The sequence below is a fragment of the Streptomyces sp. NPDC017993 genome (assembly GCF_044328065.1).
Lineage (GTDB): Bacteria > Actinomycetota > Actinomycetes > Streptomycetales > Streptomycetaceae > Streptomyces.
Genome location: NZ_JBIRGO010000035.1, coordinates 1 through 46,258 on the forward strand (window position 1 = coordinate 1; position 46,258 = coordinate 46,258).

Consider the following 46,258-nt stretch of genomic DNA (forward strand, 5'->3'; position numbering starts at 1 on the left):
AACTTCACCTGCGCGACGATCTTCACGCAGAGCAACCTAGTAGGAATGGTCTTGGGAGGGAAAGTTGAGGTACCGACAGATCCGCAGAGAACTCCGCCGCTACGCGGCTCGGCACCAAGGACCCTTTCCTCCCAGGGCTAAAGCCCTGGGCTTCCTTGGAGAATCCTGGTGGAGGCTAGTTCGCGCGGCTTGCCGGCTTCACAGCCTCGAAGGTCAAAAACCAGCGGATCTTGGTGCCCGTCCCCTCCGCGAGGTTGTCGCAGGTGGCGTCCCTGGCCCACGGCATCCACTCGGCCGGACCCTTGGCGCCTTCGTGCGACTGGGCCCAGGCTGACAGCGACGCGACCGCGCTCGACGTACGTCATTTTTTGCATAATGCTCGCGACGCTGCGCGCTGCACTGCGAGGCGCCGCATCCGGTGCGCGACTTGGCCACCGCCTTGAGCCGGCCCACCGCATCAGGCGCTCGCGCTGGGCTTGCCCTTTGCGTCGTCAGTCGAGAGGCCAGGCGAGCACGCTGCCACCGCGAACAGCAGAACAGGACCAGCAGGGCGGGCGGCGAGGCAACGCGTTCGATCCGCAGGGATTTCCTGACGCCCTCGGCCATGCGCATGCCCGCGACAGCAGTACGCCGCCTGCGGGTTCCTGGTGATGGCCGACCCCGAGGGCAAGGAGTTCTGTAGCGCCCCTGAAGGCCCGGTCGGGCTCGACGACGAGGGACGGGCGCACTACGTCAGCTGACCGACCTTCCGGAGCGTCATCGACTGCCCCTGCAGCTGGCCTGCCACAGCACCGGGCCTCGGTCCCACAGGTGTCCGTGAGGCGGTCGGGCTGCTGGACGTCCGGCCGCGGTTGCGGATCGGCGAGGAGGACGAGCTGAAGAGCGTCTCGTCCAACGAGCTTGCGATGAATGGTGGTTGGCGTCACGGTGGTGACCGTCCGGCGGCCACACGAGTGGTCGGTGCTGGGTGCCCTCTCGGCCCTGCGTCGCCCTGTCGATGATCCGGTCGGGCTCCACGACGAGCTCCTTGCCACCGCAGAGGGCTCGCCGGCCTTCGGTGAGCTGACGCACGCAATGTGGTTGCCGGTGGTGGCCCGCGCCCACGCCTTGCACTTGATCTGGCTTGGCCGGCTCGCGATCTAGCCGGCCAAGCCGCTGAGCGCTGCGACGCTGATCTGGGCGGGCGCCCGGCGAGCAGCCTGATGCGTGCGGGATGTCGGCCTTGGCGCCGGGAGTCAGGATCCGGCTCAACGGTGTCGAGTGGACGGTTGAGGGCGTCGAGCCGCAGGCTGGCGCGTGATGCGCCGGGATGGTTACCGGGTCGCGCGGGTGGTGCTGGGGGCGCACATGAGGAGACCTTTTTTGCCGTCAGGCAAAGTCGCGGCGCCCAGGGGAGTGAAAGAGCTCGTGGGCGCGGGGAATGTCGATGGGATCGCCGTCGGGCAGCTGGAGGAAGTAATTCACCTGCCACGTCTGCGTGTTGCCGGCTTGGCGGTTGGTGGTGGTGACCCACGGCGGATAAACGCGGAATGCCCGTTTCCCGCCGGACCCGTTCGTTGACACGATGCCCCGGTCACGGAGCACGTCGCGCGGGAACACGAACTGCCCGAATCGTTCGCCCTCGCGGGTACTGATGACGAAGAAATCAACGGGATCTTCAGCGTCGAAAGGCTGGATCGGCCCGTTCTCGGGCCTCTTCCACACCGTGACGAACTGGCCGACCTTCGTCGGGGTCGTTTTGGCCACGCGGAACCTGACCGAGAGGCCGTCCAACGTGAACTCGCATGCTCCGTACTCGGCACTCTCCGCTTCGGGCACCGGCCGTGAGCAGGTGAACCCACTGGGGTCATACGCCAGCGCCTTCGCCCTCAGGAGGTCACCGGGGATCCCCGGCTCGGGTGGCCGAGGATCAGGGGCGCCGAATTCCGAGTTGACTTCACGTGCCATCGCCATTCCCTCATCCTGCCAGATGTCGAACATGCGAACGAATCCAGCTCGCCACGGCGAGCGCTCACCCGGCCGCGCCCACGTCCTTGAATCTGCTGACGGACCCCCGATGCCCCGGTCTGCCGTACGGCGCCCCACCTCCACTCAAGCAGGCGCGGCGTAGCGGGATCACGGCCTGGCTGCGCAGCCCTTTCCTCCCGCCACGCCATCCACTTGGCAGTTTGGCTATGGCTTGCCGTTATTGGACACGGATCAGGGGCTCATGGCGGATGGGGAAGTTCACTGAGCGAGCGATGAAGCACACCGAGTGCACTTCTTCATGCAATGCGCGAGCCTTATCCATCATCGAGGCCTCGGCGACGGTCACCTCGGGACGAAGCGTGACCTCGGAAATCTGGCCTCCCCCGCCGCTCGCGTCCATGGTCATCACCCCATGAGCCCGGTCTTCGTAGTCGACAACGGTCACCCCGCCAACAGCGCACAGGTGGAGATACCAGAGCATGTGGCACTGAGCAACGGAGGACACAAGCAGTTCCTCAGGGTTCCAGCGGACCGGGTCACCGCGAAAGGCCGGATCGGAGGAAGCGGCGATGGGACTCTTTCCGGTAGCCAACACTTCGTGAGCACGGCTGAAAGAGCGGTAACTATCCGTTCCTGAGCCGAGGTTGCCGGTCCACTCGATCACTACGTCATAGGTGTGCGTCTCAGTCATGCAGCCAGGATAAGGAGGGGCCAACCCAACTCAGCTGACGACGTCGCGGTCACCACTTCAGTTGCCGGCGCCGAGCCCTGGCGCCCGCTCATGCCAACAAATGGGCATCGAACATGGCAGCCGCCACCCCGTGCCTTCCCGACCCGGTCCTTGGTAGCCGACCACTCGGCATTCGATGAGAGCACGAGTACGACGACTCCCGGCCAGCGCTTGCGGATCTCCACTGCGGCGCGCAGCCCCTCGTCGCTGTGGGTCGGCGACGCCGCCCACGTCATCCCCCCGAACCGCGAAGGCGCCAACCTGGCCATGCTCGACGACGCCGAACTAGAGCAGCGCTCGCCGCGCACCCCGCCGACGACATCCAGACCGCCCTCGCTGAATACGAGCAGCCCTTGTCCCCTCGCAGCGCCGAGCAGCAGCTCGCGACGGCCGAAAGTCCCGGAAACCCCGCGCTCCATGATGTGATCAACTTCTTCGCACCCGACGAGCACACCTGTGAGTCACCGACCGGGGCCACCAAGGCCCTAACTTCGAGCTTCATGAAACGGCAGCCCGGCAGGCGGTCGGACCAGCGTAAAGTGCCTCTGACCTGCAAGCATGAGAATTGTCTGGGCCTTCGTTCCCGCACCAGCCGGAGGCACATCCCAGGTGAGCAAGCCCGTCAGGCTCGGGTGGCGACATGAGGCTTCACAGCCGCCGGACGCGCAGCACGCCGGTCAGCATGGGGAGAGTGAACTCGCCGCGGGCGGTCTCCGTTCGACTCGCGAGGAAAGCCCGGATCCGGCCCAGCGTGGCCTCTTGTTCCTGTTCTGGCATGACCAGCATCCCCGCGCGCGTCGCGATCCGGACGGTGCTCGGCGTAGGCGACCGCCGCTGCGCCGAACGACGAGGAATGAAGCAGCCGTTCATCCTGATCCATCCGGTTACCCTATGGGCGCTGCCGACCGTCAGCTACCCCGCGTCACCACTTCGGCGGGGCCACCCGATTGCGCCCTGAGAAGTGCCTCCGACCTGGGACAAACCGCCGCCGTGCAACTCGTGAGCAGCGGCCACCACCGCTGGCCCCAGGCGCCCACTAGATGGCCGGGGCCGTCGGGCGGCTCCGCGTCAGTACGGCGCGTGGGGTTCAGTCGGTGATGTACCAGTCGTTCTTGAGGTACTCCAGGGTGTAACTGCCGAGGTCGCTCTCGGAGAAGGTGGCAGAGGCCCTGACCGCTTCGACCGGCATCTCGATCTTGGCGGGCGTGCGCACAGCGATGCGCTGTGGGTCGACCGTCGCGGTTTTCAGAGCCTGCTTCTGCGCGGGCGAGATCATTTGGAACACGGTGGCGTACGTCGACGTGCACGGGCCGATCCCCTGGTCCTGTGCCTTCTTCGCGGCGGGCCCGGCCACTTCGCAGACCGTGTCGATGTCCTCACGGCCCAGGGCGTGGAGGTACTGCTCGTACCGCTGGATCGCGGCCTCCTTCGTCCTGGGCGCGGGCTGGTCGCCGGCCGGCTCGGCCGACGGTTTCTCGCTCCGAGCGGGCTCGGACGGCGTGGCCGACGGCTCATCGGCATGCGTGGACGCGGACGGCTGCGAAGGCTTCGCGTCCGTGTCCTCCGTCGCCTTGTCCGGACCGCACGCGCACGCCAACAGCGCCACACAGGCCGATACCGCCACGCTCATCATCGTCCGCGCCCTCATTCGGTCCCCTCCACCACCAGCCGACAACACGTCAAGAGGTCACGCAGAATCCGGGGGAACGGTTCCCGCGCTGGTCCAGGCGGGACGCCGACCCGCGAGTCGGCGGGCATTACGAAGGGCGGCGACACGGAGCATCCGTCACCTGGTGGCTTCGACCTAGGCACGGCGGAGGGCGCACAGCGGGTTATCTGGGGCACAGAGCGTGGCGCGAGGTGATCGGGCCACTCTTCGCAATCAGCGGCAATGCTGCGGACCCCGGACGGCCACGGCCGAGTAGAGCCGATTAGAGCTGCCGGAGTTCCACAGGCCGAAGGCCATCAGCGCCGAGCCGAAAGACGCGCCGGCGAACACGCTGGGCATTCGCCGCATCATGTTCGCCGTCGACGACATCGACCTCATCCAGGCAGCCGTGGCTCCGGTTGCGCCCCAGCAACGCACCTGCCTGGGGGGGCTGATGAACCGCCTCACAGGCCTCACCGGCAATCCGGGGCGTTAAGGGGTCTCAGCTCCTAGGCCGTTACGTTTGGATCAGCGTGCGGAGCAGAGGAAGATGCCTGCGATGTGGAGTCCGGCAAGAACGGTGTGCGCATCGTCGTGCACGAGGACGACGTCGACAAGCCAGCGCACGCTCATGTCACCGGTGGCGGGGGCCGCGAGGTCAGGATCGGGCCGAACGGCCACCCATCGACGGCCAACCAGAGCTCACGCGCAAGCAGCAGCAAGCGGTGGAGCAGCACAAGGCGGAGGTCAGGAAAGCCGTCAGGAAGCTCGGCAGGCGAAAATCAGGCGGAGGAGCAGGCTGAACGGGAGCGACGCGAGGCCCGTCAAGAACCGACCCTGCGAGAAGGGATGAAGCGATGACATTGCACACCGATGTGGCCGAGCTGCTCGCGGGGGCCGGCATCCTCGACGTGGACGTCGACGATGCCGTCGCGGACGAGCACGTCCGATCGTCCGCCTACCAACGCGTCATCTCGGCGACCGCTTCCTCGCGGAGCCGCGACCGAGACCGCGCGATCGTGGCCACGATCCTGCGCGACCCCAATGAGATCTCGTCCAAGACAGCGGTGGTTGCCCTCGTGGACAGCATCGCGATGAAGGTGACCGGTCCTGCCGAGTTCCGGCAGTGGTCCGCCGAACTACTGCCAGAGACGGACCAGCTCAAGACGGAGCAGTTCCGCGAGTTCATCCGCCGCCGCATCCACGACTGGCTGTTCTACCTGTCCATCGAGGACGGTCACGTGCCGACACCGGCCGAGTTGGCGAGGGTCACGGACTGGATGCAGCACCTCGTCGCCGAGGAGTCGACGTCGCCGGCGGTACTCGCCCTGCTCGCCGAGTCAGCCAGCAGGAAGAAGACACGAAACATCGCGACGAACCGAGCCGGAAGCCGGAAGCTGAAAACGCAATGACTCGGTAGTGGCAATCGGCAGACGCGCCGACTGCCTCACCCACAAGAACGGCGTCATGTCCGACGATCACGTGAGAGAACACGTCCAGGACGAAGGCGACGTAGCCCAGCCGGGCCAGGTTCGGACCTAGGAAGTTTCGTTTGGATCAAGATGGGAGGGCGAGTGACCGGCAGGCGCTTCCGGGTGGCACCCTGGGGCGATGCAGTCATGGACCCCATCCACCGAGAACGACCTGCGGCATCTGCTCAATGAGTGGGATCCGATCGGTGTCGCCGAGGACGTGCAGGACGAGTACGACTGCATGCTCGCCCCCTTGCTTCAGCGACTCCGTAGCGGTGCCAACCAGACGGAGATCGGTGAGTTTCTGCGACACGAGCTGCAGGATCACTTCGGACTCGATCCTCTCGGCCTGCGACCCGAAGCGATGGCCACCCGAGTGATCACCTGGTGGTCCGCTGCCGACAGGCTCGATGGCAGCGGCAGCGCGTAGCCGCTCCCTCCAGATCGCCTGATCGTTGGTCAAGGTGTGCCGTTGGCTGACGCGCAGTGGGCGCGGATAGAAATCCTTGCTCCCCGATCGGATGCCGAAGCGGGGTGGCCGGTGGCGGGACCACCGAGCGGTAATCGGCGCGATCGCATGGAAGTTCCAGACCGGATCACAGTTGGTGCACCTGCCGGAGAAGTACGGCAATTGGCGCGGTGTCTACAACCGGCTACGGATGTGGTCCGTCGACGGCACCTGGGACAGGGTGTTCACTGCGCTGGTTGCCCAGGCCGATGCTGATGATGACCTGAACTGGGTCTTCTCCGTGGACTCCACGATCGTGCGGACCCACCAGCACGCGGCCGGAGCCCGTAAAAAGGGGCCCCGGCCGGCGAGCCGGACGACCACGCCATCGGCAGATCCCGCGGCGGACTGACCACGAAGATCCATCTCGCCGCTGACGGCAACTGCCGGCCCTTGGCCTTCCACCTCACTGCTGGACAGGCAGGTGACGCACCCGCCTTCGCTGAGGTGATGGCCCGACTGCGTGTTCCCCGACGGCGAGGGCGGCCCCGCACACCCCGGGCCGGGCGTAGTTCTGGCCGACAAGGCGTATTCCTCGCGCGCTATCCGTGAGCACCTGAGCAGGCCGCGGCATCCGGGCAGTCATCCCCGTTCCGGCCGATCAACGCGGCCACCGCTTGCGGCGCGGCAGCCAGGGCGGCAGGCCACCCGCCTTCGACCGTGAGGCAGTCAAGCAGCGCAACACCGTCGAACGTTGCATCAACCGCTTGAAACAGTGGTGCGGGTTTGCCACCCCGCTATGAGCAGACAGCAACCATCTACCTGGCCGGGCTGCACGTCGCGGGAATCTTCCTCCGGTCTGCCCGGTGATCCAAACGAAACGGCCTAGTCGTCGAAGGGACTGTGCGCATCCACCTTGTAGGTCAGCTCGTAGCGGGCGCCGTCGTCGTTGAAACGGGCCACCTGATAGCCGGCGCCCGCGAAGGACCCGCTCAGTTGCACGGAGCCGATGATGTCCTCGACGCTGCCGTCCTCGTTGGGTCTGACCACTACCTCGACCGTCGCCGGGCCGGGCAGGGGCCGGGTGACGTCCAGCGCCCACGTCTCCCCTTGCTCCATTTCGCGCCGGGCGACCTGTTCGCCATTCCACCGCAGCGTGACCACGTCAAGCTCTGGCACTCCGGGAACGTTGTGGTTCGAGCGCGGCGACTCACAGAAGATCCAGCTGAGGATCCCGTCGTCGGGGGCATGGACAGGCGGGGGTTCCTCAGTCTGGCGGACCTTGTACGTCAGGTCGTACTGAGCCCCGGCCTCGTCGAAGTGAGTCGCGTGGAAGTCAGTGCCGGTGATGCCCGTCCCCACGTCGGCTTCGCTCAGTTGCACGGAGCCGATGACGTCCTCGACGCTGCCGTCCTCGTTGGGTCTGACCACCACCTCGACCGTCGCCGGGCCGGGCAGAGGCCGGGTGACACCCAGCGCCCACGTCTCCCCTTGCTCCATTTCGCGCCGGGCAACCTGTTCGCCATTCCACCGCAACGTGACCACGTCAAGCTCCGGCACTCCGGGAACGTTGTGGTTCGAGCGCGGAGACTGGCAGTAGATCCAGCTGAGGATTCCCTCGTAGGACGGCATCGGCGTTCGCCTCCGGACTGTGGCGTCATGTCCCGAACACCGTCCGTCTCCCCCAGGCGCACCGCCACCGGACTCCGCCAAGCGGACCTCCCGCACCGCCGTAAGGCCCACCGGACCGGCTGACGGCCGCTTGGGTCTTCTCGACGCGCGCCGTGACGGCCTGCCTGTGAGGCTGAGGCTCACCATCCGGAGAGGGAGGAAGCATGCCTGCCACCGACCCTTGCAAGAAGGCCAAAGAGGCCCTTGAGAAGGCGAAGCAGAACAAGGCCCGCCGCTTGAGGGAATTGGACGAAGAGAAGCACAAGCTTGCCGAGTTGCGGGCCGAACAGCCTCCGGACCCCAAGGCGATCGCCGCCCAGGAGGCCGAGGTCGAGGACGCCCGGAACCGATTTCTGAAGGCCAGGGACCATGTCTTGGAAGCCCAGGAACGGGTGGACGAGCTCTGCTCGCCCTAAGCGGCGTAGAGCGGGTTGGTGGTTAGCCCGTTCGTGGCGCGTCGTCGCGCGAACCTGCTCCCCATTGCCCGACCAATCGAAGGAACCATCGATCTCGCTCTTGCCTAGTCGCGTGGAGCTGATCTAGCGCTACGGCCGAGGTGCCCATCAGCCGCCCGACTGCCTGTGGCTATCTGGGCGTGGGGAATGTTCAAGACCTGTGGACCGGAGTGCCACGTCCTGCTTCTCGCCGGCCATGTCGCCGATCACGCTGGCCCTCCCAGGAGTCCAGGAGTCCAGGAGTCCAGGAGCGATGAGTTTCGCCGTGGATTCCCGTCTGAATCCACACATGCGATTAGCCGCACTCGAGGAGAGCATCATGACCGCTACTTACACATTCGATGTCTTCTCCAGCCTCGACGGCTTCGGTGCCGCCAGCGACAGCTGGACCGGCTACTGGGGCAAGCAAGGCCCCGAGCTTCTCGACCACCGCCTCGCCCTGTACGACGAGGAGCAGCGGATGGTCTTCGGGGCCAACACCTATCGGGTCTTCGCGCAGATGCTTGCCTCGAGCACCGAGGAGTCCGAGGTGCGTGACCCGTGGGTCACACGGATGAGGAACCTGCCGGCAACGGTGGTGTCGACCACACTGGAAGGACCCCTCGACTGGCCGGATGCGAACGTCGCGAGCGGCGATGCCGTCGACGTCGTCGCTCGGCTCAAGGAGGAGTCCGAAGTACCGTTGCGTTCGCACGGCAGCCTGTCGATGAACCGGGCGCTGATGGCCGCCGGTCTGGTCGACCGCGTCCAAGTGACGCTCTTCCCTGTGATTACCGGTCAGACCGGGCTGGACCCGATCTTCCAGGGTGCGGCCGACTTCGACCTCGAGCTGATCGAGCGCCGGACCCTCGACGGCCACATCCAAGAGCTCATCTACCGGCCGACCCTGCATGTCTGAGTCCATCCGTGCACCCCACCCCGTCCTGCAGCCGAGCCTGACCCAAGTTCCCGCTGACCGATATGCCGACCGGTCTCATGGCCGCACTGGTCACGCGGCTTGGCTCGCTGATCGCCTCAGGATCGTCGGTGACGGCCAGCCGTAGCGCAGCCGGCATTTCATCCGGGCCGACGAATGCGGAGAGCAACAGAGAGCCCAGGGCTGCCCCTTCGCGCGACCGGGGGCACTGCACACATCCGCCGCTACAACCGCCGGGGCACACATCTTCGCGGCCACTTCTTCGAGGTCCCGGCCAATTCTGATACCGCGATCGACCGGGTCTTCGGGGCCGTTCGCTCGGCCGGACGTGGCACTGGTCCAGGTACCGGCCTTGAGCACTGCCGCTTCCAGTTCGAGGTAGGGCGCCAGTAGGCGATGCCCAGCGGAGGGCCTCACGCAGGGCTCAGGGATGTCATCGATCGCGCAGGCAGCCAGGCAGCCGGCCTGAATCACCGGACAGAGCCTGGTCATTAGGTCGCTGGCGAGGGGCGACGGTGCGCAGCAGCCGGTCTTGCGAGGTGGTGAGCGGAAGCGGGTGCGGCTCTCCTCAATACCTGCACCTGTGCCAAGGGGGGCGCGAGGGGCTGTAGTGGAGCCGGGAGTTGACGACTACTCTCGTTCTCTCTTTCGATCTGCTTTCAGGGGGCCAGGCTGTGCGTAACGCCGTCGTGACGACCGAGGGTGACCGGATCCGCTGGGTCGAACTGCCAGGGCAGGAACCTTCCCGCGTCTACGTACACGGTCTGGGTGCTTCGTCCCCTGCCTACTTCGCCGAGATAGCGGTCCACCCGCTGCTGGTTGGCCGCCGTTCACTGCTGATCGACCTGCTCGGTCACGGCATCAGCGACCGGCCAACGGACTTCGACTACACCTTGGAAGCCCACTCGGATGCACTCGCCGAGGCGCTGACCTCTGCAGGGGTCACCGGTGCAGAGCTGATCGCGCACAGCATGGGCGGATCGGTTTCCATCGTCCTGGCCGCCCGGCACCCGCACCTGGTCTCCCGCCTGGTGCTGGTCGACGCCAACCTCGACCCGATCCCGCGCACGCCCGGTTCCGATGGCAGCAGCGGCATCGCCGCCTATTCCGAGCAGGAGTTCCTGGCCGGCGGGTGGGAAGAGGTCCGTGACCGGGTCGGCCCCCACTGGTGGTCCACCATGCGCCTGGCCGGCCGTGAGGCCCTCCACCGCAGCGCGGTCAACCTCACCCGCGGCACCGTCCCCACCATGCGCGAACTCCTGCTGAACCTGACAATCCCCCGCGCCTACCTGCTGCCCGAGGACGACGGCCCACTTCCCGGCGCCGACGCCCTTGTCGAGGCGGGGGCAGCCGTAATCCCGATCCCGAACTGCGGGCACAACATCATGCTGGACAACCCGGATGGCTTCGCCCGCGCCACCGCGGCTGCCCTCGCCCCACGAGGGCAGGCCTGAACATTTGCGGGCGGCAGTGGGCTGGAGCTCGTCGACGGCCGTCCGGCTTCGCCCGCTGTTTCTCCACGTTTCCGCGCTGTCCGGTCGGGCCGTGGTCGGGCACATGGCACTGTCGAGGCGGGAACGAGAGCGGTTTCTGGCGGAACCTCACATCTGTGCACTGTCGGTGGTCGGCGGCCAGATCGGGCACCGTTGACCGTGCCTATCCGGTATCAGTACACGCCCCCCTGGGCGGCAAGTTGTGGGTCCGTACCGGGGCTCTGATTCTCGGAAAGGGCGAGCAATTCGCTCCGCAAGGCAGTTCGGCCTGATGGTGCAGCGGACCGAGCAGAGGGGGCGCTACGTGTCGGTGGAGGGGCCGGTCGCCAGGACAGAACCGGACACTCGCGAGAGATCCTGGGAGATGGACGCGCGGTACCTCCCGCACGGCAAGGTCGCCGACTTCGTGGAGTACGACCACACCCATCTCGGTGAGCACGTCGCCATCTACATGCAGCCGGCACACTGGCTGTCCGCGACCTGGGGCCTCCTGATCGCCTTGCCACCTGGGCTCGTCCAGTTCGCTTCGGCTAGGGATTCCCTCCCCCTGCGATCGGCGAATCCGTCCATCCCGATGAGGCACCGGACCAGCGTCGTCAGCGCCCAGGCCAAGGGTGGGTAGTAGTGGGACGAAGGTTCCCGCGAGGTGCTCCCTGCCGGTACGCGGCCATCGCGATCTCGATGAACGAGCGGATCAACGGGTTGGTGTCACCGCCCCTGGACACCGCGACCACTCGGCTTGGCGCCATGTCGGCCAGCGGAACCGCGGCCAGGTTCTCGGGCAGGTCGTGTCCGAGTGGGGCCAAGCCGACCGTGCTGTTCCAGAGCACGGCCTGCAGGCATTCCTGGATGACGCGCACCACCGGGCCCTCGCGCGGCTTGCCGCCGTTCCAGTACGACTGCCAGATCGGGTCGGTTCCCTGCGGGAACTGGAACCAGCGGCGGTCGGCCAGGTCGGCCAGCTTCAGGTGGTGGCGACGGGCCAGCGGATCGTCGGCCCGCAGCACCGCACCGACCGGATCGGTGCGCAGCTCACGCACCGTCAGGGCGGTTTCGTTGAACGGCGCGCGGGTCAAGGCGACGTCGACCAGTCCGGCGCGCAGCCCGCAGGTCGGGTCGGTCAGGTCGGTGTCGCGGATGTGGATGTCGACGCCGGGGTGGCTCCGGCGGAAAGAGGCCGCCAGCCTGGTGATGCCGGGGTCGGTGCCATCGCCCAGGATGCCGATGGTGATGGTCGCGGCGCCGGCCGCCGCGGCCACGCGGACGCGGACGCGGTCGGCCTGGTCGAGCAGGGCCCGCGCTTCGTCGCGCAGCACTGCCCCTACCGGGGTGAGCGTGATGCCGGCAGGCGAGCGGGCGAACAGCAGGGCACCGACCTCTGTCTCCAACTGCTTGATCGCCCGGCTCAGCGGCGGCTGGCTCATGTGCAGTCGGGTGGCGGCCCGGCCGAAGTGGAGTTCCTCGGCGACCGCCACGAAGTAGCGCAAGGTCCGTAGCTCCACGCTGCAACGATACCCACGAGGTATCGGCGCTGCAGGATGGGTCTTGGACACCAGCAGGGTCCCGGCGGTGCACTCGTGAGCATGACCGAAGAAGTAGGGACCAACGAGCCGCAGGCCCCCGCCGTATCGGTGGTGGGTCCCGGCGACGGCGAGACGATCGTTCTGGGCACCACGCACATGCGCGTTCTGGAGGACGGCAGCCACACCGGACACCGCCTCGCTATCGCCGAGTCCGTCCTCGCCCCGCACACCCAGGGGCCGCCGCAGCACCGCCACGCCCAACACGACGAGGGCTTCTACATCCTCTCCGGCACCGTGCGCTTCACCGTCGGGGATAAGGACTACGACGCCACCACGGGCACGCTCGTGATGGTTCCGCCCGGCACCCCGCATACCTTCGCCAACCCGACCGATCAACCCGCCGTCATGCTCAGCACATTCACCCCCGACCGCTATGTGCAGTACTTCCGAGACCTCCATGAGCTGCTCGCCGGCGGCCGGCCGCTGACACCACAGGCCAACATCGACGCGATGAGCCGCTACGCGACCGAGCCCGCCACCGACCTCGCCTGAAGCGGACGACCGCACTGGATCGTCGCGGGAATGCTCGCCCTCTTCTACTTCTCCGCGGGCACGCCCGTCCGCGTCGCCCCAACGTGGTCGGGCAATGCCACCGCACCCTGCACGCCGCCGTGCCGGCCATCATCTGTGAACCGTCGTCAATCACCGCTGATGAGGAGCGAATCGGTGGCATACGACCGAGCCGAATGGTCCAAGCACTACGAGAAGGGCGCGGATTCCGGTCACTTGACAACCCGACCGATCAACGCGGCATGTTCTAGGTCATCTACGGGTCATCGCTTAGATCCCGGCACCAGGAAGGGAGATGGAGCGGAACATCTTTTCGCCAAGCTGATCCCGGATGAGAGTGTCAATCTTGTTGGCCTGCGGAACATGAACAAAGGGCCTCCATGGATAAATGCGGTCATTGATCCATGGAGTCTTCCAGTCCGTCGTCGAGGTGAAGAACTTCTGGGCAAATTTCGCTGCGCGAGATGCCGAAAATTCATCCTCGACCTCCAGGCATCCACTCACACATACGTCTACATACGACTGAACAATGGGGAATTCTCGACTTACGTATCTACGCGACGCGCTTCCGAAGTACCAAAAATTTCCGGGTGGTGGAGCTGATCTGCCGTCCAGCATGGTGATGTCACCAGCAGGGATGCGGATCAGCTGGTACCCCTGCTCTCTATCGGTAAATGCCTTCAATTCACCGTGCGACACCTGGAAGATTACGCCGTTGCAGGTCGAGCTTTGATCCGGGAGAGCTCCCAAGTAGGTGGGCCCCCAGCTTGCAGTGTCAACCCGGTCGTACCAGCCACGTGTAATGCCCCGGACGGAGACCGGGAAGGACTTTCCGGCGTTCGGCCAGGTCTCCTCTCGGGATTCCCTTTGAATCAAGGACCCGTATCCGAGAATATGCTGACTGCTGGAATCGGATTCCCTTGCGCCGGCTGTTGCCGAGCCCTGCCGACTGGTGCAACCCGCGGCAGTCACACCGAGGCCCGAGATTGCAATAGCCCCGATTCCCCCGAGTATCTTACGTCGTCCCACTTCGGCCGAGAATTTCATGGTCATCATGCTTCCGCCATGGCAGCGGGGTGTCGAGAAAGACGCGCGGAGCCTTCGGGTTGTCGTCCACACGGCTGGGCCGGTCACGGATTCAGAAACACCTACCGATCTCGACCGGCCGCCGGCCTCCGTCATCACCGACGACATGCTGCGCACCATGCTCCGCAGGCGGGCGAACGGCGAGTCCGTCGAGCGGATCCGGCCCGGCCTACTGGTTCACCCCCACTGGCAAGCGCATGGGACAGGGCCCCTTCCGTCGCCAGCAGGTACCGGGCACTCGTAGAGCGCGCCAAGGCCGTTCGGGCGGACGGTACCCCGATCGCGGGCGGCCCGGTTCCGCCGCGCGAGACGTGCGCCGTGTGACGATCCCTGGACGGCGTGCCCGGCCAAGGCGACCCCGAGAGGAGTGGGCTGGTGTCGACGGGAGTGGGTGGGGTTTGGGCGCCACTCGCGGTACCGGTCTTCCGGCGGCACTTCGTCGCCCGGCTGCTGAGCTGGTCGGGCACGGCGATCGCGCCGATTGCTCTCGCCTTCGCGGTGCTGCGACTTCCCGGTGGGAGCGGCGAGGCGCTCGGTTCGGTTCTCGCTTGTGGGATGGCCCCGCAGCTGGTGCTGCTACTGATCGGGGGCGTGAGCGCCGACCGGTGGCCGCGGTTGCGGGTGATAGCGGTGGCCAACACCGTGTCGTCGCTCGCACAGGCCACTGCGGCGTTGCTGCTGTGGACACGTACGGCACAGGTCTGGCAACTGGCGGCGCTGGCCGCGGTGTGCGGCGCGGCGACCGCGTTCTTCACCCCGGCGTGCTCGGCGGTGCTCACCGACCTCGTACCGGAGCACGTCCGCCCGGCGGCCAACGCCCTGCTGCGGCTGGGGCAGAACGTCGTGAAGGTCGGTGGCCCGGCGGCCGGGGCCGTGCTGGTCGCGCTGGTGGGGTCGGCCTGGGTCATCGCCTGGGATGCGCTGTCGTTCGCCTGTGCCGCCGCGTTGTTCGCAAGCCTGCCGCACCCGGCTCATCCGGCGCCGCCATCCGGTCGGTTTCGTCAAGATCTGCGGGAAGGCTGGCAGGACTTCCGCTCCAGGCGCTGGCTGGTCGCGATCACGACGCAGGGCGCGCTGATCATCCCGGTGTGGATGGCCGGCTACCAGCTGCTCGGGCCGGTGTACGGACACCAGGTGCTGGGCGGGCCTGCCGCCTGGGGGGTGGTGACCTCCGGGTTCGCGGTGGGGCTGGTCACCGGCTCCGGGGTCGCGCTGTGGTGGCGGCCGGTCAGGTCCGGGGTCGCGGTGTGCGCGGCCACGGTGCCGATAGCGGCCCCGCTGGCAGTGATAGCCGCCGATGGCCGGACGGCCGGGCTCACCGTGGCCGCCGCCGCGGCGGGGGCGGCGAGCGCGGTGTCGATGACGGTGTGGACGGGGGTGCTCCAGGAGCGGGTGCCCGGTGCCCGGCTCAGTCGTGCGGTCTCCTACGCGACACTCGGCCAGTCGATCACCGTTCCACTCGGTTACCTCGCCGCCGCGCCCGCAGCACAACTATTGGGTTTGGAGGGGGCGTTGGGCGCCGGAGCCGCGTTCATCGCCGTGCTGGCCGTGCTTCCGCTGGCGCTCCCCGAAGTGCGCGGGCTGCGCGGGGCGGTCACTTCGCGGTGCTGAGCGGCGGTCCTGGCGGCTGGTCGGCCGCGAGTGCGGCCGGCTGCCAGGCCGGTACCAGATGGCCGCGGACGAGTGCACCGACGTGGTCGGCCTGTTCCTCGCTGAGGTAGTCGCGGAACCCGCCGACCACACCGCGCCGGGTCTTGTACGATTCCGCGTCGCCCGGATCTGAGGGGCGCAATTTCTCCGAGCGGAATACGTCGTCCCGTTCCATCGCCCGCATGGCGCCGAACCGGGCGAACGCCACCGCGTCCTCCACCGCGGAGGGGTCCACGGCCCGCGTCAGACCGCAAAAGCGCAGGATGCGGGTGAGTTCGCCAGAGGTGTCGGCGGTCAGCCGTTCGTAGGAGGAGAGCAGGAATGCGGCCGGCACGTGCTGCTGGGCGTGCCAGATGTTCCAGAACTCCAGGCAGGTGCGCACGCTGCCCACCTCCTCGGTCAGGAAGTTGCCGAGCGTTCCGGTGTAGGAGTCTCCCTCCCTCCGGGTGCGCTGGAAATAATGGGAAACGGCTACGTCGCGGATGTCCCGCAGCAGCAGGACAACTTTGCGGTCGCGGTAGAAATCCTTGTCCGCCGATAACTGTGCGGGGGCACGCAAGGCCACCCGGTCGTCGTGCCAGAAGACGATCCGGGGAACTGCGGAGTCGATCGCGCTGAAATTCGTGAGGTCAAGATCCCTGCACACCTCCATCGGAATGCCGTGGGCCTCCGAGATCGCGCGGGCCATCAGCAGTCGAAGCCAGGTCCGACCGCACTTGGGGAACGAGATGATGTAGACGTCGCCTTCGGCGTCGACCGCGTGAACGGGGTTAGACGCCGCGGTCGTTGAGTTGTCAGGAGCCACAGCCGGTCATTGTCTCGGGCTCTCCGACGGATGACAACAGCGCCTTCGCAGCGGGTCGGGAGGGGAAACCTCCTGGGCGCTTCCCGCCCTTCCGGTGCTCCCGCCCGCGCTTTCTCGACCCTTGAGACAGCGAGTGGGGCGATCAAGCCTGCTTTCCCCTGCAGAATATTGACGCTCGGTCATATGTGCCCCGCATGACGCGCCCCAGATATGCACTCTCACCACACAGGAAACACGCGAAGACGATTACCGGACTAGTTCCGACTCTTTCCGGAAACCTGCCGGGCGTTTCCCTCTCCATTGATCAAGGCGTCATTTCGCCGGGTAGCCGGCTCACGTTTCTTTGGGCCGTTTCCGGGCTGGGTAGCTGCTGTCCGGCCGATGGCGGGAGCCGTCGGCCGGTCACGGATGCCCCCGTCAGAAAGAGAGCACTCATGGAGCAGCAGGAGATCGAAGAGGTCACCGAGGAACTTCCCGAGTTCGCCCTGATGATCGACATCCCGAGCGAGGACTGAGACCACCGGTCCGTCCAAGGGCAGCACCCCGGGTGCGTGGCGGGTCCGCCCGCCACGCACCCGGGCGTCCGCCGCGGCCATATCGGCCCGCCGTGCCCGTGCCCGCCTCGAACGACGCCGTGTTGCGGCGGCGTGCACGGAAGGACGAGGCCGGAGACCGACGACACCGTAGTCCTCACGACGCTGGAGACCGGACTGTTGCTTGTCAGCCCAGACGCGGTGGCCGCCCGCCGCGACGAAGACGCCCTCTGGAGCACCACCGATGCCGTGCTGCGCACCGCCGGGGCCTCCGCGCCGGGACCTCCTCGCCATCCCGCCCGCAAGGCAGCGGCGCACGGAGTGCGGACGGAGCCGGCAGACGGTGCCGCGCCGGCCGCCGGCCCGGAACCGGGCGCCGACGGCGGGGCTGTCGTACCACCCCCTCGGCGGGCCGCCGGCCTCTGGCCCGTCGATCTCGCCGACCCGGCACCGCATCTGGAGCAGGCTGTCGGCCGGGCCCTCGCCTCCCTCCCACCCGGCCACGGCCCGGCGGCCGACGCTGCGGACGCGGCGGGCCGAGGCTCGGTGGTACGGGGCTGGGATGCCGAGCAGGCCGCGGTCCTGGCCGCGTCGGCGGAGTGGCTGCACCGGGCATGGCCGTCGATGCTCGCCGAACTGCGGGAAGGAGTACGGCAGATCGCCCTGCTGCACGGCCCGTCCATCGACGGCTTCACCGACTTCACCACGCACGGCGCGGTGTTCGTCAACGCGTCCCGGCTGACCACGGGCCGCACCGGGCTGCCCGGCTGGGTCCGGCTGGCCGACGCCCTGGTGCACGAGGGCACGCACACCCGCTGCAACGCGGCGGCGCTCAGCGCCCCCTTCCTCGTACCCGACGCCGGCCCCGCGCCGACCATGCCGACCCCGCTGCGCGCGGACCCCCGGCCGCTGACCGGTCTCTTCCAGCAGACGGTCGTCCTGGCGCGTCAAGCGGTCCTCTATCGCCTGCTGCACGAGGAGACACCGGCTGCGGACCTGCCGCCGCAGGCCGTCGCCGCCCGCCGGATGCAGGTGCTGAACCGGGCCCGGCAGGGCGCCGGGACGCTGAGCCGGTACAGCGCCTCCCTCACCCCGGCCGGTGAGGCGGTACGCGCCGAGGTGGACGAGCTGCTGGCGCGGGAGAGCGCGCCGACCGGGGCGCACCCCGGCACCTACGGGGGCCGCGGGTGACGGTCTCCGTATCGGCGGCCCGCTGGACGCCCGAGGTCTTCGGCCCCTGGCCGCACTCCCCCGGCGCGCTGCTGGCCCGCGTCGCCGCCCGGTCCGCGGCCTTCGCCGGCGCCGGCGCGGCGGGCGGTGCCCCCGTCCTGATCGGCAGTGCGGCGGGCGCCGAGCCCGGCGACGTACGGCGGCGCGCCCGGGGCGAGTTGATGGAGCGAATGGGTAGCGTGCTCGCCGGCCGGTCGGCGGAGGCCGAGGCGGCCCGGGCCCGGCCGGGCGACAAGCCCGGCATCGGCGCGTTCGTCCACATCGGCGACTGGTGTGCGCTGCGCCGGCACGGGGTCCCGGCCGTCGACCCCGCCGCCTGGACCGGGAGTGGCGACTCGCGTGATGTGCGCCAACTGTGGTGCCGGGGCCGCTCGATGGGCACCGGTGAGGAGGTGTGGGTGCCGGCCGGTACGGCGTTCCTCCAGCACCGCCCGCCGCCGGGCTGTACGGTCACGCATCGCGCGGGCTCGACGGGCGTGGCCGCGCACCCGGATCCGGCCGCGGCGGCTGCGCATGCGGCCTGGGAGATCCTGGAGCGCGACCTGGTCCGCCGCAGTTGGTGCGCTCCGCACCGCCGGCCGCCGGTGTCCTTCGATGCCCGTGCCGCACTGCCCGCGGACGCGGACGCCGACGTGGTGCGCGGGCTGCTCGACCGCGAGGCACTGACGGCCGTCGTGCTGGCGCTGCCTGCGCCGGCCGGTGTCGTGGCGGTCGCCGTCTGCGTGCACGAGTCGGACGGCACCCATCAGACCTTCGGCGCACGCTGCGCACCGGCCGGCGAGGGGCAGAACGCGGTCGTGCGGGCCTGCTGGGAGGCGCTGATGGTCCGTTGGAGCATGGCGACACCGGTGGCCCGCCGCGGCTGGGATCGACTGGCCGGCACCGGGGTCCCGCGTAGCGGACTGGATCACGCGCTGTGGGCGTACCACGCTCAGGATGCGCTCGCGCACTGGACCGGCTCCTTCGCACCGGGGCGCTCTCCGGGCCCGGCCGTCCCGTCCCCCGCACCCGACCCGCTCGCCCGCGTCGAGGCCACTGTCGTGCCACTGCCTGCGGCGCTGTTGGCCGGCCACACCGGCGAGGACGTCGTCGCGGTGGAGCATGCGGTGGGGCCACCGGCGGAAGAGGGGCTGGCGGTCGTCCGGCTGGTCGCCCCCGGCTCGCTCCCCCTGCCGGCCGGGCCCCGGCCCGGCGCGCCTCCGCACCCGTTCGGCTGACCAGCACGACGACCTGCCCGTACTCCGCTCCGTCCACCACCCCCCTCGCCACCGCTCCCAGGAGGACCGATGTCCGCGCTCCCCGACGACGCACCTTGCGAGCCCGCGCGCGCCGAGCCGGCCTACGCGGCCCTGTTCGCCGCCCGCTACGACGACTGGTTGGCGGCACCGAACAGCGACGCGACCGTGGAGTTCCTGGCCTCGATCGCCGAGCAGGGGCCGCCGGGACCGCTGCTGGAGCTGGGCAGTGGCACCGGCCGGGTGGTGTTGCCGCTGGCCGCGCGCGGACTGACCGTGGAGGGCGTCGACGCCTCGCCGGAGATGACCGCCCGGCTGCACGCCAAACCCGGCGGCGACACCGTCTGCGTCACTCCGGGCGACTTCTCCGCCCCGCCGCAGCCACCGGACATCGGCCGCCACGCGCTCGTCTATGCGGCCGGCGGCACGTTCGCCGAGCTGGACACCCAGGCCGCCCAGCGCCGCTGCTTCGCCTCGGTCGCCCAACGGCTGCGACCCGGCGGGGCGTTCGTGCTGGACTCGCATCTGCCCGAAGCGCTCGCCACCGTCGGCACGGGCACCCAGCCGGTCCCGACACCCGGTGACGGCTTCGTGCTGCGCACCCGCATCCTCCACCCCGCCCACCAGCGCTACACCTCCGACTACCTGGTGCTCGACGACGGCAGGATGCGGCACGTGCGAGTCTCCTTCCGCTACTCCTCACCGGGCGAACTCGACCTGCTGGCCGAGTTCGCGGGCCTGCGCCTGGTGCGGCGCACCGGCGGCTGGTCGGGCCGGCCGCTGACCGACGCGAGCACCCATCACGTCTCCGTCTACGAGCTGCCCGCGTGAGCGCCGCGAGCGCGCCGCGCGACCCGGAGCGCTACCTCACCGACAACCACCGCCTCTGGCAGCAGTGGACGCCGCTCAAGGCCGCCTCGGCCCACTACGACCTGGAGGGGTTCCGGGCAGGTGGCAACCGGATGCGGCCGCTGGAGCGGGCCGAGGTCGGCCCCGTCGAAGGCCGCACCCTGCTGCATCTGCAGAGCCATGTCGGACTCGACACCCTCTCCTGGGCCCGGTTGGGCGCCCGCGTGACCGGGGTCGACTTCTCCTCCAGCGCGGTGGAGATCGCCACCTCGCTGGCCGCTGACGTCGCGCCGGACGCGCGCTTCGTCGAGTCCGACGTCCTGCGGCTGCCGGAGGTGCTGACCGGGACCTGGGACATCGTCTACACCTCCAACGGAGTCCTCGGCTGGCTGCCCGACCTGCGCGGGTGGGCGCGGGTGGTGGCGCACTTCCTGGCGCCCGGCGGCTTCCTCTACCTCTTCGAGGGCCACCCCGCCGCCTGGACGCTCGACAACACCCTGCTGGAGCCCGAACTGCGGCTGCGCTACTCCTACTTCGGCGAGCCGGAACCGCTCTCCTTCGAGTACCACAGTCCGACCTCGGTGCCGGAGGCCCGCATCCCGGACGTCGAATACGTGTGGGGGCACACCCTGGGCGACCTGGTCACCGCGCTGGCCGAAGCCGGTTTGCGAGTGGAGTTCCTGCACGAATGGCCGTTCGTGGGCTGGCGGATGTTGCCCTTCATGGAAGAGGGCCGGGACGGCTGGTGGCGGCTGCCGGACACGCTGCCGGCGCTGCCGCTGTCGTTTTCGCTGCGCGCCGCCAAGCCGGCAGAGCCTCGGGAGCCCGCAGGGCCCGCGGAGCCCTGACCCTCTCGACGCCCTCCTCCTCCCCCACCCGCCTCCCCGCCGTCACCCCGCCGTCACCCCGTCGTACGGAGGACCGCCGCATGCGCATCGCCTATCTGCACTCCGGCAGCATCCCCTCGGTCTACGCCAACGGAGTCCACGTCATGCGCATGTGCGACGCGCTGACCGACGCCGGCCACGACGTCCGCCTCTACGCCTTGCGCGGCGAGATGTCCTCCGAGGACGTGCACGCCTACTACGGGACGCGCAACCGCTTCCCCGTGCGGACCTTCCCGGTGCGCGCGCCCGTGCTGCTCGGCAGCTGGCTGCGTGCCTGGCGGATACGCCGCGCGATCCGCCGCGACGGCATCCCCGACCTCCTGTACGGGCGCGATCCGCACGCGCTGGTCGCCGCCCGCGGCCTGGCGCCCCGGATCTACGAGACCCATCTGCTGTGGGACAGCCGGATGATGCGTGCGATCGAACGGGTGCTGCTGGGCAGCCGGTCGGTGCGCGGCGTGGTGTTCGTCTCGCAGGCGCTCGCCGACGACTACGCGGGTGCGTTCCCCCGGCTCGACGGCGCCGACGGGCCGGCGATGATCACCGCCCACGACTGCGCCGATCCTCCCCCGCCGGGCCCGGTCGCCCAGTTGCCCGGGAGGCCGGGCGCCCTCAAGGTGGGCTACGTCGGGCATCTCTACCCGGGTCGCGGTATCGAGGTCATCCTCGGTCTCGCCGACCGCGTTCCGGAGGCCGACTTCCACGTCGTCGGCGGGACCGCATCCGATCTGGCGCATTGGAAGAAGCGCGCGGACCGCCCCCATCTGCACTTCCACGGCCATCAGCCGCCCGGCTCCCTCCACCCTTACTACCGGGCCTTCGACCTCGTCCTCGCCCCGTATCAGCAGCGGGTGGCCTGCGCGGGAGGTGCCGGCGACATCAGCCGCTGGGTCTCGCCGATGAAGCTGTTCGAGTACATGTCGCACGGACTGGCAGTGGTCGCCTCGGACCTGCCCGTCCTCAGGGAGGTCATGGCCGACGGCGTCAACTGCCTGCTGGTGCCGCCGGCCGACCTCGACGCCTGGGAACGCGCCGTCCGCCGCCTGGCCGCCGAGCCCGAACTGCGGGCCCGCCTGGGTGATGCGGCCCGCGACCAGTTACTCACCGAGTACACCTGGCGGAGACGCGCCGACCGGGTCCTGACCCCGGTCACCGAGCGGCCCCGCCCCGCGGGGCCTGCGGCGACCGACCGGGCGAGCCGCTGATGCGCGCCGTGGTCACCGGCGCGGCCGGTTTCATCGGGTCCCACCTGTGCGAACACCTGCTGGCCGCCGGGGACGAGGTCGTCGGCGTCGACTGCCTGACCGACACCTACGACCCCGCAGTCAAACGCCGCAACCTGCGTACCGCGCTGAGCAGTCCACACTTCACCTTCCGTCATGCCGACCTGCTGCGCACCGATGCGGTCGCCCTCCTCGCCGGTGCCGACGCGGTCTACCACCTGGCCGGCCAGCCCGGGGTCCGGCTCTCCTGGGGCGAGGACTTCGCGCTCTACACCGACCGCAATGTGCTGGCCACGCAGCGGCTGCTGGAGGCTGCCCGCGCCCATCCGCCCGCCAAGTTCGTCTACGCCTCCAGCTCCTCCGTCTACGGCGAAGCACTCCGTCGCCCCACGCCGGAGTCCGCGTACCCGCGGCCGGTATCGCCGTACGGCGTCACCAAACTCGCCGGGGAGCAGCTGTGCGAGCTGTACCGCACGGCACATGGGCTGCCCACCGTCGCGCTGCGGCTGTTCACCGTCTACGGGCCCCGGCAGCGGCCCGACATGGCCTTCGCCCGGCTGCTCGCCGCCGCGAGCGGAGGGCCGGCGTTCCCCTTGTACGGCGACGGCGGCCAGAGCCGCGACTTCACCTACGTCACCGACGTGGTGTCCGCGATGCGGGCGGCAGCCCGCAGCTCCTTCACCGGGGTCGCGAACCTGGGCGGCGCCGACCCGGTCTCCATGCAACAGGCGGTCGCCGTCGTCGAGCGCCTCGTCGGCCCGGTGCTGCTGACCCGCCATCCCGCCTCGGCAGGGGACGCCCGGCACACCGGCGCCGACATCCGGCGGGCACGGGCGGCGTTCGGCTTCAGGCCCTCGGTCGGCCTGCACAAGGGCCTGGCGGAGATGGCCGCAGAGCATGCGTCGCCCGACCATCATCACCGGATGGCACCCACCGGAGGCGAGCCGTGGTGAACCGGTCCGAGCCTACGGAGCAGCACCCGGCCACACCCCCGCCGCGCGCCGCCGACCTGCATGTCGTCGAGCCTTCCGGGCGCACGGCCGACGACCCGCGGGAGCACCGGATCGCGGCGCGGGCGGGCACCCTCCCGGTCCCACTGCGCGCCGTACTCGACGGCCATCTGGTGCTGCTCAAAGGCGGGATGGCGCACCTCGGCGCATGGGAGCCGCTGCAACGGCAGGTTCGCGCGGCCCTCGACGAGCATCTGCCGCACGGTACGGCGGCGGACCGCCCGCTCGAAGAGCTGCACCGCCACGCGGACACCGCGCTCACCGCCCGCATCCGCACCGACCTGGAGACCCGGATCCGCCCCCTCGCCCGCACCGTGTTGCGGGACTTCACGACCGCGCTGACGCCGCAGTCCGGGCGGATATACCTGAGCGACCACCTCGGGGTGCGCATCATGCCGCCGCGCTCCTCCATCGCCCCCGGCGGCGCACCGGACGGCCTCGCCGGATTCCTCACCCCGCGCGACGCCCATGTCGATTCGTGGTTCAACACACCCGTCAACTCCATCAACCTGTGGATCGCCCTGACCCGTGTGGAACGGGGCAACGGACTGCTGTTCCACCCGGACGCATACCGCCGCCCGCTGCGCCACGACGGCTGGGACCTGTTGCCCGGTCAGGACGTCGGCGACCCCGTGGACGTGGCGATGGACGCCCAGGACGTCCTGCTGTTCGCCGGCGACCATCTGCACGCCTCACAGCCGAACGACACCGATGCGACCCGCATCGTGCTCACCAAGCGGCTGTGCCTGAGGCCTCCGCGCTACCCGCGCCACGGCACCGGATGGGTGCCGTACCACGATCCACGGCTCTGTGGCATGCGCTGGGAACCTCTCGCGTCCTGGCGCTCCCGACTCACCACCGCGGGCCTGCGGCACGCCCTGCGCACCGTGACCGGTCACCGCTGAATCCCCGAAAGGAGAGCCATGCGCGTCCTGCTGGTCAACATGCCATGGGCGCTGGTCGAGGTGCCCTCGCTTGCCCTGGGCATCCTGGCCTCCGCGGTCCGGACCGCCGCTCCGGACGCCGAGGTCGCGACCCTGTACGCCAATCTGGACTACCTCGACCATGCCATGGCGGACAGCGACTTCACCCTCGACGACTACTCCTTCTTCGCCCTGCGGACCTATGAGGAGGGCCTCGGGGACTGGATCTTCTCCTCCGCGCTCTACAACGACCCGGACTGGCACATCGACCGGTATGCCGAACAGTTCGACCTGCCCGCCCGGACCGACCGGCTCGCCCGCCGGCTGCACCGTGCCGCACCGGACTTCGTCGAGCTGACGACCCGCCGGATCCAGCGGTGGCAGCCCGACGTGGTGGGCTTCACCTCGACGTTCCAGCAGAACACCGCGGCACTGGCCGTGGCCCGTCGTCTCAAGCGGGACCTGCCGCATGTGGTGACCGTATTCGGCGGCGCCAACTGCGAGGGAGAGCAAGGCGCCGCGCTGCACCGCAACTTCCCCTGGGTGGACGTCGTGGTGCGCGGCGAGGGCGACCGGGTCTTCCCGCGCCTGCTGGAACGGCTGCGTCCGGACTGGCCGGACAGCCCGGACAGCCCGGCACGACACGGTGCGCCACCCGACCGGCCCGATACACCCGACCTGTCCGACCTGCCGGGCGTCTGCCACCGCTCGGCCGACGGCCGGAGCGTCGTCCAGACGCAGTCGACCGGGCCGCTGTCCCCGGCGGACATCGCCGACCCCAGCTATGACGACTACTTCGAGCGGTTCGCCCGCTCGCCGGTGGCCCAACAGGTCGCGCCCACGCTGGTGGTGGAAGGGTCGCGGGGCTGCTGGTGGGGAGAGAAGCACCACTGCACCTTCTGCGGACTCAACGGATCCACCATGGAGTTCCGGGCCAAACCGCCCGAGGCGTTCGCCCGCGAGGTGATCCGGCTCGCCGAACGCCACCGGACGCTCGACTTCTGGGTCGTCGACAACATCCTCGGCACCGCCCATCTCAACACCGCCCTGCCCCTGCTCGCGGAGGCCGGCCACGACCTGCGGATGTTCGTGGAGATCAAGTCCAACCTCCGCCTCGACGCCCTCAGGCGCCTGTCGGCCGCCGGCATGGTGCACGTCCAGCCCGGCATCGAGAACCTGAGCAGCCGAGTGCTCTCGATCATGGACAAGGGGGTCACCGGCTGCCTCAATGTGCGCTTCCTGCGAGATGCGGAGGAGGCGGGACTGACGGTCTCGTGGAACTACCTGTACGGATTCCCGGGCGAGAAGCCGGAGCACTACGACCGCGTGATCGACCAGTTCCCCGTACTGCACCACCTCCAGCCCGCACGGCACGCCGGACGCCTCCGCGTCGAGCGCTTCAGCCCCTACTTCGATCGGCCCGACCTGGGCTTTCCCGAGCTGCGCCCCGACCCCAGGTACGCGCTCGCCTACGATCTACCGGAAGCGGAACTCCACGATCTGGCCTACCTGTTCGAGACGCCTGACCGAGGAATCGGCCCCGATGCCGCCACCCGGCTCGATGACGGTCTGCGCACCTGGCAGGAGGCCCACCCAACAGCCCGCCTCACCCGGCGCGACCACGGCGAGGCGATCGAACTGGTCAACACCCGACCGCACTTCGGCTGGTCGTCCCTCCGGCTGAACGATCCCGCCGAAGTGGCCGCGTTCCGGTTGCTGGACAACCCTCGTACGCCGAAGGGACTGGCCCGGCGCCTGGGAGCCGAGCAGCCCCGGGTGGACGAGCTCCTCGACCACTGGTGCGAACTGGGCCTGCTGTTCCGCGAGGACGGCCAGGTCGTGCATGTCGTACCGCGCGCCACCAACGCCGAACTGCTCCGCCTGCCGGTACGGAAGCCGGGCGACACCAGGCTGCGGCCGCCCCGCGGCGAGGAGTGCGCACAATGAAGGAGACCTCGGCCGGATACCTCACCTGGTCCTGTGACTACCGCCCTCGGCCACCGGGCGCGGGCGTCGAGACGACATGGCGTACGCCGCTGCCCGACGGGGCTCTGGACGGCTGGGCCCTCGACCGCTTCCGGGCAGGCGCCAGGCACGCGACCCTGCACGAAACCGTCGACCTGACCGGCGCATCAGCACCGGCCACCGCTCTTCGCCGCCTCGCCGTGGTACGCGAACTGACCGGCATGGGCATCCCCGTCGACTGGTCCGTACGACTGAGGACAGCCGACGACTGGAGGCGTCTCGGCCATCTGACGCCGCCCCGACACCTGCGCCTGCCGGGAGATCCGGAGGAGGGTGCCGGGTACGCGCTGCGGGCCTGGCGGGCAGCTCACCTGCCGGGCATGTGCATCTGGCGCAAGGGGCCCGGCTTCGTCGAAATCCGCGACCACCGCGGTGATCCCGCGAGAGTGGAGCTGCTGGACGGGCCCGCGGCCCTGTCCGCTCAGAGCATGGCAGCCGACGGGGCAACGGACCACGCCCTGCCCGCAGACCTGTCCGCCGACTGGCTCCGCCGGGACCTGCTCCTCGCCGTCGGCCCCCAGGTCCTCTGGCTGCCGTGCCGGCCGCACCGGTGGCCGTTCCCGGCGATGCTGTTCTGACCGATCGGCCCCTCGGTGACGCCCTCGGCCACGCGCGTGCCCGCGTGCTGGGCAAGGACGCCGCCGTCAAACGGCAGGCTCCACGGTCGCCCCCCGCGGACCGCATCCGCGCCTTCGCGCCGCAATGCGGTCAGCAACTTGCCGAAGCAGCGCGGACTCAGCCCGGTGAACACGGCTATCCAAGACGGCTCCGCCGCCGTGATCACACCAACCACACCAAGATCATCCCCTGTGGTGGGGTAGCTCTGGGCGACGTCTCGCGGAATTCCGCTGGTTCGACGCAGCTTCGGCGTCAAGAATCGGCGGATGCATGAAGTGAAGGTGTCCGACGGGATCATCACTCTGTCGCCGCTGTGCCTGGACGATGTGGAGGCGCATCTCACGGGGGAGGATGAGCTGCTGGTTCGCTGGCTCAACGGCGGCCCCGGGACGCGCGAGGGCGTTGAAGCGTACTTCCAGCACTGCTGGGAACAGTGGGACGCTGCCGGGCCGCTCCGCGCTTTCGGCATCCGGGTAGGCGCCGACGAGACGCTCGCGGGGACGATCGACTTGCGGTTCGCAGGAGAGGGCTTGGCTCCCGGCCAGGTGAATGTCGCCTACGGCCTCTACCCGTCCTGGAGGGGACGTGGCCTGGCTACCCGCGCGGTCCTCCTGGCATCCCAGTACGCGGCCAGTGAGGGTGGGGAGGAGGCGGTGATCCAGGTGGAGCCCGAGAATCCCGCATCCGCCGCCGTCGCGCGGCGGGCAGGATTCACCCCCGGCAAGCAGCTGCACAGCAAGGACGGCACACGGTTCCACTGGTACATCCGGGACCTGCGCGTCGCTCTCCAGTGATGATGGAAACCTGTGAATCCGGCCAGTGTTCTTCGTTCCCCAACTGCTCAGGGTTTCGAGACGGACGTCGGAGGCCGTTCGTCTTGGCGGCTCCTGAACGGAGGGGTCCCACCTAGGTTGCTTGGACTCAAGGGGAGGCGAGGCTCGCGCGTGCTGCGGCCATCAAGGCGATCTTGTGTTCCTCGAGGTGCTCGTTGACCTCGACGTCGCCGATCTCGCGCCACACCGCCTGGTTGAGTGCCCGACCGTATGTGTGCACAGGGGCGTGCAGATCCGCGTCGCTGAGCAGCACGAGGTGCCTTTCAGCGATCCAGAGCCTGGTCATGGCGTCCGAAGCGGCACTGTTCCAGTCTTCGTCATCGCCCCAAGCCTCGGGACGGCTGTAGGCCGCCCGTTCGGCATCCTGGGCGCAGGCGATGAAGTCCTTGATCGCCTGCATCTGCTCTGCTCGGCGCGCCTCGCTGGTGGCCGCTGCCTGGCGGCGTTCCTCCAGCCGTTCGGCGGAGCGCTGAGTGGCGCGCTGGGAGAGCGCCGTCAGGCCGCCGCCGAGGGCGACGCCTGCGAGTGAAAAGATCGGTGCCCACACTTCCATCGCCACGCGGCCCCCTACGACAAGTCCTTGTGCATCAGCGTGCACATGGTCTCGTACCGGAGCAGCGAGCCGTCCGGCGCCTGGACGTCCCAAGCATCCGGTCGGCGACCGTGGGCCAGGTAGCCCAGTCGCTCGTACAGGGCCCGGGCCCGTGGATTGCTCTCCTCCACCGCGAGCTCGGCCCTGTGCAGGCCGCGTGACCTGATGCGGTCCTCCGCGGCCCGGATGAGCATGGTGCCCAGACCACACGACTGCAGGGCCGGGAGTACCCCGAGCTGCCAGAGTGTGCCTACGCCGACCGCGACCTGGTAGTCGACGCCTCCGATCGCCACCGGAACATCGGCCGGGGTGCACACCGCCAGATAATCCACATCTCCCGCTGCCGCGCGCACCAACTCCCGTTCCACCTGCATCAGATGGACGGTCGAGCCGGACCACGTACAGGCCGGCAGATCAGTGGGCGTCAGGTCACGGACGAGGACTGGCACGACAACCTCGGACATTCCATTACGAGGAAGACTCATGCGCCTATCCGATCACCCCAAGGAGCCTACGGACCAGAGGATTTCGCGTGCAGGCCCCCGCCACGTGGTGAAATCCACGGCCGCCGCAACGTCTCACAGCCCTCGTCCATGTGGGGCATCAGGGCGAGCAACTCCGAGGCCAGTCCAAGCAGGGGGTGGCCGTTTTCATGAAGCGCCATCAGTGACGACCAGCAGTTACGGGACAACCCTTAGGCAGCTTCGTTTGGATCAGCTGGTCGTTGGTCCGGGTGTGCCGTTAACAGATGCGCAAGGGACGCGAATCGAGCCGTTGCGTCCGGAGCGGACGCCGACACGATCGTGCGGGCTCACCAGCACGCGGCTGGGGCCCGCAAAAGGGTCCCGGCCGGAGCACCGGCCGGCCATGCCATCGGCCGGTCCCGCGGCGGGCTGAGCACGAAGATTCATCTCGCCGCAGATGCCCGCTGCCGGCCCCTCGCGTTCGTTCCCACCGCCGGACAGGCTGGTGACGCACCCGCTTTCACGGACGTGATGGCCCACTTGCGCGTTCCCGGCCGCCGCTGGAGGACCGCGGAGCCAGCCGGCGTGGTCCTGGCGGACAAGGCGTACTCTCCCGCGCCATCCGCGACCACCTGCGCAAACGCGGTATCCGGACGGTGATCCCGATTCCGGCCCGACCAGCGCGGGCACCGACTGCGACGTGGCAGCCAGGGCGGCAGGCCGCCGGCTTTCAACCGTGAGACCTACAACCAGCGCGACACCGTCGAGCGGTGCATCAACCGCCTCAAGCAGTGGCGAGGAATCGCCACCCGCTACGAGAAGACCGCGACCATCTACCTGGCCGGACTCCACATCGCAGGCATCTTCCTCCGGTCCGCTCAGTGATCCAAACGAAACTGCGTGGGATCTCCAGACTGGGCAGTGCGGAAACGCTCAACGAAGTACTGTCGGGGACGCTCGGAATCGTCGTCCCAGCCCTGCCGTTCGACGCCGGGTACGTGCTGATCGGACGGCTCACCATCTCACGGGGGATCCGTGGCTGACTCTGCCGAAATCGTCGAACCGACCTCCCCGATGTCCGGCGCCGCGGGCCCCGGTGGATCCGCCCGATCCGCCGGGCCCGACCGGCCGGCCGCCGCCGGCGCGAGTATCCGGCTGGACAACCTCACCAAGCGCTATCCGGACATCCAGGCCCCGGCCGTGGAGGACGTGACCCGGGACGAAGCGACCGGCGAATCCGTGACTCTCGTAGGGCCCTCGGGCTGCGGCAAGAGCACCACCCTCAAGATGATCAACCGGCTGATCGAGCCGACCTCGGGGCAGATCACCATCGCCGGCGAGGACGTCACCGGCATCAACCTCGTGGCGCCTCGCCGCACCATCGGCTACGCCATCCAGTCCACGGGTCTCTTCCCGCACATGACCGTCACCGAGAACATCGGGCTCGTACCGAAGATGGCCGGCCGGCCCCGCGCGAAGGTGCGGGACCGGGTCGAGGAGATGAGCAACACCGTGGCCGGCCCGAGGGTCACCGACCCGGCACTCGTGGAGACGGCGCGCGGCATCGGGATGTCGCCGCTGATGCTGTTCCGGGTCGAACTGCCCCTGGCCGTCCGGCTGATCCTGGCGGGCGTAGGGACCGCGCTCGTGCTGCACGTCGGCACCGCGACGCCGGCCGCCTTCGGCGTAGGAGGAGGACTCGGGGACCTGGTCCCCTCCGGCATCACCAACCAGCGCATGCCGGTGCTGGTGCTCGGCTCCGTACTGACGGTCGCCATGGCGCTGATCACGGACTGGCTGGGGACGCTCGTCGATTTGCTGCTACGCCCACGCGGCCTGGAGGTGGACTGATGCGCCTGGCCCAGATACGGAAGGCCGTCGCGGGCGCGGGCGCCCTGCTGCTCGCCGCCGCAGGGCTGAGCGGCTGCGGACTGACCAGCGGCAGCCCGCTGGCCGACTCGGTGCAGCCCGGCTCCATCGGCAAGGGGCGACCGCTGGAGGGCGCCCAACTGACCGTGACGTCAAAGGAGTTCACCGAGCAGATCATCCTGGGCCAGATCATGGGGCTGGCCTTCAAAGCGGCCGGCGCGGAAGTCCTGGACCGGACGAACATCCAGGGCTCGATCGGTGCCCGCGAGGCGGTCAAGTCCGGTGCGGCGGACGGGATGTACGAGTACACCGGCACGGCCTGGATCACCTACCTCGGTCACACCAAGCCGGTCGTCGACCCGTACGAGCAGTGGGAGGCCGTACGCGAGGCAGACCGCCGCAACGGCATCACCTGGCTGCCCGCCTCCCCACTCAACAACACCTACGCGCTGGTCGCGAACCAGGCGAATGCGCAGAAGTACCGGCTGCGCACACTCTCCGACGTGGCACGTCTGACGAAGAAAGACCCGGGCGCGGCGACGATCTGCGGCGGAAGCGAGTTCTCGCTGCGCGAGGACGGCCTGCCGGGCGTGGCGAAGACGTACGGATTCGCCCTCCGACGCGGGAACTTCAAAAAGATGGACGACGGCGTCGTCTACACCCAGGTCGCCGAGGGCGCGGCCTGCGCCCTCGGCGTGGCGGCCACCACCGACGGCCGCATTCCCGAACTCAAGCTGAAGGTGCTGGAGGACGACCGGCACTTCTTCCCCAACTACAACGCGGCACCCGAGATGAACAGCGCCACAATGAGGAAGTACCCCGCCATCGCCGACCTCCTCACCCCGATCACCAAGCGGCTGACGGGGGCGGAGGCCCAGCGGCTGAACGCGCGAGTGGACGTGGACGGGGAGGACCCGCACGAGGTGGCGAAGGACTGGCTGGTGCGGGAGGGCTTCATCCGGGAAGGCTGACAGACGGATTCGCACGAGCGTCCGACGAGCAGGAGGAGAGCGCCCTGCCGCTCGTGTAGACGCTGCCGTCCAGAGGGCCGGGACACCATGATCCGAACGACGCGCCCTGGTCGTCTCTTCGAGTCGGCCGACGTCCTCGCCACCCGCCTACCGCGCCTCTTCGCGCCTGTGACCTGCTTGGCCGCTGGCATGTGGCACGTTTCGCTGATATGCCGGTCCCACCCCCCCCCAGTAAGGAACCACGCCATGGCCACCCCGCACGCCTTCCCCCTGGAGCCCACCCCGATCCATGTGTCCGACGAGGTCCTCGATGACCTGCGCGCCCGTCTCACATCGACCCGTCCGCCGCTGGACGAGGGGAACGGGGACTGGTCCTACGGCGTCCCGGACAGCTATCTCCGTGAACTGGTCGCCTACTGGCGGGACGGCTACGACTGGCGCAGGGCCGAGGCCGCCATCAACGTCTACGAGCACTACCAGGTGAGCGTCGCCGGCGTCCCGGTGCACTTCATGCGCAAGCCCGGCAACGGCCCTCGCCCGATCCCGTTGATCCTCACCCACGGCTGGCCGTGGACGTTCTGGCACTGGTCGAAGGTGATCGACCCGCTCGCCGACCCGGCCGCGTTCGGCGGTGACCCCGCCGACGCGTTCGAGGTCATCGTGCCGTCCCTGCCCGGCTTCGGTTTCCCCGGCCCGCTCACCGGCTTTTCGGACGTCAACTTCTGGAAGGTCTCCGACCTCTGGCACACCCTGATGACCGAGACCCTGGGATACGAGAAATACGCCGCGGGCGGCTGCGACATCGGCGGGATCGTCTCCAGCCAGCTCGGCCACAAGTACGCCGACGAGCTCTACGGCATCCACATCGGCTCCGGGCTGCCGCTCGACTTCTTCACCGGCCCCCGCGCCTGGGACTTCGCCCGGAATCGGCCCCTCACCGACGACCAGCCCGCCGACGTCCGCGCCCGCATCATCGAGCTGGACCACCGCGCGGCGTCCCACCTCGCCGTGCACATGCTCGACGGCGCCACCCTGGCCCACGGGCTGAGCGACTCGCCCGCCGGACTGCTCGCCTGGCTGCTGGAGCGCTGGAACGCCTGGAGCGACAACGGCGGTGACGTGGAGTCCGTCTTCACCAAGGACGACCTGCTCACCCACGCCACGATCTACTGGGTGAACAACTCCATCGCCACGTCGATGCGCTACTACGCCAACGCCAACCGCTACCCCTGGGCCCCCGCCCACGACCGCACCCCGGTCGTGCAGGCCCCCGTCGGCCTCACCTTCGTCACGTACGAGAACCCGCCCGGCATCCGCACGGCCAACGAGCGCGTCCGGGCGTTCAAGACCGGCCCGCAGGCCGATTGGTTCCACCACGTCAACGTCAACGCCCACGATCACGGCGGCCACTTCATCCCCTGGGAGAACCCCGACGCCTGGGTGAGCGACCTGCGCCGTACCTTCCACGGCCGCAGGCCCTGAACGACCCCGCGGGCTCGTCCGGCGACGGGCCAGGCGAAAGTTTCCTGGCGGGGCATGCGCGTCGTCCGGGCCAGGGCCGGTACGGAGTCCCTAGAACGCAGAAACCCCCGGGCGCACCGGGGGCCTACGAGAGCAAGATCCTCTGAGCATCCTTGTCAGGACACATGGGACCTTGCAGGGGCATCTTCTACATCTGCAGCTCCGTCAACCGAAGCCGCCGAGTTCGCGGAAAGGTCGCCCTCGTCGCCGGCTCCGCGCGCGGCGTGAGCAAGGAGACGGTGTGCGCTCCTCTGCACCCGCGGCGCCCGCGCGGCAGTCCGAACTCACCGGCCCGGAAGAGGCTCCAGGAGAGCTTTGCCGATGCCGCGGAGGATGAGCCTTCAGGGGGCGGCCTGGATCCGCTGCTCGTCGGATGTCGGTGCGGGCACCGGCGGATCATATTTGCCATCACATGGGGGTGGAGCCGTACGGGCGGGGCCCCAGGGTCGGGGCCCCACCCGTACCGACGGTCTGCGATCAGCCCGTGACGTGCCAGGTCAGCGCTGCAGACAGGTGCTTGCGCAGGGCCGGGGTGCGGACCATGCGCGTGGGGTCGGCGGCCTTGGCGGTGACGGTGTGGGTGCGGCCGTCGGCGGGGACGCCGAGGGATCCGGGCTCGACCGTGGTCCGGCCGCGGGCGGCGGCGACCTCATGGCCGTCGACATACCACGTCACCCGTGCGCGGGTGGCCGGGGTGACGCGGATCCGGTCGTCGCGGGACAGGGTGTGCGCGGTGCCGACCCGGCTGGTCAGCACGCTCGCGTGGCGGTAGAAGCCGGCGATCATGGCCTCGCGGCCGGGGAGGTTGAACTCGCGGCCGAGCGTGCGCATGATCGAGTTCTCGGTGGGGCGGTTGAGCCCGAACTGGTAGTAGCCGCCGCCCTCGTAGGCCCCGACCGTACCGCCGTCCGGCGACTCCTGCCCGATCCAGCGGTACCACTTCTGCTGCCGGCCGGTCATCTCTGCGGCGGAGAGGGTGGAGAGGTTGACCTCGGCGGGCTCGGGGCCGGAGTACGTCCCCGGCTGCCCGTAGTCGTATTCGTCGGCGAGCTTGCCGAGCGAGTGGCCCGTCTCGTGCACCGCGATCTGGTCGGACTGGGCGTTGTCGGACGAGGCGGTCGCGATGCCGTCGTAACCGACCTGCGACGAGACGTCGTTGTAGCCCGCCCCGCCGTACTTGGTGGAGTTGGACAGCACGACGACGAGGTCGGCGGCGGGGGCCTTGGCCGCGTACGACTCGACCTTGTTGGTGTCGACGCAGAGCAGCCGCTCGGTACCGTCGCAGAAGAACGCCGAGCCGAGGGCGGTGTCGCGGGTCACGTCCTGGGTCGGGTCGCCGGAGACGCCGGAGTCACGGGAGACGGCGTCAACCGCCCAGACGTTGAACAGGCCGGTGTACGAGGCGTACGGCTCGACCTCGGTCATCTTGGCCCACTTGGCGCGGATATCGGCGTGGAAGTCCTCCTGCTGCGCCTCGGTGTAACCGTCGCCGAGGAAGACGACGTCCAGCTTGCTGTCGACGGGACCGCTCTGCACGATCGGGGTGACGTCCCCGTCGCCGGCGATGGACGCCTTGTCGGCCGGTGACAGCGGCTTCGGGGCCGGAACGGTGGCGTGCCGGGGGTGGCCGTCCGGACCGGTGAAGTACTCGACCCTCTGCTGGGCCTCAGAGGGTTGGGGGGTCGGCGCCGGGGCCGCACCCTGGGCCGTGGTCGCTGCGGCTGTCGCGGCGACGACCGCCGCGAGGGTCGTCCCGATGGCCGCTGCAGTGCGGCGGCCGGATATGGAGGTGCGTCTACGCATGTGGGGGTCCTCCCGAAGCTCACCGCGACGGCGGTGAGTTGAGCCAGATTTTGGCGCGGCTCAATGTATGGGCTGAGGAGGCGGCGAACAACGGGTGTTGCTCAAGTGACGTGTGATGAGGGTCGGTTCACGCCATCGGCCCTCGGCGGCGGTCACTCCGCGACGGTGGCCGGAAGGCGGGCGCGGCCCCCGCCCGGCAAAGCGACACCGGACACCCAGCCGATCGCCGGGTGGCTGTCAGTAGTTGCGCGACGGGACAACCTTCACCGACACCGCTGCGTTCGGCCGGGCAACTTTCAGCGGCGCCGCCCACTTCCGCGTGGCATCCTTCACCAGCGCCCTCGGCACTGACCAGCCCCCTGGCTACCCGCACTCTGCTGGACAGGCAGAGGCCGGACCGCGCAGTCCGCCTCAGACGCTGCTGCGCCGAGGGCGAGGAAGCCGGCGCATACCCACGCCGGCTCCCTGGCCACGGCCGGTGCCGGCAGGCCCGCTAGCCTCGGGCTTTCACGAGGGACGCTGTCCGGAAGGTGATCGAGAGCACAGAAAGTGCCTCTGCGCTGCAACGATAGGACGTGCTGAGAGTCCTGTACGTGGCAGCGGAAGAGGCACTTCCCAGGTGAAGAACAGTTACGGGTGGTGTCCGCGTGTGCGCGTTGCGGGCGGCGGTCGTGGGGTGGTCGTCAACTGCTTGGCGTTGTTCGGTCGGAGGCTACGCAAGGGGCTTCTCGGTGTGGTCGGTCAGGGCAGGATCTCGATGTACCCGTCGGTTCCGTGCACGCGGATCCGCTGCCCGTCCCGGATCAGCCGGGTGGCCTGCTCCACGCCCACGACTGCCGGCAAGCCGTACTCCCGGGCGATCACTGCGCCATGGGTCATCAGGCCGCCCACCTCCGTCACCAGGCCCGCGATTCCGACGAACAGCGGCGACCAGCTGGGGTCCGTGAAGGTCGTGACCAGGATGTCGCCCGCTTCGAGATCGGCTTCCGCCATGTCGAGGATGACGCGGGCCCGTCCCTCGATGGTCCCGGCGGAAACCGGTAGGCCGATCAGGGCGCCGGCCGGCGCATCGTCGCGTCGGTACGCCCCGGTGACGGCCTCGCCATCCGAGGTGAGCACCCGGGGCGGTGTGAGCGCGTGGTACGACCGGAACGCGTCCTTGCGCTGCTGGATGAGCTGGTCATCCACCTCGTTCGAGCGCACGACGTCGTGGAACTCCTGGAACGTGAGGTAGAAGATGTCCTCCTTCTCAGGAAGCACGTCGGCCTGCACGAGGCGCTCGGCCTCCTCCAGCAGGGCCTGCTTGTAGACGAAGTAGCGGCTGACGATGCCGTATTTCGGGTACTCCCGGTACCCGATGAAGGTTCTGACCCGGTCGATCATCCGCTTGGCCTCGTCGGCTTTCCGGTCCCCGTCCGGTAGGGCCCGCAAGCGTGACAGCACGTCCTGTTCCTTTTGCTGCGCCTTCTGCCGGCCTTCCTCGAAGCGCCGCTCGGCGGCGCCCGGTTCGAAGATCCTGACGTTGTCGAGGATCACGGGCACGAGCGTGGTGGGGCGCTCGCGCCAACGTGGCCTCGTGATGTCGATCTCGCCGACGCAGCGCATGCCGTACCGGTCGAGGTAGGCCTCGATGGCGTCGCGCGCTTCGGTCCCGCCCGCGAGCTTCGCCAGCTCGTCCAGGAACCCCTCGTCCTCGACGCCCTGCAGGAACGCCACCACCTCCGAATGCGGGCGGATCACGTCCGCGACGTCGAGCAGCGCCAGTCCCATCTCCGACGTGACGTTGTCGGGGGCGGACAGCGTGAGCGTGTCAGCCGCGTTCTTCTCGCCCAGCCACTCCTGCAGCTTGTCGTTGAGCCACCACGTGGCCTCCATCCCCGCCATGATCGCCTGCATGCTCAGCGGATCGCTGAGCACTCGCTTGTGCTCCGCGATGGCCTCCAGCAGGAAGTCGAACAGTGCTGGTCCGCTCTTCGTCCGGATGTCGCGCTCCAGGGCGGCGATGGACGCCTGGCTGCGTTCGATCAGCTCGGTGACGATGGCCGGATCTGTCTCGATCGGGGCGGGCGGGCCGCCGGCCGGCGGCCCGCCGGGACCCGCGTCCGGGAGTGACGGGACGAAATCGTCATGGTCGAGGACGGTCTCCAGAGCATCCCTGACCAGCGGATCGCCTCTCCCCATGAGGTCCAGGAGGCCGGCGCGGCTCGCGGGCGAGGCCAGGCGTCGGGTGACGTCGACGAACAGCCTCCCGGCGGCCTCGTGCATCGGCACCATAGCCGTCAGCTGCCACATGGAGAACCCCAGGGGCTTCATGGGGTCGGTCATCATCTGCTGATGACCGACGGAGACATAGACGTGATTCTCCTGGTCGCCGGCCTCGGGGATGGGGAACAGCGTCGTGATCGGCCGGCTCTGAACGATCTGGAAGCCATCGTCGACCAGGCACCATTCGATGTCCTGAGGGCGGCCGAAGTGCGCTTCGATCCGCCGTCCGAGCTGCACGAGCCGCACGACCTGCGCATCCGTCAGCGCCGGCTCCTCCTGCCGCTGCGAGTCGATCGCCACTTCCTGCGTACCGCCGGCCGGCAGGGCGTGAACGGCACGCTGTTTGGCGGCGATCCCCTTGGCGACGACTTCGCCGTCGCGCACCTTGAAGACGTCCGGGTTCACCAGGCCGGAGACCAGGGCCTCGCCGAGGCCGAAGCCGGCGTCCACGGTGGCGACCTTCCGGCTGCCCGTGACGGGGTCGGCCGTGAACAGGATGCCTGCCGCATCCGGGAAGGCCATCTGCTGCACGACCACGGCCATGTGGACCGTACGGTGATCGATGCCGTTCCGCTGGCGGTAGGTCACGGCCCGCTCGGTGAACAGCGAGGCCCAGCACCGGCTGACGTGCTGGAGGATCGCCGTCGGCCCCACGACGTTCAGGTACGTGTCCTGCTGGCCGGCGAAGGAGGCCGTGGGCAGGTCCTCTGCCGTCGCGCTGGATCGGACGGCGCAGGCGGCCTGCTCGCCGAGCTGGGCGAGCGCGCGGGTGATCGCCGCCGCGAGATCGCCCGGGATGGCAATCCCTTCGATGGCGCGACGAATCTGCGCGCTGAGCGTGCGGATCGCCTCCCGGTCGTCCGGGTTCAGGCGCGACAGCTGATCGAGCCGATCGTCGATCGACGGCGCTTCCGCCATGATCCGCCGGAAGGCGTCCGTCGTCACGCAGAAGCCGGCCGGCACGCGGATGCCCTCGATCCGCGACAGCCCGCCCAGATGCGCGCCCTTGCCGCCGACGACCGCGACCTGCGTCTCGTCAACCTCTTGAAGATTCCACACGTACTGCTCGATCATCGCGATGCCTCCGAGGCAGTCGTGTCCCATTGCACTGAACTAGCCGATCGAATCACCGGCGCCACCAGCTCTGCCGAATTTCTTGCCAGGCACGTCCGCGTCTCGGGCTGCCCTAGCTCTGACCAGACGGCCGACCGCGCCACCCAGTCGGGCGGCGCGGTCCCCCGCGCCACCGCCCCGAGCGCTCGCGACCGCACTGCCATTCCCACCAACGGTTCGACGTCACCGCGCCCCCCATACGTCGACGACACACGCACTTCGTTCCCCATTTCCGCAGGTTGTGGCCTCGGCCGACGATTTTGCGCCACCACCCGGGCCTTGCCGCAAGCCCCCCAGTGCGCTATACCTTGGTAGTGGCAGGGAGAGAGATCTTCCTGCCTTTGCCTTTTGGCGTCCGCTGGACACCGACAACCCTCTCGCCTCGGCAGTCCCGCCCAACGGTTACGACAAACCGCCGGCAGGGCAAACGTTGCCTGATCCGGCACCAGCCTCACGCTTTCGCCAGGCTTGGTGTCCGGCCTTCGGTCGGGCAGCCCGCCCCGCACTACCGCGCCAAGACGGTCAGCCGCGGTTCGTTTTGGTCACGCGGGAGACGAACCAGCCCGACGTCGGGCTCGACGCCAACGGGATATACATCGCGCTCAGCACCGGCGGTGTGACCAGCGCCCACGAGTAAATGCCCGCCCGTCTGCGCGGTGGAGCCACCTCCGGCGAGGCGGCTCCACCGCCGCAGACACGGAAGCGTTCCCGCAGCACCTCTCAATCCCGTCCCGCCATCCACCTACACCGCTCCACACATCCGCCCCGGCAACCGGTCAACCTGCGTACCCCCAGGCCGAATGCACCGCCACTACGCGGAAAAGCGGACCACGACACCTTTGGCCGGCCGCTGGGCGGGCTCATGGGGAGGTGGGGAAGGAGCGCGCTATCTCCGGAAGGGACCGCTGGAACGCTGCGTAATGGCTGACGGCGCCCTCGTCGACGACCCGGGCCCTGCCACCGTGCGCCGACACCCGCTGCGCACAGTGGTGGCTGTTGGCTATGGGCACGTCGTGATCACCGGTGGCGCTGTAGAGCCTGACGGGAACGTTCGGCTTCCAGTCGCAGGTGAAGTCATTGCTGCGCAACACCGCCAGGAGTCTGCCGCTCGGGTTCCGCAGCTTCGCGTACCACCGGTCGGAGAGCAGTTCCGGCAAGGTTTCCGGCAGCTTTCCCGCGATCTGCTCCGCGGGATGGTTGCTGTCGAAGAGCTCTTCCACCTGATCGGCGTACGGGGCGCGAAAGACCTCACGCGGGTCGGAGTAGAGGTGGTGCAGGCGGTTCTGTGCGGCAAGGAAGTAGGCGGTGTAGAAGACGGCCGATCCTGGGCCGACCCGTCCGTTGAAAAGGCCGGGTAGCTGGCTGCTCTCGAGGTCGTACGCGCCACCGACCGCCGCCACCCCCCGCAGTTGGAAGCGCGGGTCTGCCCCGGAGTTCAGAGTGCGGCCGAGCGCCATGGCTACCTGCCCACCTTGCGAGAAGCCCGTGGCATAGACCCGCCCGTCGAGCGACCGACCGAGCTTCGGTGCTGCCGTGCGAGCGGCGCGGAGCATGTCGAGGGAGGCGGCGGCCGCGGAACGGTTGTCGAGGTAGGGGTGAGTGCCCGGGCCCGTACCGAGGCCGAGGTAGTCGGGAGAGACGGCCGCGCGTCCGGCAGAGGCGTAGAGGAGGGAGACGGTGCGGTCGGGGCCGTCCGCGACGGACGCCGCGTAGCCCCGGTAGGCCAACGTGCCGTGACCGTGGACGACGGTGGGGAGCAGGTGCCCTCCGCCGCGTGGCAGCGCGAGGAGACCTGACGCGGTGGTCGGTCTCCCGTCCGGGGCGACAGTGCGGTAGGTGAGGCGGTACGCGGCGACACCGTACCGGGCGGTGTCGGTTGGATAGCCCGACTTCTGTGCTTCCTTGACGATGCGTTGGTAATCCCGCTCGCCGAGAGGTGTCACAGACGTCAGCTCACCACGGGCGTGCCCCCGCCCGGCTCCCTCCCCTGCGGCGGGCAGGGACGGGAACGTGAGGAGCGTCGCGAACGCGGCCGACGCAACCACGACCGCTCTGCGCCGGCCGACGCTGCGGCGCCAACGGGCCCTGCCGGCACGTGCTCTGGCTTGCCCCGTGGGCGATTTACTGGGAAGTGATCTCATACCCGAAAGCTAGAGATAAGCGCCCAAGCGCAGAATGCGGATATCCGCACACTCCACCTGTGGGAAACCACAGATCTGCCCGCCCCCGGGGCAAATCGGGGGCGGGCAGAAGAATGAACGGGCCGAGCCTCAAGCGCACCGCACTTCCCGTGACTTGAGCAGCCGCGAGTGGGGGTGCACGCCCAAGAGGCGCCGCGGGTTCCCCGGCCCCGATGGCAGCAACTCCGGGCTTCTCCCGCGGCGGCTGACTCAAGGCGCGCCAGATACCCCGAGGGCGATCCCCGCCCACACCGCGCGGGCCCAAGGACGCCGCCGACGAGGCCGCGACGGCGATGCCCGCGGCACCATGCGGAAAACCCCACCTTGCGCGACGGTAATCCGCATACCGCCGCTGGCCCGTGCTTTCTAGCGTTGCTCGTGAATCGCGGCGCCTGTACCTCAGCAGCCGCCTCTCAGCAGCTTGGAGAACGGCATGGATTTCGTGACCTTCGCACTTCCCCAGGAGCCCGCGAGCGGCATCGCCGGCTGGGCGGCCGACCTCGTGGACGCGATGGGCGCTCCGGGAGCCGGCCTCGCCATCGCCCTGGAGAACCTCTTCCCGCCCTTGCCCAGTGAGGTGATTCTGCCCCTTGCCGGCTTCGCCGCCGGGCAGGGTGTGATCAGCCTGGCGTCCGCGCTGTTCTGGACGACACTCGGTTCCGTGGTCGGCGCCGCCATCCTGTACTGGATCGGGGCGCTCTTCGGCCGTGAGCGCATGCATGCGATCTGGACCAAGCTACCGCTGGTCAAGGCCTCCGACCTGGAGCGCACCGAGCAGTGGTTCGCCAAGCACGGCACGAAGGCGGTGCTTCTGGGCCGCATGGTGCCTATCTTCCGCAGCCTCATCTCGGTCCCGGCCGGCGTGGAACGTATGCCACTGCCGGTCTTCCTGGCCCTGACCACTCTCGGCAGCCTGGTCTGGAACGTGGTCCTCGTGATGGCGGGCTATTGGCTGGGCGACCAGTGGGACGTGGTGGGGACCTACGTCGGATTCCTTTCCAAGGCTGTCCTCGTCCTGGTCGTCTTGGCCATCGCCGCCTACGTACTCGTGCGCCTTCGGGCCAGGAAGCAGCCCCGGTCCCAGCACCGTCGCACATCCTGATCCACGTCGATGAACGGTGACGTGCACCCCGCCCACCCCTGGCCCACCCCGGCTGAACGATCTTGCCGCAAGGATGGCGCACCCCTAATGTCAACCAGCGTGAGAGGAGACCGGGCAGGCATAGAGACCGACCGTCCACCACTGACGCACGAGCCACGGCAGGAGGGCGGTAAGGGCGGTAAAGCCCCCGCCACCGCGGCCAAGTCGGCGCCCCGCCTCCTCAGCGCCATCGGCGTCCTGCTCGGGTGCTTCACCGCACTGCTCGGCCTGCTGTACTTCATCCTGGCCGGGGCCGTGCTCGGCGCATTCCTTCTGTGGCCGCACACCCGCGGCCGGGCCTACACCGTGCTCTCCGCGGGGGCCCGCAGACTCACCTTGCTGGATCGCTCCCGCCGCTCGGCCTTCTTCTACGACACGTTCCCCGACCACCACAGCTCCGACCGTGCAGTCCTGAGCTACCTCGCGGCCCGTACGTACAGCGGCCTGCTGTGCAGCATCGTGGTCGGACTGCTCGTCTTCGGCGTCATGCTGGCCGGCCTGCTCACCGCGGGCATCTTCCGGTCCACGCTGACTTGGCAGGAACTGCTGACCCAACTGGTGCTCGGCAGCGTCCTGCTCTTCCTGGATGTACAGGGTCTCTACTCCCTGACGGCTCTCGACACCCGCCTCGCCCGCGAGTGCTTCGGGCCCTCCGAGCACGAGGTTCTCGTACGGCGCATCAACGAACTGGCCGCCAGCCGGGCCGCGGTGGTGCAGGCCGTGGATGTCGAGCGGCGCCGCGTCGAGCGCGATCTGCACGACGGTGTCCAGCAGCGTCTCGTGGCACTCGCCATGCTGCTCGGCCGAGCCCGTCGCAGCAAGGTGCCGGGTCAGGCGGATGCTCTCCTGGAGCAGGCGCACAAGGAGTCCCAGGAAGTCCTCACCGAACTGCGCGAAGTGGCCTGGCGGATCTATCCATCGGCTCTCGACAACCTCGGTCTCCAGGAGGCGCTCGGCGGAGTCTCGGAGCGGTGCAGCATCCCGACACGGATCGAGTACGACGTTCCTGGGACGCTGCCGACGCCCACCGAGACCGCCGCCTACTTCGTCGTGTCGGAGGCCGTGACCAACGCGGCCAAGCATTCCACGGCCCAGGACATCTTCATCAGCGTGCAGCGATATGACACGCATCTCGCGGTGCTGGTCCGCGACAGCGGGATCGGCGGCGCCGACCCGACGGGCAGCGGTCTGACCGGACTGCACAGCCGGGTAGCCGCGCTGGACGGCAGACTGGACATCCACAGCCCCCCAGGGGGCCCCACCACCATCACCGCGGAGCTGCCGTGCGCGTAATTCTCGCCGAGGACTCGACCCTGCTGCGAGAAGGGCTTGTCCGGCTCCTGATCGAGGAGGGGCACGAAGTCCTTGCCGCGGTGGGCGAAGCAGTCTCACTGCTACGGGAGGTGGAGACGCAGACACCGGACATCGTGGTGACCGACATCCGGATGCCGCCGACCCACAGCGATGAGGGGCTGCGCGCCGCGGTGGAGATCCGCAAGCGCTGGCCGGAAGTCGGCGTACTCGTGCTCTCCCAGCACGTGGAGCGCAACTACGCGGCGCAGCTGCTCACATCGAACGCCGAGCGGGTCGGCTACCTTCTCAAGGACCGGGTCGCGCAGGTCGAGGAGTTCCTCGACTCGATGGAGCGCATCCACGCAGGCGGCGCCGCCATCGACCCGGAAATCGTACGGCAGTTGGTCATTCGCACCACACACACCGACCCCCTCGGGCGGCTCACCCCACGCGAGCGCAGCGTCCTGGAGGTGCTGGCGCAGGGCCACACCAACGCAGCCATCGCACAGAAGCTGCACATTTCGCTGAGTGCGGTCGAGAAAAACCTCAACATGATCTTCGAGAAACTGGAGCTGTCACACACCACCGGCTACAGCCGCCGGGTGCTCGCCGTGCTGCGCTACCTGGAGTCCTGACACCTGAGGCAGCGACGGGCCCGGAGCCCGTCCCCCGGGTTGGTCGCCTGTGGAGAGGCACGCCCACGAGAGCCTGCGATTGGCTGGTCCGGACGGCCGTACTCGGGCGGAGCACTCCTGGGCCCGCCAGCAGGTACAGCCTCTCCGTCTGCTCGCCCTCGGGGAGGGACGCGAACACAACAACACCGAGGCGCCGTCGTGACGCCAACCGCGGCTCTGGCGTTGGCCGCTGACCGGACGACAGCCGGGCATGTCCCCGTGCCTAAGCCTGAGTGAAGCGGGTTGCAGCCTTGAGGCGGCGGCGCGCGAACGGGTCGCACCGCGGGCGGTGCGAACGGGCCGCACCCCGGGCGGCGCGTCTGTGTGCTCTGTCGTGCTGAATCGGGCGGGTGCCACGTCAGCCTCGGACGCCGGTTACGTGCCGGTCCCCTGCCCAGTCGCGCCGCTCCAAGATCGATTGTCAGTGGTGGGTGAGACGATGAGTGCATCGCGTCGGAAAGAGGGGGAGCGCTAATGTCCGGAACCCAGAACTACATCAATCACGTTGCTCTTGTGCTGGATGCCAGTTCGTCCATGTCACACCTGAGCCGCAAGGTCGTCGAAGTCGCCGACCAGCAGATTGCCTATCTGGCCCGCCGATCGAAGGAACTGGATCAGGAAACCCGCGTCACGGTCTACGTCTTCGCCGACAAGGTTGAGTGCGTCATCTACGACAAGGACGTGCTGCGGATGCCGTCTTTGAAGCAGCTGTACCGGGTCGGTGGAATGACGGCCCTTCTGGCGGCCACGCTGAAGTCGCAGAACGAGCTGGCGCAGACAGCTCAACTCTACGGAGACCACAGCTTCCTGACGTTCGTACTGACCGACGGCCAGGAGAACGCAAGTCATCGCTGCCCGGATGCTCCTGCCAGGGATACGCGGGAACTGGTGCAGGCCGTGGCCAAGATGACCCGCACGCAGGAGGACAACTGGACGCTGGCCGTCCTTGTGCCGGACCAGATGGGCAAGCGCGAGGCCATGCAGTGCGGTTTCCCGAAGGACAACATCGCCATCTGGGACGCCACCAGCACCCAGGGTCTGGAAGAGGCCGGGCAGGTTATCCAGCAGGCAACCGAAAACTTTATGATGGGCCGCGCCCAGGGAATCCGTGGGTCGAAGGCGGTGTTCTCCACCGGTGCGGATTCCGTCAACAAGGACACCATAAAGGCAGCCGGACTCACCCCCGTAAAGCCCTCCGCGTACCAGCTGATTCCGGTGGCCCGCGACGCGGCAATCCGGGACTGGGTCACCGAATGCGGACACACCTACCGCACCGGTTGCGCGTTCTACCAGCTGAGTAAGTCGGAGAAGATCCAGGCACGGAAGCAGATTGCGGTACTGGAAAAGAAGACGGACCGCGTGTACACCGGGCCGGAAGCCCGAGCCCTGCTCGGCCTGCCCGACATGGAAGTCCGCATCAAACCCGACCACAACGACGACTTCACCATCTTTGTGCAGAGCACCAGCGTCAACCGGAAGCTGGTAGCGCACACGCGGCTACTGCTGATGATCTGACACCTTGGCAGCCCCGCCGGACCAACCGGCGGGGCTGTTCAGCGCAGGCCGGGAGAGTTCGCCGAAACGCAGTGCACCACGCTCCCGGAGCTCGGCATCCCACGGGCAAAGAGCCAGCAGCGGCCGATCGTTGAACCGCCCGCACACACCACAGAACACCAGACCCCCGGCGCGCCTCCGCCGTCCGGGGTCCTGTGCAGTCCAGGCCACAAGTGGTGCGCAGGTGCCCGAGCTGTGCCGGCGGGCGGACACGCCAGCAGCGAGGGACGCGGACAGTGAGGGCACGACTGTGGGTGTCGTGTCGTCAGGAGGTCGCCCGCGATAGCTGAGCTGACCGTGGCGTCACGGCGAGCCAGGCAGTCAGCAGGAATGTCGACGAGTTCGTAGCCGAACACGCGGTAGCTCTGCTGCTTGAGCGCAATCCGGGCGGCCGGCGCCCTGGCCGGCCGGGGGTGGTCGCCCAGTGGAAGCCACTTCGCGGGCCGCGCCGGTGACCGATGTCGATGAGTCCGGGAGTCACCGCGGCCTGCTCATGGGCCTGGGCGGGGCCGTCGCTCAGTACCTGCTTCCGATGCAGGACCGCCGGGAGTCGCCTGATCGTTGGGGGTTGCCGAGAGCTCAGTCGGCAGGCTGTACTGGGAACCGGCGTGACATTGAGCGAACCGGCCGTGGCCGCCTTGCTGTGCGCCTTGGGTACTGCGGGCAACTCCGGCACCTGAGCCGTTGAGGACCCTCTCCCTTCACACCCCTTCAATCCCCTGGGCTCCACTGCCTTGATGCCTCCGCAAGAGGTCCAGCTGGGCACCCCCAGTGGGCTGGCCCCTCAACGCACGAAAGGCTTGTCAACTTGACCCGGCCCTAAAGGACTGGGCTTGGAGGTAGGGCGCCACTGGCGGTGACGGGGCCTCCTCCGTCCGGACACCCCTATGGGGTGGCAGGGACGCGTGACTCACGCCCCGCCGTCCACGCAGCCTCGCCCTTGCGCGCGATGTTGCGGGAAGCATTCCGGTCAGCGTGGGCAACGACCCCGCAGTTCCGGCAGATGAAGAGGGCTTG

Annotated in this window: 44 protein-coding genes and 6 pseudogenes; 32 read left to right on the forward strand and 18 right to left on the reverse strand. The window is 68.8% G+C overall.

The annotated features are described in order from the left end of the window. Positions 1 to 620: 620 nt before the first annotated feature. Positions 621 to 740, forward strand: a pseudogene (locus ACH4FH_RS36495) (VOC family protein); the annotation flags it as partial. A 169-nt stretch (positions 741 to 909) separates the two neighbouring features. Further along, on the forward strand, positions 910 to 1,143 hold the full coding sequence (locus ACH4FH_RS36500; protein WP_398560278.1) for a hypothetical protein: 234 nt from the start codon (positions 910 to 912) through the stop codon (positions 1,141 to 1,143). Between the two features lie 225 nt (positions 1,144 to 1,368). Here ACH4FH_RS36500 and ACH4FH_RS36505 read toward each other — a convergent pair whose 3' ends face one another. The 4 genes from ACH4FH_RS36505 to ACH4FH_RS36520 all read right to left on the reverse strand — a co-directional run bounded on the left by ACH4FH_RS36505 (position 1,369) and on the right by ACH4FH_RS36520 (position 3,475). Then, positions 1,369 to 1,947 (reverse strand): MepB family protein, encoded by a 579-nt coding sequence (locus ACH4FH_RS36505; RefSeq protein ID WP_398560319.1) that lies wholly within the window; start codon positions 1,945 to 1,947, stop codon positions 1,369 to 1,371. A gap of 238 nt (positions 1,948 to 2,185) precedes the next feature. Further along, entirely contained in the window at positions 2,186 to 2,659 is a 474-nt protein-coding gene (locus ACH4FH_RS36510) for an OsmC family protein (RefSeq protein WP_398560279.1), read from the reverse strand. Then, positions 2,656 to 3,117: a hypothetical protein gene (locus ACH4FH_RS36515; RefSeq protein ID WP_398560280.1), complete on the reverse strand. Its 462-nt coding sequence runs from the start codon at positions 3,115 to 3,117 to the stop codon at positions 2,656 to 2,658. Before ACH4FH_RS36515 ends, ACH4FH_RS36510 begins: the two co-directional genes overlap by 4 nt. 229 nt (positions 3,118 to 3,346) lie before the next feature. Beyond that, complete coding sequence (locus tag ACH4FH_RS36520) at positions 3,347 to 3,475, reverse strand: hypothetical protein (RefSeq protein WP_398560281.1); 129 nt, start codon at positions 3,473 to 3,475, stop codon at positions 3,347 to 3,349. Here ACH4FH_RS36520 and ACH4FH_RS36525 point away from each other — a divergent pair. Continuing rightward, entirely contained in the window at positions 3,474 to 3,656 is a 183-nt protein-coding gene (locus ACH4FH_RS36525; RefSeq protein WP_398560282.1) for a hypothetical protein, read from the forward strand. The two genes, ACH4FH_RS36520 and ACH4FH_RS36525, sit on opposite strands and share 2 nt — an antisense overlap. Before the next feature lie 129 nt (positions 3,657 to 3,785). Here ACH4FH_RS36525 and ACH4FH_RS36530 read toward each other — a convergent pair whose 3' ends face one another. The 3 genes from ACH4FH_RS36530 to ACH4FH_RS36540 form a co-directional block, all read right to left on the reverse strand. Next, positions 3,786 to 4,346, reverse strand: coding sequence for a hypothetical protein (locus tag ACH4FH_RS36530; RefSeq protein WP_398560283.1), 561 nt, complete (start codon positions 4,344 to 4,346; stop codon positions 3,786 to 3,788). A 234-nt stretch (positions 4,347 to 4,580) separates the two neighbouring features. After that, positions 4,581 to 4,706: a hypothetical protein gene (locus tag ACH4FH_RS36535; RefSeq protein ID WP_398560284.1), complete on the reverse strand. Its 126-nt coding sequence runs from the start codon at positions 4,704 to 4,706 to the stop codon at positions 4,581 to 4,583. Between the two features lie 168 nt (positions 4,707 to 4,874). After that, positions 4,875 to 5,027 carry a hypothetical protein gene (locus tag ACH4FH_RS36540; RefSeq protein ID WP_398560285.1) on the reverse strand — a complete coding sequence of 51 codons (153 nt, stop codon included), beginning with the start codon at positions 5,025 to 5,027 and terminating at the stop codon, positions 4,875 to 4,877. Between the two features lie 176 nt (positions 5,028 to 5,203). Here ACH4FH_RS36540 and ACH4FH_RS36545 point away from each other — a divergent pair, with 176 nt between their 5' ends. The 3 genes and pseudogenes from ACH4FH_RS36545 to ACH4FH_RS36555 all read left to right on the forward strand — a co-directional run bounded on the left by ACH4FH_RS36545 (position 5,204) and on the right by ACH4FH_RS36555 (position 7,136). Beyond that, positions 5,204 to 5,758: a hypothetical protein gene (locus tag ACH4FH_RS36545; protein WP_398560286.1), complete on the forward strand. Its 555-nt coding sequence runs from the start codon at positions 5,204 to 5,206 to the stop codon at positions 5,756 to 5,758. Positions 5,759 to 5,957: 199 nt separating this feature from the next. Further along, positions 5,958 to 6,248 (forward strand): hypothetical protein, encoded by a 291-nt coding sequence (locus ACH4FH_RS36550; protein ID WP_398560287.1) that lies wholly within the window; start codon positions 5,958 to 5,960, stop codon positions 6,246 to 6,248. Between the two features lie 21 nt (positions 6,249 to 6,269). After that, a pseudogene (locus ACH4FH_RS36555) lies at positions 6,270 to 7,136 on the forward strand (IS5 family transposase). A 15-nt stretch (positions 7,137 to 7,151) separates the two neighbouring features. On the opposite strand, the gene ACH4FH_RS36560 reads toward ACH4FH_RS36555, so the two are convergent. Continuing rightward, complete coding sequence (locus ACH4FH_RS36560; RefSeq protein ID WP_398560288.1) at positions 7,152 to 7,898, reverse strand: hypothetical protein; 747 nt, start codon at positions 7,896 to 7,898, stop codon at positions 7,152 to 7,154. A 203-nt stretch (positions 7,899 to 8,101) separates the two neighbouring features. Between ACH4FH_RS36560 and ACH4FH_RS36565 the strand changes: the two genes are divergently transcribed. The 4 genes and pseudogenes from ACH4FH_RS36565 to ACH4FH_RS36580 form a co-directional block, all read left to right on the forward strand. Continuing rightward, positions 8,102 to 8,353 carry a hypothetical protein gene (locus tag ACH4FH_RS36565; RefSeq protein WP_398560289.1) on the forward strand — a complete coding sequence of 84 codons (252 nt, stop codon included), beginning with the start codon at positions 8,102 to 8,104 and terminating at the stop codon, positions 8,351 to 8,353. Positions 8,354 to 8,711: 358 nt separating this feature from the next. Beyond that, positions 8,712 to 9,290, forward strand: coding sequence for a dihydrofolate reductase family protein (locus ACH4FH_RS36570; RefSeq protein WP_398560290.1), 579 nt, complete (start codon positions 8,712 to 8,714; stop codon positions 9,288 to 9,290). A 692-nt stretch (positions 9,291 to 9,982) separates the two neighbouring features. Then, on the forward strand, positions 9,983 to 10,762 hold the full coding sequence (locus tag ACH4FH_RS36575; RefSeq protein WP_398560291.1) for an alpha/beta fold hydrolase: 780 nt from the start codon (positions 9,983 to 9,985) through the stop codon (positions 10,760 to 10,762). A 103-nt stretch (positions 10,763 to 10,865) separates the two neighbouring features. Continuing rightward, positions 10,866 to 11,288, forward strand: a pseudogene (locus ACH4FH_RS36580) (pyridoxamine 5'-phosphate oxidase family protein); the annotation flags it as partial. Between the two features lie 109 nt (positions 11,289 to 11,397). Here the strand turns inward: ACH4FH_RS36580 and ACH4FH_RS36585 are convergent. Continuing rightward, the gene (locus ACH4FH_RS36585) at positions 11,398 to 12,303 is read right to left on the reverse strand and encodes a LysR family transcriptional regulator (protein WP_398560292.1); all 906 of its coding nucleotides are present in this window, start codon (positions 12,301 to 12,303) and stop codon (positions 11,398 to 11,400) included. Positions 12,304 to 12,384: 81 nt separating this feature from the next. On the opposite strand from ACH4FH_RS36585, the gene ACH4FH_RS36590 reads away from it, so the two are divergent. Beyond that, complete coding sequence (locus tag ACH4FH_RS36590) at positions 12,385 to 12,876, forward strand: cupin domain-containing protein (protein ID WP_398560293.1); 492 nt, start codon at positions 12,385 to 12,387, stop codon at positions 12,874 to 12,876. 288 nt (positions 12,877 to 13,164) lie between these two features. Here ACH4FH_RS36590 and ACH4FH_RS36595 read toward each other — a convergent pair whose 3' ends face one another. Beyond that, a complete protein-coding gene (locus ACH4FH_RS36595) occupies positions 13,165 to 13,950 on the reverse strand; it encodes a gamma-glutamylcyclotransferase family protein (RefSeq protein ID WP_398560294.1) in 786 nt (261 codons plus the stop codon). 405 nt (positions 13,951 to 14,355) lie between these two features. Here ACH4FH_RS36595 and ACH4FH_RS36600 point away from each other — a divergent pair, with 405 nt between their 5' ends. Next, a complete protein-coding gene (locus tag ACH4FH_RS36600; protein ID WP_398560295.1) occupies positions 14,356 to 15,591 on the forward strand; it encodes an MFS transporter in 1,236 nt (411 codons plus the stop codon). On the opposite strand, the gene ACH4FH_RS36605 is transcribed toward ACH4FH_RS36600, so the two are convergent. Next, entirely contained in the window at positions 15,575 to 16,435 is an 861-nt protein-coding gene (locus ACH4FH_RS36605; protein ID WP_398560296.1) for a sulfotransferase domain-containing protein, read from the reverse strand. The genes ACH4FH_RS36600 and ACH4FH_RS36605 overlap by 17 nt on opposite strands. 194 nt (positions 16,436 to 16,629) lie before the next feature. On the opposite strand from ACH4FH_RS36605, the gene ACH4FH_RS36610 reads away from it, so the two are divergent. The 10 genes from ACH4FH_RS36610 (at position 16,630) to ACH4FH_RS36655 (ending at position 26,928) form a co-directional block, all read left to right on the forward strand. After that, entirely contained in the window at positions 16,630 to 16,950 is a 321-nt protein-coding gene (locus ACH4FH_RS36610) for a hypothetical protein (RefSeq protein ID WP_398560297.1), read from the forward strand. A 198-nt stretch (positions 16,951 to 17,148) separates the two neighbouring features. Then, positions 17,149 to 18,159 carry an aKG-HExxH-type peptide beta-hydroxylase gene (locus tag ACH4FH_RS36615; RefSeq protein WP_398560298.1) on the forward strand — a complete coding sequence of 337 codons (1,011 nt, stop codon included), beginning with the start codon at positions 17,149 to 17,151 and terminating at the stop codon, positions 18,157 to 18,159. Beyond that, a complete protein-coding gene (locus tag ACH4FH_RS36620; RefSeq protein WP_398560299.1) occupies positions 18,156 to 19,415 on the forward strand; it encodes a YcaO-like family protein in 1,260 nt (419 codons plus the stop codon). The genes ACH4FH_RS36615 and ACH4FH_RS36620 overlap by 4 nt, the downstream gene beginning before the upstream one ends. Before the next feature lie 69 nt (positions 19,416 to 19,484). Next, on the forward strand, positions 19,485 to 20,264 hold the full coding sequence (locus ACH4FH_RS36625; RefSeq protein WP_398560300.1) for a class I SAM-dependent DNA methyltransferase: 780 nt from the start codon (positions 19,485 to 19,487) through the stop codon (positions 20,262 to 20,264). Beyond that, positions 20,261 to 21,130, forward strand: coding sequence for a class I SAM-dependent methyltransferase (locus tag ACH4FH_RS36630; protein WP_398560301.1), 870 nt, complete (start codon positions 20,261 to 20,263; stop codon positions 21,128 to 21,130). Before ACH4FH_RS36625 ends, ACH4FH_RS36630 begins: the two co-directional genes overlap by 4 nt. Positions 21,131 to 21,210: 80 nt before the next feature. Beyond that, on the forward strand, positions 21,211 to 22,374 hold the full coding sequence (locus ACH4FH_RS36635; protein WP_398560302.1) for a glycosyltransferase family 4 protein: 1,164 nt from the start codon (positions 21,211 to 21,213) through the stop codon (positions 22,372 to 22,374). Continuing rightward, entirely contained in the window at positions 22,374 to 23,345 is a 972-nt protein-coding gene (locus tag ACH4FH_RS36640) for an NAD-dependent epimerase/dehydratase family protein (RefSeq protein WP_398560303.1), read from the forward strand. Before ACH4FH_RS36635 ends, ACH4FH_RS36640 begins: the two co-directional genes overlap by 1 nt. Next, on the forward strand, positions 23,342 to 24,307 hold the full coding sequence (locus tag ACH4FH_RS36645; protein WP_398560304.1) for a phytanoyl-CoA dioxygenase family protein: 966 nt from the start codon (positions 23,342 to 23,344) through the stop codon (positions 24,305 to 24,307). Before ACH4FH_RS36640 ends, ACH4FH_RS36645 begins: the two co-directional genes overlap by 4 nt. Before the next feature lie 18 nt (positions 24,308 to 24,325). Beyond that, positions 24,326 to 26,272: a RiPP maturation radical SAM C-methyltransferase gene (locus ACH4FH_RS36650; protein ID WP_398560305.1), complete on the forward strand. Its 1,947-nt coding sequence runs from the start codon at positions 24,326 to 24,328 to the stop codon at positions 26,270 to 26,272. Next, entirely contained in the window at positions 26,269 to 26,928 is a 660-nt protein-coding gene (locus tag ACH4FH_RS36655) for a DUF5825 family protein (RefSeq protein ID WP_398560306.1), read from the forward strand. Before ACH4FH_RS36650 ends, ACH4FH_RS36655 begins: the two co-directional genes overlap by 4 nt. Before the next feature lie 53 nt (positions 26,929 to 26,981). On the opposite strand, the pseudogene ACH4FH_RS36660 reads toward ACH4FH_RS36655, so the two are convergent. Beyond that, positions 26,982 to 27,143, reverse strand: a pseudogene (locus tag ACH4FH_RS36660) (IS5/IS1182 family transposase); the annotation flags it as partial. 91 nt (positions 27,144 to 27,234) lie between these two features. On the opposite strand from ACH4FH_RS36660, the gene ACH4FH_RS36665 reads away from it, so the two are divergent. Continuing rightward, positions 27,235 to 27,762, forward strand: coding sequence for a GNAT family N-acetyltransferase (locus ACH4FH_RS36665; protein ID WP_398560307.1), 528 nt, complete (start codon positions 27,235 to 27,237; stop codon positions 27,760 to 27,762). Positions 27,763 to 27,889: 127 nt separating this feature from the next. Here the strand turns inward: ACH4FH_RS36665 and ACH4FH_RS36670 are convergent, their stop codons facing one another. Beyond that, the gene (locus ACH4FH_RS36670; RefSeq protein WP_398560308.1) at positions 27,890 to 28,360 is read right to left on the reverse strand and encodes a hypothetical protein; all 471 of its coding nucleotides are present in this window, start codon (positions 28,358 to 28,360) and stop codon (positions 27,890 to 27,892) included. Positions 28,361 to 28,368: 8 nt separating this feature from the next. Beyond that, on the reverse strand, positions 28,369 to 28,857 hold the full coding sequence (locus tag ACH4FH_RS36675) for a GNAT family N-acetyltransferase (protein WP_398560309.1): 489 nt from the start codon (positions 28,855 to 28,857) through the stop codon (positions 28,369 to 28,371). A 333-nt stretch (positions 28,858 to 29,190) separates the two neighbouring features. Here ACH4FH_RS36675 and ACH4FH_RS36680 point away from each other — a divergent pair. The 5 genes and pseudogenes from ACH4FH_RS36680 to ACH4FH_RS36700 form a co-directional block, all read left to right on the forward strand. After that, positions 29,191 to 29,742 (forward strand): annotated as a pseudogene (locus tag ACH4FH_RS36680) (IS5 family transposase); the annotation flags it as partial. Between the two features lie 14 nt (positions 29,743 to 29,756). After that, positions 29,757 to 29,900, forward strand: a pseudogene (locus ACH4FH_RS36685) (ABC transporter permease); the annotation flags it as partial. Next, entirely contained in the window at positions 29,893 to 30,708 is an 816-nt protein-coding gene (locus ACH4FH_RS36690; protein WP_398560310.1) for an ATP-binding cassette domain-containing protein, read from the forward strand. The pseudogene ACH4FH_RS36685 and the gene ACH4FH_RS36690, both read left to right, overlap by 8 nt. Continuing rightward, complete coding sequence (locus ACH4FH_RS36695; protein ID WP_398560311.1) at positions 30,708 to 31,697, forward strand: glycine betaine ABC transporter substrate-binding protein; 990 nt, start codon at positions 30,708 to 30,710, stop codon at positions 31,695 to 31,697. The genes ACH4FH_RS36690 and ACH4FH_RS36695 overlap by 1 nt, the downstream gene beginning before the upstream one ends. A 246-nt stretch (positions 31,698 to 31,943) precedes the next feature. Next, positions 31,944 to 33,179 (forward strand): epoxide hydrolase family protein, encoded by a 1,236-nt coding sequence (locus ACH4FH_RS36700; RefSeq protein WP_398560312.1) that lies wholly within the window; start codon positions 31,944 to 31,946, stop codon positions 33,177 to 33,179. A 516-nt stretch (positions 33,180 to 33,695) separates the two neighbouring features. On the opposite strand, the gene ACH4FH_RS36705 is transcribed toward ACH4FH_RS36700, so the two are convergent. The 3 genes from ACH4FH_RS36705 to ACH4FH_RS36715 form a co-directional block, all read right to left on the reverse strand. Beyond that, positions 33,696 to 35,021 (reverse strand): M64 family metallopeptidase, encoded by a 1,326-nt coding sequence (locus ACH4FH_RS36705; RefSeq protein ID WP_398560313.1) that lies wholly within the window; start codon positions 35,019 to 35,021, stop codon positions 33,696 to 33,698. Positions 35,022 to 35,762: 741 nt separating this feature from the next. Beyond that, positions 35,763 to 38,360, reverse strand: a complete 2,598-nt coding sequence (gene rph / locus ACH4FH_RS36710) for a rifamycin-inactivating phosphotransferase (protein WP_398560320.1) — start codon at positions 38,358 to 38,360, stop codon at positions 35,763 to 35,765. A gap of 899 nt (positions 38,361 to 39,259) precedes the next feature. After that, a complete protein-coding gene (locus tag ACH4FH_RS36715; RefSeq protein WP_398560314.1) occupies positions 39,260 to 40,342 on the reverse strand; it encodes an alpha/beta hydrolase in 1,083 nt (360 codons plus the stop codon). A 670-nt stretch (positions 40,343 to 41,012) separates the two neighbouring features. Here ACH4FH_RS36715 and ACH4FH_RS36720 point away from each other — a divergent pair. The 4 genes from ACH4FH_RS36720 to ACH4FH_RS36735 all read left to right on the forward strand — a co-directional run bounded on the left by ACH4FH_RS36720 (position 41,013) and on the right by ACH4FH_RS36735 (position 45,202). Further along, positions 41,013 to 41,681: a DedA family protein gene (locus tag ACH4FH_RS36720; protein WP_398560315.1), complete on the forward strand. Its 669-nt coding sequence runs from the start codon at positions 41,013 to 41,015 to the stop codon at positions 41,679 to 41,681. A gap of 99 nt (positions 41,682 to 41,780) precedes the next feature. After that, entirely contained in the window at positions 41,781 to 43,013 is a 1,233-nt protein-coding gene (locus ACH4FH_RS36725; protein WP_398560316.1) for a sensor histidine kinase, read from the forward strand. Continuing rightward, positions 43,004 to 43,648, forward strand: a complete 645-nt coding sequence (locus ACH4FH_RS36730) for a response regulator (protein ID WP_398560317.1) — start codon at positions 43,004 to 43,006, stop codon at positions 43,646 to 43,648. The genes ACH4FH_RS36725 and ACH4FH_RS36730 overlap by 10 nt, the downstream gene beginning before the upstream one ends. A 513-nt stretch (positions 43,649 to 44,161) precedes the next feature. Next, entirely contained in the window at positions 44,162 to 45,202 is a 1,041-nt protein-coding gene (locus ACH4FH_RS36735; RefSeq protein ID WP_398560318.1) for a vWA domain-containing protein, read from the forward strand. 924 nt (positions 45,203 to 46,126) lie between these two features. Here the strand turns inward: ACH4FH_RS36735 and ACH4FH_RS36740 are convergent. Then, positions 46,127 to 46,246: a zinc ribbon domain-containing protein gene (locus tag ACH4FH_RS36740; protein ID WP_398560321.1), complete on the reverse strand. Its 120-nt coding sequence runs from the start codon at positions 46,244 to 46,246 to the stop codon at positions 46,127 to 46,129. Positions 46,247 to 46,258 lie beyond the last annotated feature (12 nt).

Bases quoted from the DNA above. Each gene is read 5' to 3' on its own strand.
- ACH4FH_RS36695 (WP_398560311.1), top strand. From the start codon at position 30,708: ATGCGCCTGGCCCAGATACGGAAGGCCGTCGCGGGCGCGGGCGCCCTG.
- ACH4FH_RS36545 (WP_398560286.1), top strand. From the start codon at position 5,204: ATGACATTGCACACCGATGTGGCCGAGCTGCTCGCGGGGGCCGGCATC.
- ACH4FH_RS36500 (WP_398560278.1), top strand. From the start codon at position 910: ATGGTGGTTGGCGTCACGGTGGTGACCGTCCGGCGGCCACACGAGTGG.
- ACH4FH_RS36720 (WP_398560315.1), top strand. From the start codon at position 41,013: ATGGATTTCGTGACCTTCGCACTTCCCCAGGAGCCCGCGAGCGGCATC.
- ACH4FH_RS36520 (WP_398560281.1), bottom strand. From the start codon at position 3,475: ATGCCAGAACAGGAACAAGAGGCCACGCTGGGCCGGATCCGGGCTTTC.
- ACH4FH_RS36665 (WP_398560307.1), top strand. From the start codon at position 27,235: ATGCATGAAGTGAAGGTGTCCGACGGGATCATCACTCTGTCGCCGCTG.
- ACH4FH_RS36505 (WP_398560319.1), bottom strand. From the start codon at position 1,947: ATGGCACGTGAAGTCAACTCGGAATTCGGCGCCCCTGATCCTCGGCCA.
- ACH4FH_RS36550 (WP_398560287.1), top strand. From the start codon at position 5,958: ATGCAGTCATGGACCCCATCCACCGAGAACGACCTGCGGCATCTGCTC.
- ACH4FH_RS36675 (WP_398560309.1), bottom strand. From the start codon at position 28,857: ATGTCCGAGGTTGTCGTGCCAGTCCTCGTCCGTGACCTGACGCCCACT.
- ACH4FH_RS36650 (WP_398560305.1), top strand. From the start codon at position 24,326: ATGCGCGTCCTGCTGGTCAACATGCCATGGGCGCTGGTCGAGGTGCCC.
- ACH4FH_RS36595 (WP_398560294.1), bottom strand. From the start codon at position 13,950: ATGATGACCATGAAATTCTCGGCCGAAGTGGGACGACGTAAGATACTC.
- ACH4FH_RS36735 (WP_398560318.1), top strand. From the start codon at position 44,162: ATGTCCGGAACCCAGAACTACATCAATCACGTTGCTCTTGTGCTGGAT.
- ACH4FH_RS36705 (WP_398560313.1), bottom strand. From the start codon at position 35,021: ATGCGTAGACGCACCTCCATATCCGGCCGCCGCACTGCAGCGGCCATC.
- ACH4FH_RS36510 (WP_398560279.1), bottom strand. From the start codon at position 2,659: ATGACTGAGACGCACACCTATGACGTAGTGATCGAGTGGACCGGCAAC.
- ACH4FH_RS36530 (WP_398560283.1), bottom strand. From the start codon at position 4,346: ATGAGGGCGCGGACGATGATGAGCGTGGCGGTATCGGCCTGTGTGGCG.
- ACH4FH_RS36640 (WP_398560303.1), top strand. From the start codon at position 22,374: ATGCGCGCCGTGGTCACCGGCGCGGCCGGTTTCATCGGGTCCCACCTG.
- ACH4FH_RS36700 (WP_398560312.1), top strand. From the start codon at position 31,944: ATGGCCACCCCGCACGCCTTCCCCCTGGAGCCCACCCCGATCCATGTG.
- ACH4FH_RS36590 (WP_398560293.1), top strand. From the start codon at position 12,385: ATGACCGAAGAAGTAGGGACCAACGAGCCGCAGGCCCCCGCCGTATCG.
- ACH4FH_RS36570 (WP_398560290.1), top strand. From the start codon at position 8,712: ATGACCGCTACTTACACATTCGATGTCTTCTCCAGCCTCGACGGCTTC.
- ACH4FH_RS36610 (WP_398560297.1), top strand. From the start codon at position 16,630: ATGACGCGCCCCAGATATGCACTCTCACCACACAGGAAACACGCGAAG.
- ACH4FH_RS36635 (WP_398560302.1), top strand. From the start codon at position 21,211: ATGCGCATCGCCTATCTGCACTCCGGCAGCATCCCCTCGGTCTACGCC.
- ACH4FH_RS36525 (WP_398560282.1), top strand. From the start codon at position 3,474: ATGACCAGCATCCCCGCGCGCGTCGCGATCCGGACGGTGCTCGGCGTA.
- ACH4FH_RS36655 (WP_398560306.1), top strand. From the start codon at position 26,269: ATGAAGGAGACCTCGGCCGGATACCTCACCTGGTCCTGTGACTACCGC.
- ACH4FH_RS36625 (WP_398560300.1), top strand. From the start codon at position 19,485: ATGTCCGCGCTCCCCGACGACGCACCTTGCGAGCCCGCGCGCGCCGAG.
- ACH4FH_RS36560 (WP_398560288.1), bottom strand. From the start codon at position 7,898: ATGCCGTCCTACGAGGGAATCCTCAGCTGGATCTACTGCCAGTCTCCG.
- ACH4FH_RS36535 (WP_398560284.1), bottom strand. From the start codon at position 4,706: ATGCCCAGCGTGTTCGCCGGCGCGTCTTTCGGCTCGGCGCTGATGGCC.
- rph (WP_398560320.1), bottom strand. From the start codon at position 38,360: ATGATCGAGCAGTACGTGTGGAATCTTCAAGAGGTTGACGAGACGCAG.
- ACH4FH_RS36565 (WP_398560289.1), top strand. From the start codon at position 8,102: ATGCCTGCCACCGACCCTTGCAAGAAGGCCAAAGAGGCCCTTGAGAAG.
- ACH4FH_RS36515 (WP_398560280.1), bottom strand. From the start codon at position 3,117: ATGGAGCGCGGGGTTTCCGGGACTTTCGGCCGTCGCGAGCTGCTGCTC.